Annotated in this window: 56 protein-coding genes; 32 read left to right on the top strand and 24 right to left on the bottom strand. The window is 71.5% G+C overall.

Features of this window, described 5'->3' with window-relative positions; all coding sequences use genetic code 11:
- Nucleotides 1-14 precede the first annotated feature (14 nt).
- Entirely contained in the window at nt 15-1280 is a 1266-nt protein-coding gene (locus tag QLQ12_RS04760) for a DUF1501 domain-containing protein (protein WP_282757319.1), read from the top strand.
- A 61-nt stretch (nt 1281-1341) separates the two neighbouring features.
- Nucleotides 1342-1680: a hypothetical protein gene (locus QLQ12_RS04755; RefSeq protein ID WP_282757318.1), complete on the top strand. Its 339-nt coding sequence runs from the start codon at nt 1342-1344 to the stop codon at nt 1678-1680.
- Here the strand turns inward: QLQ12_RS04755 and malQ are convergent.
- Entirely contained in the window at nt 1635-3620 is a 1986-nt protein-coding gene (gene malQ / locus QLQ12_RS04750; RefSeq protein ID WP_282757317.1) for a 4-alpha-glucanotransferase, read from the bottom strand. The two genes, QLQ12_RS04755 and malQ, sit on opposite strands and share 46 nt — an antisense overlap.
- Before the next feature lie 75 nt (nt 3621-3695).
- Here malQ and QLQ12_RS04745 point away from each other — a divergent pair, with 75 nt between their 5' ends.
- Both QLQ12_RS04745 and QLQ12_RS04740 read left to right on the top strand, forming a co-directional pair.
- Nucleotides 3696-3947: a hypothetical protein gene (locus QLQ12_RS04745; RefSeq protein ID WP_282757316.1), complete on the top strand. Its 252-nt coding sequence runs from the start codon at nt 3696-3698 to the stop codon at nt 3945-3947.
- 25 nt (nt 3948-3972) lie between these two features.
- Nucleotides 3973-5205, top strand: a complete 1233-nt coding sequence (locus QLQ12_RS04740; RefSeq protein WP_282757315.1) for a chitosanase — start codon at nt 3973-3975, stop codon at nt 5203-5205.
- Here the strand turns inward: QLQ12_RS04740 and QLQ12_RS04735 are convergent.
- The 6 genes from QLQ12_RS04735 to aroA all read right to left on the bottom strand — a co-directional run bounded on the left by QLQ12_RS04735 (nt 5202) and on the right by aroA (nt 10816).
- Nucleotides 5202-5957, bottom strand: coding sequence for a carbohydrate-binding protein (locus QLQ12_RS04735; RefSeq protein ID WP_282757314.1), 756 nt, complete (start codon nt 5955-5957; stop codon nt 5202-5204). The two genes, QLQ12_RS04740 and QLQ12_RS04735, sit on opposite strands and share 4 nt — an antisense overlap.
- Before the next feature lie 115 nt (nt 5958-6072).
- Nucleotides 6073-6627 (bottom strand): DUF5709 domain-containing protein, encoded by a 555-nt coding sequence (locus QLQ12_RS04730; RefSeq protein WP_282757313.1) that lies wholly within the window; start codon nt 6625-6627, stop codon nt 6073-6075.
- Nucleotides 6628-6636: 9 nt separating this feature from the next.
- A complete protein-coding gene (locus QLQ12_RS04725; RefSeq protein ID WP_282757312.1) occupies nt 6637-7404 on the bottom strand; it encodes an ATP-binding protein in 768 nt (255 codons plus the stop codon).
- A gap of 144 nt (nt 7405-7548) precedes the next feature.
- Complete coding sequence (hisN, locus tag QLQ12_RS04720) at nt 7549-8349, bottom strand: histidinol-phosphatase (protein WP_282757311.1); 801 nt, start codon at nt 8347-8349, stop codon at nt 7549-7551.
- A gap of 59 nt (nt 8350-8408) precedes the next feature.
- Nucleotides 8409-9470 carry a ribosome small subunit-dependent GTPase A gene (gene rsgA / locus QLQ12_RS04715; RefSeq protein ID WP_282757356.1) on the bottom strand — a complete coding sequence of 354 codons (1062 nt, stop codon included), beginning with the start codon at nt 9468-9470 and terminating at the stop codon, nt 8409-8411.
- 2 nt (nt 9471-9472) lie between these two features.
- Nucleotides 9473-10816, bottom strand: a complete 1344-nt coding sequence (aroA, locus tag QLQ12_RS04710; protein ID WP_282757310.1) for a 3-phosphoshikimate 1-carboxyvinyltransferase — start codon at nt 10814-10816, stop codon at nt 9473-9475.
- A 138-nt stretch (nt 10817-10954) separates the two neighbouring features.
- On the opposite strand from aroA, the gene QLQ12_RS04705 reads away from it, so the two are divergent.
- From QLQ12_RS04705 to rsrA, 5 genes are all read left to right on the top strand, one after another.
- Nucleotides 10955-11632 carry an SOS response-associated peptidase gene (locus tag QLQ12_RS04705; protein ID WP_282757309.1) on the top strand — a complete coding sequence of 226 codons (678 nt, stop codon included), beginning with the start codon at nt 10955-10957 and terminating at the stop codon, nt 11630-11632.
- Between the two features lie 192 nt (nt 11633-11824).
- Nucleotides 11825-12220, top strand: coding sequence for a WhiB family transcriptional regulator (locus QLQ12_RS04700; RefSeq protein WP_282757308.1), 396 nt, complete (start codon nt 11825-11827; stop codon nt 12218-12220).
- A gap of 13 nt (nt 12221-12233) precedes the next feature.
- A complete protein-coding gene (locus QLQ12_RS04695) occupies nt 12234-12842 on the top strand; it encodes an alpha/beta hydrolase family protein (protein WP_282757307.1) in 609 nt (202 codons plus the stop codon).
- 73 nt (nt 12843-12915) lie between these two features.
- Nucleotides 12916-13719 (top strand): sigma-70 family RNA polymerase sigma factor, encoded by an 804-nt coding sequence (locus QLQ12_RS04690; protein WP_282757306.1) that lies wholly within the window; start codon nt 12916-12918, stop codon nt 13717-13719.
- Between the two features lie 5 nt (nt 13720-13724).
- Nucleotides 13725-14009: a mycothiol system anti-sigma-R factor gene (gene rsrA, locus QLQ12_RS04685; RefSeq protein WP_282757304.1), complete on the top strand. Its 285-nt coding sequence runs from the start codon at nt 13725-13727 to the stop codon at nt 14007-14009.
- A gap of 38 nt (nt 14010-14047) precedes the next feature.
- Here rsrA and QLQ12_RS47000 read toward each other — a convergent pair whose 3' ends face one another.
- Nucleotides 14048-14122: a 50S ribosomal protein bL37 gene (locus tag QLQ12_RS47000; protein WP_369814844.1), complete on the bottom strand. Its 75-nt coding sequence runs from the start codon at nt 14120-14122 to the stop codon at nt 14048-14050.
- Between the two features lie 137 nt (nt 14123-14259).
- On the opposite strand from QLQ12_RS47000, the gene QLQ12_RS04680 reads away from it, so the two are divergent.
- Nucleotides 14260-14478, top strand: coding sequence for a biotin/lipoyl-binding carrier protein (locus QLQ12_RS04680; protein ID WP_282757302.1), 219 nt, complete (start codon nt 14260-14262; stop codon nt 14476-14478).
- Between the two features lie 84 nt (nt 14479-14562).
- On the opposite strand, the gene QLQ12_RS04675 is transcribed toward QLQ12_RS04680, so the two are convergent.
- Nucleotides 14563-16119 (bottom strand): tetratricopeptide repeat protein, encoded by a 1557-nt coding sequence (locus tag QLQ12_RS04675; protein WP_282757300.1) that lies wholly within the window; start codon nt 16117-16119, stop codon nt 14563-14565.
- Between the two features lie 161 nt (nt 16120-16280).
- Here QLQ12_RS04675 and QLQ12_RS04670 point away from each other — a divergent pair, with 161 nt between their 5' ends.
- The 6 genes from QLQ12_RS04670 (at nt 16281) to QLQ12_RS04645 (ending at nt 22592) form a co-directional block, all read left to right on the top strand.
- Nucleotides 16281-17315 (top strand): SIS domain-containing protein, encoded by a 1035-nt coding sequence (locus QLQ12_RS04670; protein ID WP_282757355.1) that lies wholly within the window; start codon nt 16281-16283, stop codon nt 17313-17315.
- Between the two features lie 26 nt (nt 17316-17341).
- A complete protein-coding gene (locus QLQ12_RS04665; protein WP_282757299.1) occupies nt 17342-18880 on the top strand; it encodes a sensor histidine kinase in 1539 nt (512 codons plus the stop codon).
- Nucleotides 18881-19217: 337 nt separating this feature from the next.
- On the top strand, nt 19218-20912 hold the full coding sequence (locus tag QLQ12_RS04660; protein ID WP_282757298.1) for a nitrite/sulfite reductase: 1695 nt from the start codon (nt 19218-19220) through the stop codon (nt 20910-20912).
- Entirely contained in the window at nt 20909-21103 is a 195-nt protein-coding gene (locus QLQ12_RS04655; RefSeq protein ID WP_282757358.1) for a hypothetical protein, read from the top strand. The genes QLQ12_RS04660 and QLQ12_RS04655 overlap by 4 nt, the downstream gene beginning before the upstream one ends.
- On the top strand, nt 21100-21864 hold the full coding sequence (locus tag QLQ12_RS04650) for a phosphoadenylyl-sulfate reductase (RefSeq protein ID WP_282757297.1): 765 nt from the start codon (nt 21100-21102) through the stop codon (nt 21862-21864). The genes QLQ12_RS04655 and QLQ12_RS04650 overlap by 4 nt, the downstream gene beginning before the upstream one ends.
- Nucleotides 21846-22592 (top strand): sirohydrochlorin chelatase, encoded by a 747-nt coding sequence (locus QLQ12_RS04645; RefSeq protein ID WP_282757296.1) that lies wholly within the window; start codon nt 21846-21848, stop codon nt 22590-22592. Before QLQ12_RS04650 ends, QLQ12_RS04645 begins: the two co-directional genes overlap by 19 nt.
- Before the next feature lie 453 nt (nt 22593-23045).
- Here the strand turns inward: QLQ12_RS04645 and QLQ12_RS04640 are convergent, their stop codons facing one another.
- Both QLQ12_RS04640 and QLQ12_RS04635 read right to left on the bottom strand, forming a co-directional pair.
- On the bottom strand, nt 23046-23300 hold the full coding sequence (locus QLQ12_RS04640) for a WhiB family transcriptional regulator (protein ID WP_282757295.1): 255 nt from the start codon (nt 23298-23300) through the stop codon (nt 23046-23048).
- Between the two features lie 410 nt (nt 23301-23710).
- Nucleotides 23711-24661, bottom strand: coding sequence for a diacylglycerol/lipid kinase family protein (locus QLQ12_RS04635; protein WP_282757293.1), 951 nt, complete (start codon nt 24659-24661; stop codon nt 23711-23713).
- A 52-nt stretch (nt 24662-24713) separates the two neighbouring features.
- Here QLQ12_RS04635 and QLQ12_RS04630 point away from each other — a divergent pair, with 52 nt between their 5' ends.
- On the top strand, nt 24714-25109 hold the full coding sequence (locus tag QLQ12_RS04630; protein ID WP_282757292.1) for a hypothetical protein: 396 nt from the start codon (nt 24714-24716) through the stop codon (nt 25107-25109).
- 38 nt (nt 25110-25147) lie between these two features.
- Nucleotides 25148-25840, top strand: coding sequence for a FadR/GntR family transcriptional regulator (locus QLQ12_RS04625; RefSeq protein ID WP_282757291.1), 693 nt, complete (start codon nt 25148-25150; stop codon nt 25838-25840).
- Between the two features lie 285 nt (nt 25841-26125).
- On the opposite strand, the gene QLQ12_RS04620 is transcribed toward QLQ12_RS04625, so the two are convergent.
- Both QLQ12_RS04620 and sodN read right to left on the bottom strand, forming a co-directional pair.
- Nucleotides 26126-26524 (bottom strand): ATP-binding protein, encoded by a 399-nt coding sequence (locus QLQ12_RS04620; protein WP_407651410.1) that lies wholly within the window; start codon nt 26522-26524, stop codon nt 26126-26128.
- A 166-nt stretch (nt 26525-26690) separates the two neighbouring features.
- Nucleotides 26691-27095 carry a superoxide dismutase, Ni gene (sodN, locus tag QLQ12_RS04615; protein ID WP_282757289.1) on the bottom strand — a complete coding sequence of 135 codons (405 nt, stop codon included), beginning with the start codon at nt 27093-27095 and terminating at the stop codon, nt 26691-26693.
- Between the two features lie 84 nt (nt 27096-27179).
- Here sodN and QLQ12_RS04610 point away from each other — a divergent pair, with 84 nt between their 5' ends.
- The 3 genes from QLQ12_RS04610 (at nt 27180) to QLQ12_RS04600 (ending at nt 29883) form a co-directional block, all read left to right on the top strand.
- Entirely contained in the window at nt 27180-27488 is a 309-nt protein-coding gene (locus QLQ12_RS04610) for a S26 family signal peptidase (protein ID WP_282757287.1), read from the top strand.
- A 220-nt stretch (nt 27489-27708) separates the two neighbouring features.
- Complete coding sequence (locus QLQ12_RS04605) at nt 27709-28866, top strand: NAD(P)-dependent malic enzyme (RefSeq protein ID WP_282757354.1); 1158 nt, start codon at nt 27709-27711, stop codon at nt 28864-28866.
- A gap of 75 nt (nt 28867-28941) precedes the next feature.
- Nucleotides 28942-29883, top strand: coding sequence for a zinc-binding dehydrogenase (locus tag QLQ12_RS04600; protein ID WP_282757286.1), 942 nt, complete (start codon nt 28942-28944; stop codon nt 29881-29883).
- Here QLQ12_RS04600 and QLQ12_RS04595 read toward each other — a convergent pair.
- Nucleotides 29880-30740, bottom strand: a complete 861-nt coding sequence (locus tag QLQ12_RS04595; RefSeq protein WP_282757285.1) for an alpha/beta hydrolase family protein — start codon at nt 30738-30740, stop codon at nt 29880-29882. The genes QLQ12_RS04600 and QLQ12_RS04595 overlap by 4 nt on opposite strands.
- 94 nt (nt 30741-30834) lie before the next feature.
- Between QLQ12_RS04595 and QLQ12_RS04590 the strand changes: the two genes are divergently transcribed.
- On the top strand, nt 30835-30999 hold the full coding sequence (locus QLQ12_RS04590) for a hypothetical protein (protein ID WP_282757284.1): 165 nt from the start codon (nt 30835-30837) through the stop codon (nt 30997-30999).
- On the opposite strand, the gene QLQ12_RS04585 is transcribed toward QLQ12_RS04590, so the two are convergent.
- The 7 genes from QLQ12_RS04585 to QLQ12_RS04555 form a co-directional block, all read right to left on the bottom strand.
- Nucleotides 30988-32103 (bottom strand): acetate/propionate family kinase, encoded by a 1116-nt coding sequence (locus tag QLQ12_RS04585; protein ID WP_282757283.1) that lies wholly within the window; start codon nt 32101-32103, stop codon nt 30988-30990. The genes QLQ12_RS04590 and QLQ12_RS04585 overlap by 12 nt on opposite strands.
- On the bottom strand, nt 32100-34172 hold the full coding sequence (pta, locus tag QLQ12_RS04580; protein ID WP_282757282.1) for a phosphate acetyltransferase: 2073 nt from the start codon (nt 34170-34172) through the stop codon (nt 32100-32102). Before pta ends, QLQ12_RS04585 begins: the two co-directional genes overlap by 4 nt.
- A gap of 125 nt (nt 34173-34297) precedes the next feature.
- Nucleotides 34298-34477, bottom strand: coding sequence for a DUF6104 family protein (locus QLQ12_RS04575; protein ID WP_111651783.1), 180 nt, complete (start codon nt 34475-34477; stop codon nt 34298-34300).
- 58 nt (nt 34478-34535) lie between these two features.
- Nucleotides 34536-38240: a multifunctional oxoglutarate decarboxylase/oxoglutarate dehydrogenase thiamine pyrophosphate-binding subunit/dihydrolipoyllysine-residue succinyltransferase subunit gene (locus QLQ12_RS04570; protein WP_282757353.1), complete on the bottom strand. Its 3705-nt coding sequence runs from the start codon at nt 38238-38240 to the stop codon at nt 34536-34538.
- A gap of 346 nt (nt 38241-38586) precedes the next feature.
- The gene (locus QLQ12_RS04565) at nt 38587-39393 is read right to left on the bottom strand and encodes an ABC transporter permease (RefSeq protein WP_282757281.1); all 807 of its coding nucleotides are present in this window, start codon (nt 39391-39393) and stop codon (nt 38587-38589) included.
- The gene (locus QLQ12_RS04560; protein WP_282757280.1) at nt 39390-40310 is read right to left on the bottom strand and encodes an ABC transporter ATP-binding protein; all 921 of its coding nucleotides are present in this window, start codon (nt 40308-40310) and stop codon (nt 39390-39392) included. The genes QLQ12_RS04565 and QLQ12_RS04560 overlap by 4 nt, the downstream gene beginning before the upstream one ends.
- 40 nt (nt 40311-40350) lie before the next feature.
- Complete coding sequence (locus QLQ12_RS04555) at nt 40351-41016, bottom strand: hypothetical protein (RefSeq protein WP_282757279.1); 666 nt, start codon at nt 41014-41016, stop codon at nt 40351-40353.
- 139 nt (nt 41017-41155) lie between these two features.
- On the opposite strand from QLQ12_RS04555, the gene QLQ12_RS04550 reads away from it, so the two are divergent.
- The 7 genes from QLQ12_RS04550 (at nt 41156) to QLQ12_RS04520 (ending at nt 50602) form a co-directional block, all read left to right on the top strand.
- Entirely contained in the window at nt 41156-41917 is a 762-nt protein-coding gene (locus QLQ12_RS04550; protein WP_282757278.1) for a GNAT family N-acetyltransferase, read from the top strand.
- Nucleotides 41914-42774 carry a lysophospholipid acyltransferase family protein gene (locus QLQ12_RS04545; RefSeq protein WP_282757277.1) on the top strand — a complete coding sequence of 287 codons (861 nt, stop codon included), beginning with the start codon at nt 41914-41916 and terminating at the stop codon, nt 42772-42774. Before QLQ12_RS04550 ends, QLQ12_RS04545 begins: the two co-directional genes overlap by 4 nt.
- A gap of 75 nt (nt 42775-42849) precedes the next feature.
- Nucleotides 42850-43563: a response regulator transcription factor gene (locus QLQ12_RS04540; RefSeq protein WP_282757275.1), complete on the top strand. Its 714-nt coding sequence runs from the start codon at nt 42850-42852 to the stop codon at nt 43561-43563.
- A gap of 8 nt (nt 43564-43571) precedes the next feature.
- Complete coding sequence (locus QLQ12_RS04535; RefSeq protein WP_282757273.1) at nt 43572-45176, top strand: sensor histidine kinase; 1605 nt, start codon at nt 43572-43574, stop codon at nt 45174-45176.
- Nucleotides 45177-45215: 39 nt separating this feature from the next.
- Complete coding sequence (locus QLQ12_RS04530; protein WP_282757272.1) at nt 45216-46871, top strand: S1C family serine protease; 1656 nt, start codon at nt 45216-45218, stop codon at nt 46869-46871.
- A gap of 295 nt (nt 46872-47166) precedes the next feature.
- The gene (locus QLQ12_RS04525; RefSeq protein WP_282757270.1) at nt 47167-50343 is read left to right on the top strand and encodes a cyclic nucleotide-binding protein; all 3177 of its coding nucleotides are present in this window, start codon (nt 47167-47169) and stop codon (nt 50341-50343) included.
- 43 nt (nt 50344-50386) lie between these two features.
- Nucleotides 50387-50602, top strand: coding sequence for a hypothetical protein (locus tag QLQ12_RS04520; RefSeq protein ID WP_282757268.1), 216 nt, complete (start codon nt 50387-50389; stop codon nt 50600-50602).
- On the opposite strand, the gene QLQ12_RS04515 is transcribed toward QLQ12_RS04520, so the two are convergent.
- Both QLQ12_RS04515 and QLQ12_RS04510 read right to left on the bottom strand, forming a co-directional pair.
- Entirely contained in the window at nt 50603-50950 is a 348-nt protein-coding gene (locus QLQ12_RS04515) for a thioredoxin family protein (RefSeq protein WP_282757266.1), read from the bottom strand.
- Complete coding sequence (locus QLQ12_RS04510) at nt 50932-51294, bottom strand: MerR family transcriptional regulator (RefSeq protein WP_282757264.1); 363 nt, start codon at nt 51292-51294, stop codon at nt 50932-50934. Before QLQ12_RS04510 ends, QLQ12_RS04515 begins: the two co-directional genes overlap by 19 nt.
- Before the next feature lie 117 nt (nt 51295-51411).
- Here QLQ12_RS04510 and QLQ12_RS04505 point away from each other — a divergent pair, with 117 nt between their 5' ends.
- Together QLQ12_RS04505 and QLQ12_RS04500 are read left to right on the top strand one after the other, a co-directional pair.
- Nucleotides 51412-52266 carry a patatin-like phospholipase family protein gene (locus QLQ12_RS04505; protein WP_282757262.1) on the top strand — a complete coding sequence of 285 codons (855 nt, stop codon included), beginning with the start codon at nt 51412-51414 and terminating at the stop codon, nt 52264-52266.
- Nucleotides 52266-53300, top strand: a complete 1035-nt coding sequence (locus tag QLQ12_RS04500; RefSeq protein ID WP_282757260.1) for a 1-acyl-sn-glycerol-3-phosphate acyltransferase — start codon at nt 52266-52268, stop codon at nt 53298-53300. Before QLQ12_RS04505 ends, QLQ12_RS04500 begins: the two co-directional genes overlap by 1 nt.
- Nucleotides 53301-53316: 16 nt before the next feature.
- On the opposite strand, the gene QLQ12_RS04495 is transcribed toward QLQ12_RS04500, so the two are convergent.
- A complete protein-coding gene (locus tag QLQ12_RS04495; RefSeq protein ID WP_282757258.1) occupies nt 53317-54087 on the bottom strand; it encodes a hypothetical protein in 771 nt (256 codons plus the stop codon).
- A 143-nt stretch (nt 54088-54230) separates the two neighbouring features.
- Here QLQ12_RS04495 and QLQ12_RS04490 point away from each other — a divergent pair, with 143 nt between their 5' ends.
- Complete coding sequence (locus tag QLQ12_RS04490; protein ID WP_282757256.1) at nt 54231-55379, top strand: SAM domain-containing protein; 1149 nt, start codon at nt 54231-54233, stop codon at nt 55377-55379.
- Nucleotides 55380-55448: the final 69 nt, after the last annotated feature.

Here is a 55448-nt window from a genome sequence, read left to right as displayed (position 1 = left end):
GCGTAGAGGTGACGATGACAGCGGTTTGTGGATGCGACGACGACCGGCGGACCCGGCTCGCCCGCCGGCGGGTGCTGGCGGCCGGTGCGGCGGGAGCGTTCGCCGGGCTGGCCGGGGCGACGGTCGACACCGGCCTGGCCTTCGCGGCTGACCCGGCGTACGACGGTGACGTGCTGGTGCTGCTCTCGCTGCGTGGCGGGTTCGACGGGCTGTCCGCCGTGGTTCCGGCGGGCGACGCCGCCTATTACGCGGCGCGGCCGTCCATCGGCGTACCCCGGTCGCAGTTGATCGGGGGTGGCTCGTTCTTCGGGCTGAACCCGGCTTTGGCGCCCCTGCTGCCGTACTGGACGGGTGGGCAGCTCGCCGCGGTGCACGCGGTCGGCCAGCCGGCGCCGAACCGGTCGCACTTCTCGGCCATGGAGGATCTGGAGCGGGCCGCTCCCGGCACCTCGATCCGGACCGGCTGGCTCAACCGGATGCTCGGCGTGATCGGCTCCTCCGACCCGCTGCAGGCGGTGGCGATGGGCACCGCGAGGCCGGCGCGGGTGCTCGGTGGGCCGGCGCCCTATCTGGGGGTGACCTCGATCGACAAGACGGCGCTCACCGGGGAGCAGGCCGGACGGCCGATCGCGGCGACGATGGCGAAGCTCTACGAGGGCGCGCCGACGGCGCTCCGGCAGACGGTCGGGCAGTTGGGCGGCGCGCTGCAGAAGACCGCGCAGATGCGGGCGGCCGGCTACACCCCGGCCAACGGGGCGGTCTATCCGGCCACCGATCTGGGCGCGGCGCTGCGTGACGTGGCCCGGTTGATCAAGTCGGGGGCCGGGCTGAGGAGCGCGACCGTGGACTGCGGTGACTGGGACATGCACGAGAACCTCGGCCCGGCGGTCGCCGGCCGGCGGATGTACGACCAGCTCAAGGCGCTCGCCTCGGCGCTGGCCGCGTTCGCCGCGGACCTCGGGGCCACCGGGATGCGGCGGGTAACCCTGATCACGATCAGTGAGTTCGGCCGGCGGGTGGCCCAGAACGGCTCGGGCGGGCTCGACCACGGTTACGGCAACGCGATGTTCGTGCTCGGCGGCGCGGTCAAGGGCGGCAAGGTGTACGGCCGGTGGCCCGGCCTGACGAACGCCCAGCTCCGCGACGGTGATCTGGCGGTGACGACCGACTACCGGGCTGTCATCGGTGAGATCCTGCGGGCCCGGTGCGGGGTCGGCGACCTGTCGGGTGTGTTCCCCGGCGTGACCGCCTCCGGCCTGGGAATAGTCGCCGCTCGCTGAACCTGGCGATATTCCGCAAAACGCCTATACGTGACCATCGGCGGCGATACACACTGATCACATGTCGAGCAACCTGCTTGCCGAATTGATCGGTGCACAGCGGCGGTCGCACGCGGCGACCCCGTCACCGACCGGGCCGCCGCTGCGGATCCGGCGGCACACCTCCGAGGAGGGCGCACCGTTCTGGCGGTGGGACTGCTCCGGCTGCGGCGAGTACGGCGGCGGCCGGCACCACGAGGACGCGGTGACCCGGGCGCTGCGGCACTGCCACGAGCACCCGGAGCACCACTCCTCACTGCTGCCGCCGGCGCGCTGCCGGCAGCCGCACACCTACCTGCCGCTGCACCCGATGCTCTACGCGCTGGACGACGAGCCGCCGCCTCCGCCACTCGCCCTCTGACCGTTTCCGATCGGGCCGGGCCGACTGCTCAGGATCCCGGCGACCTTACGGAACAGCGGGTCGGCGACCACCTCGGCCAGGTCCGGGCCGAGCGGGATGCGCCAGTTCGGATACTCCTCGAAGGTGCCCGGCAGGTTCGGCTGACGGCGTTCCAGCAGGACGTCGTGCAGCGAGGCGGTAACCAGCCGGCACGGGGTCCGGGCCAGGAACTCGTGCATGGCCACCACCACGTCCTCGGCGGCGGGGTCCGGCCCGGTCAGCAGCCCCTCGGCGCGCAGGTGGGCGAGCAGTTCCCGCCGATCCTTGCGCCAGGCCGCCCGCTCGTCCTCCACCGTCCCGGTCAGCTGGCCCAACTCCGCGCGGACCTCGACCTGCTCCCCGGCGAGGAACCCGGCCGCGGTCGGCAGGTCATGGGTGGAGATGCTGGCCAGCGCGTTGCGCGGATAGTCGGCTGACGGCCGGTAGCCGCCCTCGTCGTCCCGGGTGAACCAGAGCACCGCCGAGCCGAGCATGTTGGTCCGCTGGAGACCCTCGGTCACCACCGGCATGACCGTCCCCAGGTCCTCACCGATCACCGCGGCTCCGGCCCGGTACGCCTCCAGCGCCAGGATCCCCAGCATGGCCTCCGGGTCGTAGTGCACGTACGTGCCCTTGGCCGGGCCCAGGCCGGCCGGCACCCACCACAGCCGCCACAGCCCCGCCACGTGGTCGACGCGCAGGCCGCCGGCGTACCGGAAGATCCGTCGCAGCATGTCCCGGTAGGCGGCGTACCCGGTCTCGATCAGCCGGTCCGGCCGCCACGCCACTCCGCCCCACTCCTGGCCGAGTTGGTTGAACGCGTCCGGTGGCGCGCCGGTGCGGGCCTCCATCGCCAGCACGTCCTGCAGCAGCCATCCGTCGGCGCCGCCGGGCTCGACGGCGACCGCCAGGTCGTACACGATGCCCACCGGCATGCCCTGCTCCCGCGCCGCCTCCCCGGCCGTGTCGAACTGCTGCTCCAGCAGCTCCTGGATCCAGACGTGGAAGGCGACCCGGTCGCCGCGCATCGCCCGCACCGCCGGGGCGTCCGGACGGCGCGACTCGTCCGGCCACCGCCGCCAGTCGGGGCCGTGCTCCTCGGCGAGCACGCAGAACCGCGCGAAGTCGGTGAGCCCCGGGTCCCGGTCCAGGTCGACCGGCCCGGCCAGCGGCCAGAGCAGCTCGCACGCGGCGATTTTGGCGGCGAACACCGCGTCGTAGTCGATCAGAGCGCCGGCGGGAGGTTCCGGCCGCAACGCGTCCACCCGGGCCCGCAGCGCCGCGTCCGCCCGCCGGTACTCGGGGGTGTCGGTGATCCGCAGGTAGAGCAGGTTGGCGAACCGGCGGCTCGACGGGGAGTACGGCGACGCCGGAACCGGCCGGGTCGGTGTGATCGCGTGCAGCGGGTTGAGTAGCACCAGCCCCGCGCCGGCCGAGCCGGCCACGAAGTCGCGCAGGTCCCCGAGATCGCCCATGCCCCACGAGCCGGCCGAGTGCAGGGTGTAGAGCTGCAGCATCCAGCCCCAGGCGTCCGGCGGCTCGGGCAACGTGGCGGGGACCACCACCAGGGTGACCTCCTGATCGCGGCACCGCAGCCGGTGCCAGCCCAGCGGCAGGTCGGCGGGCAGCCGGTCCACCCGCCGGACGGCGCCGTCCTCGAGGGTGATCTCGGCCGGTGCGGGCAGCGTGCCGCCGGCGCCTTCGCGTAGCACGATCGTCCCGGGCAGCCGGTCACCGACATCACGGCGGCGGGCCGCGGCGAGCGACTCCCGGACCGCTTGTGGGGTGCTCGCGTCGACGCCCAGCATGCCGAGCACGCCGATCACCGACTCCGCGGCGACCTCGGTCTCCCGGCGCTGCCAGTTCTCGTAGTGCGTGGCCACTCCGTGCGCCTCGGCCAGGGCCACCAGATCCGCGTCCATGCAAGTCCTTCCCGTCGGTACCGCCCTCGATACACGATCCCTTACCCGTTGCGTACATCGGTCAGCATGGGGCACATGGGTGACATGGCTGGAAAACTCCAAAGATGGTTCGCCGCCGCAGTGGCCGGCGTGACCCTGACCCTGTTGATACCGGCACAGGCCTGGGCCGCCGAGCCCGGCGTGCCACAGCTCGTGATCGAGGCGGCCCGCAAGTCCCGGCGCGGCGGAATCGGGTTCGGCATCATCGGACTGCTCTGCTGCCTGGGTGTGATCGCGGCCGTCGTGGTCGCGTTCGTATTGATCTCCCGGAAGCGCAAGCGTCGCTGACGTTCCCCGGCCTAGCCTGGAACCCATGCGTTCATGGGTGCTGGGCTCCGGGATCGCGGTGGTGCTCTGCGTGCCCCTGGCGATCTCCGTGGCGGCCAGTGCCAACCCCGACGTGGTGCTCACCAAGGGGCGCCCGGCACTGGCCTCCGCGACCGAGAGCGTCGCCTGGCCCGCCGCCGGCGTCACCGACACCGCGACGGACACCCGGTGGTCCAGCGGGGCTTCCGGGCCGGTTACACAGTGGATCCGGATCGATCTGGGCACGGCCCAGGACGTCCGCCGGGTCCGGCTGCACTGGGCTCGGGCCTTCGCGACGGCGTACCGCGTCCAGATGTCCGGCGACGGTGCGTCGTGGACGGACCTCTACCACACCTCGTCCGGCGACGGCGGCACCGACGACCTCCGTGGCCTCGCCGGGACCGGGCGCTATCTGCGGGTGCTGGCCACCCAGCGGGGCACCTCGGAAGGCTACTCACTCTGGGACGTCCGGGCGTACGGTCCCGGACACGCCGCGCCCGTGACCGAGTCGGCCGCCACGGCCGACGTGCCGCCGGCCGCCGCCGGCCTGGCCGACGAGGCGAAGAAGGAGACCGCGCTCAAGATCGTCTCCAGCGCGGAGAACTCGACTCTGGCATGGCGGTCGGAGTACGACTACATCGAGGACATCGGAGACGGCCGCGGCTACACGGGCGGCATCGTCGGCTTCTGCTCGGGTACGTCCGACATGCTCGCGGTGGTCACCGAGTACACCCGCCGCAAGCCGGACAACGGCTTGGCCGGTTACCTGCCCGCGCTGCGTGCCGTGGACGGCACCGACTCGCACGACGGTCTCGACCCGGGTTTCCCGGCCGCCTGGCGGTCCGCCGGCGGCGACCCGGTGTTCCAGAAGGTCCAGGAGGACGCCCGGGACCGGATGTACTACTCCCCGGCGGTGCGCCTGGCCGAGGCGGACGGGCTGCGGGCGCTCGGCCAGCTCGCCTACTACGACGCGGCCGTGATGCACGGCGTCTCCGGGCTGCGGGCGATCCGCGAACGCGTCGTCGCCGGGCAGCGGACACCGGTGCAGGGCGGCGACGAGATCCCCTACCTGGCGGCGTTCCTGGACGCGCGGGCGGCCGAGATGCGCACCGAGGCGGCACACAGCGACACCACGCGGGTCGACACCGCCCAGCGGACCTTCCTCGACGCCGGAAACCTCGACCTGGCCGCTCCGCTGACCTGGAAGGTCTACGGCGACGTGTACGAGATCGCCGGTTAGACCTTCTCGAACAGCGCGGGCACGAGGTCGGGTTTCCAGTCCGGCAGCGACGTGTGCGCTTCCCGCACCCGGTAGACCACGGTGCGGTATTTGACCAGGTCACCCGCCTTGTACGCGATGAACGCCTTCCACTGCTTCGCCGAGCTGGTGTCCACCGGCACCTGGACGGTGATCTCCACCTGGTCCACCAGCATGCCGCTGGAGTTCTGCCCGCCGGCCGCCCCGTTGAGCACGAAGATCTTCGGCATGCCCTTCTGCTCCGGAGTGAAGCGGAGGACCTGGCGGCCGTCCAGCGACCAGGTCAGCGTGGTCGGCGTCCAGTCGATCGCGTAGGTGTGGAAGTCGCCGGAGTCCACCTGGTCCGAGGCGAGGATCTCGGGCTGTCCGGCCGGCACCCGGCCCGACGCGTCGAGCACGCCCAGCGCCCGCCACGCCCCGTCCGCCCGGTCGCCCTTGATCCGGGCCTCGACGTGGCCGGACTCCTGCTCGAAGATCGTCTCGGTGCGCAGCGCGGACCCGAGCGCGAGCCGGCCCTCACCGTCCAGCCGGGCCGTGCCGCCGCTGCCCGTGGCCGTCCAGACGTCGCCGTCCGGTTCGCCACCGCGGTCGCCGGAGAAGTCGTCACTGAGCACGACCCGGGTCTCGGTGACCGCCGCCTCGGCGGTGTCGCCTCGCCCGGCCGACCATGTCGCCGCTGCCACCCCGGAAACGATCACCATGGCCGCCAGCGCGCGCGGCACGCTCCCTCGCATGCGAACAACCCCCACTCAATGATCAGGTGGGCACTGTGCGCAACTGGGAGCGCTACCGGCAAGAGCAAGAGCCGATTTTCGGCGAGGCTTTACCCGACTGTGGCCGGACAGACGATCAGTCGTAGTCCGGCGCACGGGTCTCGTGCATCGCCAGTTCCTCCGCGCTGGCGCCGCCACCGGCCGCCCCCGCGTCGTAGGCGACGCTGTCCGGCTCCTCGTCCCACCCGGAGCCCTCGTCCGGCGCGACCAGGCGGCCCACCTGACGCGGCGAGCTCTCGTCCAGCTGGCCGTCGTCGTACAGCGAGATGGGCGATTTGGGGTCGGAGGCCGGGCTCGGCTCCCACACGTCCCGGTCGAAATCGCGCTGCTCGGAACTGTCCACCGTCTCGTCCCCGGCGTCCCGCGGCTCGGCCCGCGACTCGGCGCCGAAGTCCGGCTCCTCCTGTCGCAGCCGCTGCTCCAAGGTCTCGCCCTGTCGCTGCTCCTCGGCGGTGTCACCGAACCGGTTCGAGCCGCCCGGGCCCACCCCGGCGAGCGCGGCCGGGTCCGGCCCGTCGGCCCACCGTGGGCTGTTCACCTCGTCGTACGCGGTGGAATCGTCATCGGCGGTGTCCGGCAGACCGGACGCCTCCGGATCGCTGACCTCAGCCGGGTAGTCGTTGTCTCGCATGTCCGCAATCTACCCACGTGCGGGGTCGGTCATGCCCGCATGACGGGTTCGAGGCGCGGGCCGTTTGCCCTCCAGCCGGGCCCAGACCACTTTGCCGTCGTCGAGCGGCAGATTGCCCCACCGGTCGGCGACCGCGTCGATCAGCAGGAGGCCACGGCCGCCGTACGACGTGGGTGCCACCGGCCCGCCCAGCCGGGGGATCACGGCCGACCCGTCGCGGACCGCCACGCTCATCGTGTCGCCGCGCAGGGCCAGCATCAGCCGCATCGATGTCCGGACGTGCGCCACCACGTTGTTGACCATCTCGGTGGCCACGATGCACGCGTTGCCCGCCAGGTCCGGCCGGTCCCACCGGCCGCACGCCTCGGTGATCACCTGACGGGAGCGGCGGGCCGCGCCGACGGCGGGTTCCAGGCCGGCATCGACCCTCCGGGCGGGGTCGGGCGCGCCCAGCGCGGCGAACGCGCCGGCCGGATCCGGCCAGACCGGCCACCCGCTCGGCCGCCACGCCGTGGCGTCGGTGGAGCCGCAGAGCGCCAGGTGGCTGCCCGGCCAGTCCCGGGTCTCGTCCAGGACCTCGCGCAGCACCTCGACGGCGTCCGCCCGGGCCGCCCGCAGGCCGGCGATGTCGACCACCACGGCCTCGGGCTGGGTGGCCAGCACGTCGAACAGCGCCGAGCGAACCGGGGCGGCGGTGGTCTCGTCGAGGACTCCGGTGAGCCGGACCAGTGGGTAGTCCTGGCCGCGGTCAACCCGGTGACGAACCTCGCTCGGCATGATCGCTCCATTGTGCATAACGCGGCCGTGGTGCGCATTCGCCAGAGCACCGGGCCGACGATCCCGGCAATGGGGGCATAGCGCCCTGACGGGCATTTCCTGGAGGTACCCCGCCCGGCGGTTCTCATGCCGACCGCGGCGATCTCAGCCGCGACGTGCCAGCGCGGTCAGCACACTCTCGTGCAGCAGGCCGTTCGTGCCGATCACCGAACTCTTGTCAGCGGTCGGCCGGCCGTCCAGGTCGGTGATCTTCCCGCCCGCCTCGGTCACGATCGGGATCAGCGCCGCCATGTCCCAGAGCGAGAGCTCCGGCTCGGCCATCGCGTCCAGAGCGCCCTCGGCGAGCAGCATGTATCCGTAGAAGTCGCCGTAGGCCCGGCTCCGCCACACCCCCAGCAGGATGTCCATCATCTGCTCCAGGCGGCCGTTCTCGGCCCAGCCGTTGAGGCTCGCGTAACAGAAACTCGCGTCGGTCATCTTCCGCACCGAGGAGACGCTGATCCGGCTCGCCGAGTGCTGGTTGCGCCCGGCGAAGGCGCCCAGCCCGCGCCCGGCCCACCAGCGCCGACCCAGCGCCGGCGCGGAGACCAGCCCGGCCACCGGGGTGTCGCCCTCCATCAGGGCGATCAGCGTGGCCCAGATCGGCACACCACGGACGAAGTTCTTGGTGCCGTCGATCGGGTCGATCACCCAGTACCGGTTGCCGGGTCCGGCGACCGCCGGGGTGCGGCCGAACTCCTCACCGAGCACCCCGTCGCGTGGCCGGGCCCGGGCCAGGGTCGCGCGGATCGCCTTCTCCACCGCGGTGTCCGCGTCGGACACCGGCGTCAGGTCGGGTTTCGCCTCGACCCTCAGATCCAGCGCCCGGAAGCGGGCCATCGAGATGGCGTCGGCCGAGTCGGCGAGGACGTGGGCAAGCGCAAGATCGTCGGCATATCCGGCCATGCGGAGAAAGTTAGTCCATCAACCCGGCGCGGTCGCGCCGGGTTTACCGCTTTCCAAGATCAGATATCTTCGGCGACCTGATCCCGCCAGTCACCCTCACCGGAGCGGGAGGACAACAGCCGGCGGTACGACGCCAGACGGCGCTCGTCGGCCTTCCCCTCCGCCACCCACGCGTCCAGCCGGCACTCGGAGTCGCCGGCGGCGTGCCCGCAGTTCGGCTGATCCTCCAGCGTGCCCTCGACCAGGTCGGGGAACCCGTGCAGCAGACTGTCCGCGCTCACGTGCGCCAGCCCGAAGCTCCGGATGCCGGGAGTGTCGATGATCCAGCCCGGATCCTTCCGGGACTTGCCGACGACCGGCAGCCGCAACGCCACCGCGCTGGTCGAGGTGTGCCGGCCCTTGCCGATCGCGCTGACCACGCCGACCGCCCGCAGAGCGGCCGGCACCAGACGGTTGACCAGCGTCGACTTGCCCACTCCGGAGTGCCCGACCATCACCGAGATGCGGCCGGCCAGCCGGGCGCGCAACTCGTCCAGGTCGCTGCCCGGGCGGACCAGCACGTGCGGCAGGTCCAGTTCGGCGTAATAGCCGAGCACCTGTTCCGGGCCGGCCAGGTCGGCCTTGGTCAGGCACAGCAGCGGCTCGATGCCCGCGTCGTACGCCGCCACCAGGCACCGGTCGATGAACCCGGTCCGCGGCGGCGGGTCGGCGAGCGCGCTCACGATGACCAGCTGGTCGGCGTTCGCCACCACCACCCGCTCCAGACGGCCCTCGGGAGTGGTGTCGTCGTCGTCCGCCGTTCGGCGCAGCACCGACGTGCGCTCACTGATCCGGACGATCCGGGCCAGCGTGCCCGCCGCTCCGGACGAGTCGCCGGCCAGGGCCACCCGGTCGCCGACCACCACCGACTTGCGGCCCAGCTCGCGGGCCCGCATCGCGGTGATCACGTCATCGCCGCTGCCGTCCTCGCGGACGCAGCCGTACCGGCCCCGGTCCACGGCGATGACCAGGGCGTCGACGGCGTCGTCGTGTTTAGGGCGGGTTCGGGTACGCGGCCGTGACGCTCTACCCGGACGGATCCGGACGTCGTCCTCGTCGTACTCCCGTTTGCGCGCTGGCAGATCTAGCTCCTCGCCACGAGTCCCGCCCAGAGTTCCGGGAACTCGGGCAACGTCTTCGACGTACAACTTACGTCGGCGAGGTTGACGCCCGGCACGGTGAGTCCGACAACCGCGGCCGCGTGTGCCATCCGGTGGTCGGCGTAGGTCTCGAAAGTGGTGCCGTGCAGCGCCCCCGGCACGATGCGCAGACCGTCGGGGAACTCGGTCACCTCGGCGCCGGCCTTGCCCAGCTCGGTGGCGAGCGCGGTGATCCGGTCGGTCTCGTGCCCCCGGATGTGCGCCACCCCGCGCAGCTCGGACGGGCCCTCGGCGAGCGCGGCCAGCGCCGACACCACCGGCGTCAGCTCACTGACCTCGGACAGGTCGGCGGTGATGCCGCGCAGCGCGCCGGCGCCGCGCACGGTCAGGCCCTGCTCCGACCGGGTGACCTCGGCGCCCAGCGCGGTGAGGATCTCGCTGAGCTGCGCCACCGGCTGCCAGCTGTCGGCCGGCCAGCCGGCCAGGGTGACCGTGCCGCCGGTGACCATGGCCGCCGCGAAGAACGGCGCCGCCCCGGACAGGTCCGGCTCGATGGTCCACGTGCGCCCGCGCAGCACCCCGGGCTCGACCGCCCACACGTCCGGCACGCTGTCGTCCACCACGGCGCCCGCGGCGCGCAGCATGTGCGTGGTCATGCGCAGGTGCGGGGCGGACGGCACCGGCGGGCCCTCGTGCCGCAGGGTGAGGCCCTTGGCGAAGCGCGGGGCGGAGAGCAGCAGCCCGGAGACGAACTGGCTGGACTCGGAGGCGTCGATGACCGTCTCGCCGCCGGGGATCGGGCCGGAGCCGTGCACGGTGAGCGGCAGCCCGCCGGTGGGGGAGGCCTCGATCGTCGCGCCGAGCGAGCGCAGCGCCTCGATGATCGGGCGCAGCGGCCGGTTGCGGGCGTGCGGATCGCCGTCGAACTCGACCACGCCCTCGGCGAGAGCGGCGGCCGGTGGCAGGAACCGCATGATCGTGCCGGCCAGGCCGACGTCGACCCGGGCCGGGCCGCGCAGCGGGCCGGGCGTCACGATCCACCGGTCGCCGTCGGTGGTGTCCACCTCGACACCGAGTGCGCGCAGGCCGTCGGCCATCAGCACGGTGTCACGGGCCCGCAGCGGGGCCTCGATGACCGAGGGCCCGTCGGCGAGGGCGGCCAGGATCAGGGCGCGGGCGGTCATCGATTTCGAGCCGGGCAGCCGCACGGTCGCCGAGACCGGGCCGGTGGCGGACGGGGCGAGCCAGGGTCGGGGTTCTGCAGTCACGGAGCCATTCTGCCGTCGCCCGCCGACAGTTCCGGCCCGCGTTCCCGCCTTCCGGGACATTTCGGCGCGCTGTCCCCCACCCGTGCGCCTCCGGCGATCCCGGGGCGCCGCGTCAGCCGCCGCGACACAGCGCCCGGAGTCGGCCGGGAGGGTGTCGCGGGGCGGACGGGTGTTCGACGGCGGCGTACCGTGCTGTCCATGTGCGGCCGATACGCCACCACCCGGAGCAACGCCGATCTCAGCAAGCTGTTCGAGGCCGTGGACGTCGCCGAGCCGCTGCGCGTCAGCTGGAACGTGGCGCCCACCGACCCGGTCCCGCTGGTCCGGATGTCCTCCGAGCACGAGGGCCGGGTGCTGGACACCGCCCGCTGGGGCCTGGTCCCGCACTGGGCGAAGGATCTGAAGGCCGGCGCCCGCATGATCAACGCGAGAGCCGAGACGGTCACCGAACTGCGGTCGTTCGCGCCGTCGTTCGCCAAGCGCCGCTGCCTGGTCCCGGCCGACGGCTGGTTCGAGTGGGTCCGCGACGGCAAGCGGAAGCAGGCGTTCTACATGACCCCGGCGGACGGGTCGCCGCTGGCCTTCGCCGGTCTCTGGTCGGCGTGGGGCCCGGAGTCGGTGCTCACCTGCAGCGTGATCACCACAGCGGCGCTCGGCGGTCTGCGGAAGGTGCACGACCGGATGCCGCTGATCCTGCCGGCGGACCGCTGGGAGGACTGGCTGGCCGGTGGCGGCGAGCCGGAGCGGTTGCTGCGCCCGCTCTCCGAGCGCGATCTGGAGGCCATCGAGGTGCGCCCGGTCGGCGCCGCCGTCGGCAACGTGCGCAACAACGGACCCGAGCTGATCGAGCCGGTGCCGGAGATTACGCTTTTTTGAACTCTCGAAGATCAACGAAGGTATTTGTCGGGATATGCGCCCATTCTCCACCGACAATTTTGTTTAGAGATAGACCACCCCCTTGTTCTGATCTTGTACCTTGCGATACAAACCAGCGCCGGAGTGGTGCTGGACCGTAAGGTGCGGCCCGGCCGCCACATGCAGTTCCGGTCCCACGGGGGAGGTGGGCTGATGACACGAGCACGCATGCCGCGTCCGCACGAGGTTGCTATCGCGCGACGCGACCCGCGACTGCTCGAGGCGATCGCGCAACGGTGTACCGATGAGGCGTGGCGCACGCGGGGCGCCTGCCGGACCGTTGATCCGGAGACGTTCTTTCCCGCGCCCAACGAACCATCGGGCGGAGCCGTCGCACTCTGCGGCACCTGTGACGTGCAAGGGCCGTGTCTGGCCTGGGCGCTGCAGGTCGGCGACTGCCACGGGGTCTGGGGTGGCACCACCCCACGGGAGCGCCGGGCCATGCTGGTCGCCTGGCGGGAGCGGATACAGGCGAACGGTGACGAGGTCGAGGACTCACCGGACGACGAAGATCGTCGTCTACTGACACTCACACCGGTCAGCCGCTGATACAACGGAGCGCGTGACCAGCTCCGCGATCGTCCTCGACACCCCGCGCGGCCCCGCCGCCGCGTCCGTCACCGATCCACCCGGCCCGGTGCTCGGCCTGCTCGTCCTCGGCCACGGCGCCGGGGGCGGGGTCGACGCGCCGGACCTGGTGGCGGTGCGCGACGCGGCGGTGGCGGCCGGCGTGCGGGTCGCCCTGGTCACCCAGCCGTACCGGGTGGCCGGCCGGCGCGCGCCCGCTCCCGCCGGGCACCTCGACGAGGCCTGGACCGCGGTGGTGGGTGCGCTACGCGTACCCGGAACGCCCCTGATCGTCGGCGGCCGGTCCAGCGGGGCGCGGGTCGCCTGCCGGACCGCGGCCACGCTGGGCGCCGCGGGTGTCCTCGCCCTGGCCTTCCCGCTGCATCCGCCCGGGAAGCCGGAGAAGAGCCGGGCCGCCGAGCTGCCCGCCACGGTGCCCACGCTGGTCATCAACGGCGACCGTGACCCGTTCGGGGTGCCCGGGGCCGGCGGCGCGGTCGAGGTGGTGGTGCGGCCGGGAGCGGTGCACGATCTGCGAAAGGATCTTCCCGGGACCGCCGAGGCCGCCGTCGCATGGCTCCGTCGCCATTCGTGGGCGCGGTGAACGGCCGAGGGAATGTGCGACGCCGTCGAGGGTGTTATCCAGCTGGACACTCATCGGCGGAAGGGGTTCTCAAGTGCGTGCCGGTGTCGGAAGCGTCGAGCGTGACGGCCGTGAGGCGAACCGGGTGCGGAGCCTTCTGGGTTCCCCCGAATGGCCCGCGGCTCAGACGTCACAGCCGCTGCCGTCGGTGAGCGTGAGCACACCCGCGGTTTTCGAAGGCGTTACAGGGGCACTACCCGTATCCTCGGCGGGGCGGTCGAGGGGAGATTCCAGGGTGGCCCAGAAGGAACGGACCGAGGAGCGCCGGGAGCGCTTCGAGCGTGAGGCATTGCCGTTCGTCGACCAGTTGTATGCCGCCGGCCTGCGGATGACCCGCAATCCGGCCGATGCCGAAGACCTGGTGCAGGAGACATTCCTCAAGGCGTTCTCCGCGTTCCACCAGTTCGAGCAGGGGACGAACCTCAAGGCCTGGCTCTACCGGATCCTCACGAACACATACATCAACTCGTACCGGCGCAAGCAGCGGCAGCCGCTGCAGTCGCCGACCGAGGAGATCACCGACTGGCAGCTGGCGTCGAGCGAGTCGCACACGTCGCAGGGTCTGCGATCGGCCGAGACCGAGGCGCTGGACCGGCTGCCCGACAGCGACATCAAGGAAGCGCTCCAGTCCCTGCCGGAAGACTTCCGGCTCGCCGTCTACCTCGCCGATGTCGAGGGTTTCTCGTACAAGGAGATCGCCGACATCATGGGCACGCCGATCGGCACGGTCATGTCCCGGCTGCATCGGGGCCGGCGCAACCTGCGCAAGCTCCTGGAGCAGTACGCGGCTGACCGGGGCATCACGCGGACCGCGACCTCCGAACCGCAGGGGGCGTGAGGTCGATGGGCCACGACGAGAACGAGCACGACACCGATTGCAGCATCGTCCTCAGCGAGGTGTACCTCTACCTCGATCTGGAGTGCTCCGAGGACCGGCGCATGCTGATCCAGAAACACCTGGACGAGTGCTCCGGCTGCCTGCGGGAATTCGGCATCGAGCACGACGTGAAGGCGCTGGTGGGCCGCTGCTGCGGCGACGAGCGAGCCCCGGCTGAGCTGCGTGACCGGCTGCGCCACAAACTGGGCCAGCTCGAGATCCAAGCCGAGACCAGGGAGTTCCTTCCCTGAGAGCCAAAAGGCCCGGCGGATGCCGGGCCTTTTCGTTTTCAGCTGTTGGGGCGCTTGCCGTGGTTGGCGGCGCTCTTCTTACGGGCCTTCTTCTTGCGGGACTTCTTCGCCATGCCGGCACTCCTGTTCGTGGTGCGTGAACTCGCTGCCGATCGTAATGGGCGCGTCGGGCCGGGCGGGACTCGCCCGCGTCCGATCCGTGATTTGATGACGTTCACCGGGCAGGTTGTTGAGGGAGGGGGTTGGACCCATGGCGGACGAGATCCGGGCCGAGATGGTGGCCAACGTGTGGAAAGTCGTGACGGCGCCGGGCGCCACCGTCGCTGAGGGGGACACTCTGGTGATCCTCGAGTCGATGAAGATGGAGATCCCGGTCCTCGCCGAGACCGACGGGACGGTCGCTCAGCTGGCCGTCAACGAGGGTGACGTCGTCCAGGAGGGCGACCTCATCGCGGTCATCGAGGGCTGACCCTCCTGATCCCGCGCCGGCGCGGGATCGACGTTTTCTCGCGATCACCGTCGATGAGCCGGCGGGCGGAGCACCGCCTGCCCCTCATCGGTGGTACGGCGGCCGCCGCGAAGCGAAGCGGAGCCAGGCGGCTCTGCCGCGCTGACGGGGGACGGCCGGCACCCGGATCGTGGCGGCGGCCAGTTCCCGGGTCGGCCGGTCCAGCGCGGGCGCGGTGAGAGCCAGCTCGGCGACCGCGCGGGCGGCCGGACCGGAAGCGGTCTCGGTGAGGCGCCCGGCGACCACCGGGGCGATGTCGGCCCGAGCCTCCGGGTCCACCCAGGCATAGGCGACTAGGGCGAACAGCGCCGCCTGCGTCACCCGGTCGACGTCACCGTCGAGCAGCCCGAGCAGCAGCCGCCGGCGGCTCGACTCCAGCCAGGGCTCCTCCGTCCCGTGGTGCAGCAGTCCGAGGCAGGCCCAGACCTCCAGACCGTTCTGCTGGTCGGCGCGGACCGTCTCCGGGTGGGCGAGCAGGGCCAGCAGCTCCCACGGCTCGACCAGGACCAGGCCGAGTGCCCGGTCATAGGCGCCGGGCGGGTGCGGCCAGGTCGGGCCCGCGACCCGCTGGAGCCGGCGCAGCGCGTCCGCCGACGGTTCGGCGTGGACCGGGGCGCGGCCGGCGGGCAGCGGAGGCCCGGGCGGGAGGCCACCGAGCCACGGCGTGTTGCGGCAGCACTCCTCCAGGTCGGAGTGCTCGTGCGCGTCGTCGGGGTTGCCCCGGATGAAGTCGGCCAGGCCGACCAGGTGGGCGACGTCGCCGTCGGCGCGGTAACGCAGCCGGTGGGCCGTGTGCACCACGCAGTCGAAGCCGGGGTCGCGCTCCAGGGCCAGCTCGGTCCAGCGCAGCGCCTCGTCGAGGCGGCCCAGATCGGCGAGGGTGGCCGCGACGTCGGCGTAGACCGAGAGGTCGTCGGGGTCGTAGGCGACCGCCCGGCGGAGGGCGGCGAGGGCCTCGGGCATCCGGCCGGCGCTGCGGAACGCATACCCCAGCCAGATCTCTCCCAGCTTGGACGGCTGGGCCCGCGCGCCGCGCCCGGCCCACTCGACGGCGAGGCGGACCTCGCCGAGCCGGCGCGCCAGCGCCGAGCCGGCGCCGAGCAGCATCGCGTGCTCGCCGTGCGCGGCGACGGCGTGGCGGACCACGGTCAGGTAGGGGCGTAGCGGGGTCACGGTCTCCGCCGGCGCCGGGTCGCCGACCGCCGTGCAGAGCCGCATCACGGTCCGGGCCACGTGCCCCGGCTCGACCCGGGCGCCGAGCGCGGGGTCCGTGACCCAGGGCACCCCGGCCCAGTCGAGGGCCGGGAGGTTTCCGCTGGCGGCGGCCAGCAGCGGCAGGCCCTCCTCGGGGCGGCCGGCGGCGGCCAGCAGGTGGGCACGAGCGGCGAGCCGGCCGGCCGGCGCGTGCGGCTCCACGACGAAGAGGCCGAGCCCGCCACCGGGTTGTGCCGCCAAGCGGCTGAGCAGCTCGTGAGTCTCGGGCAGGGTGGGGGCGTGGGTCAGCGCGGCGGCGAGATGCCCGGCGGCGGGCACGGTCTCGCCGGCCTCCAGAGCGGCGCGGGCGCGTGCGAGGTCACGGCGGGCCGAAGGGCGGGAATCCACGAGTGAAGACCCTAGGGGAAGTGCGGTCGATTGTCAGTCCTCACGTTTGCTCATTCGTGCACGAAAAATTGACTAACTAAGCTTCTTCTTGCAAGACTGCGCACAGATTGCGCATGGATCGCGCGGAAGGGGAGGATCACGTGACACAGCGAGGCCTGGGGATGTCGGAGGACATCGCGGAACAACCAGCCGGTTTCGCACGGCTGCTGGAGGCCGGGCCGTCCGGGGCGATCGCCGAGGTGGCCGCCGAGGTGGCCCGCCGGGCGCCGCGCAGTGTCCTTTTCGTCGGCCGGGGCACGTCCGACCACGCGGCGCTCTACGGGGCGTACCTGGCCGAGATCCGGCTGGGCCTGCCGGTGGCCAGCGCCTCCCCGAGCGCGATCACGCTCTACGGCGCCCGCCCCGACCTGACCGGCACGCTCGTCGTCGGCGTCAGCCAGAGCGGCGGATCGGCCGACCTCAGCGGCGTGCTCAGCGTGGCCCGGGAGACCGGCGCGCTGACCCTGGCGCTCACCAACAACCCCGACTCACCTTTGGCCGAGGCCGCCGAGCTCTCCGTCGACGTGGTGGCCGGGCACGAGCGGGCCGTGGCGGCGACCAAGACCTACACCGCCGAGCTGCTCGCGCTGCTGATGCTGATCGAGGGCATCCGGGCCGGCGACGGCCGGCTGCCCGCCGACGAGCGGGCCGCGCTGGAGAAACTGCCCGAGCTGGCCGCCGGCGTGCTCGCCGACCGGTCCGCCGGGGAGCTGGCGCAGCGCTACCGGTTCGCCTCCAGCCTGGTCACGACCGGCCGGGGGTACGCCTACCCGACCGCCCGTGAGGCCGCGCTCAAGCTGATGGAGACCTCCTACCTGCCCGCGCTCGCCTTCTCCGGCGCCGACCTGCTGCACGGCCCGCTCGCGATGGCCGACCCGGACGTGCCGGTGCTCGCCGTGGTCGGCGACGGCCCCGGCGGCCGTTCGATGCGGGACGTGGTGACCCGGCTCGGCGAGCGCCGTGCCGACGTGGTGACGATCGGTGGCTCGGACATCGAGGGCGCCTCGGCGCGGCTGGCCGTCCCGTCCGTCGACGAGCGGTACGCCCCGCTGCTCGACATCCTGCCGTTGCAGCAGCTGGCGCTCTCCCTGGCGCTGGCCCGGGGCGAGGACCCGGACGCGCCGCGCGGGCTCAAGAAGGTCACCACGACTCTTTAGAAACAAGCGTCTGGCAGTCTTGGGCCGTGTCCACCCTGCGTGATCTCGTCGAAGAACACACCGATCTCAGCTCCGCCGACATCGACCATCTGCACCGGATCGCCGGTGACTGGCAGCTGCTGTCCGATCTCTCCTTCGCGGACCTGCTGCTCTGGGTGCCGATCAAGGGGGAACCGAGGAAGCCGCGGGAGTTCCTCTGCGTGGCTCAGGTGCGGCCGACCACGGCGCCCACGGCGTACCAGGACGACCAGGTCGGCAAGATCGTCGGCGGGCCGGAGGTGGCACACCTCGACGTCGCCATCACGCAGGAGCGGATCTGGCGGGAGGGCGACCCGGTCTGGTACGGCGACACCCCCGCCCGCCACGAGGCCATCCCGGTCCGGTTGCGCGACGCCACCGACCTGGAGGAGGCGCTCAGCGAGGTGATCGCGGTGATCGGCCGCGACACCAACCTGAGCACCGCGCGCACCCCCAGCCAGCTGGAACTCAACTACCTCACCACGGCCGACGACCTGGCGCAGATGGTGGCGGACGGGACGTTCCCGCCGCCCCGCCTGCCGGGAGAGATCACCTCGGCGCCGCGCGTCGGTGACGGCCTGATCCGGCTGGACGCCTCCGGCAAGGTGACCTACGCGAGCCCGAACGCCCAGTCCGCGTACCGGCGGCTCGGGTTCAACGCTCACCTGGTCGGCGAGGAGCTGGCGAAACTGTCCAGCCGGCTCTCCGGCGACCCGCTGGAGGGCAACGACGCGGCCGAGCGCATCCTGGCCTCGCTGCGGGGCGAGTTCGCGGCGCGGATGGAGATGGAGGCGCGCGGGGCGACCGTGCTCACCCGCGCGCTGCCGTTGCTGCCGGCCGGCGTGCCGATCGGCGCGCTGGTCCTGGTGCGGGACGTGACCGAGGTGCGCCGCCGGGAGCGGGCGCTGATGACCAAGGACGCCACCATCCGGGAGATCCACCACCGGGTGAAGAACAACCTGCAGACCGTGGCGGCGCTGCTGCGCCTGCAGGCCCGCCGGGTGGACGCCCCGGAGGCCCGGATGGCGCTGGAGGAGTCGGTCCGCCGGGTCGCCTCGATCGCCCTGGTGCACGAGACCCTCTCGATGTCGAGCGACGAGGCGGTCGAGTTCGACGGCATCGTGGACCGGGTCGCGTCCGCCGCGACCGAGGTGGCCGCCACCGGTTACCGGGTGGTGATCCGCCGGGAGGGCACTTTCGGCGTGCTGCCCGCCGAGATCGCCACCTCGCTCGTGATGGTGCTGAACGAGTTGCTGATCAATGCGGTCGAGCACGGCTTCCCGGCACTGGAGGAGGAGGCGGAGCCGGCCGACGGCGCCGGGGAGGTGGTCGTCTCGGCGCACCGGTTCCGCAAGCAGCTGCACGTCACGGTCGCGGACAACGGGCGGGGCCTGCCGGAGGGCTTCAAGTTCGAGGGAAGCAACCGGCTGGGGCTGCAGATCGTCCGCGCGCTGGCCACCGGGGAGCTGCGCGGCAGCATCGAACTGCGCAACCGCTCGGGCAACGGCACCGAGGCCGTGCTGGTGGTCCCGTTGGAAAAGCGCTGATCAACGCGGGTGGGTGGTACAGCCTAGGGGGCAACTGTTACAAGGTGTTGGCGTTGTGCTACTCCGCACACTCCCGGAATCTGGACCGTGCTGGCCGAGAATGCCTGCGCGTGAGAGGCTTGCCGACATGACCGCTGCAGTTGACCGCCGCTTCGTGGCCCGCCGCCACGTCGACTACGGCCGTGTCCGCAGCGCCATGTGTCCGGCTTCCTGACGACGCCCGATTTCCATTTCCGGGCGCTCGACCGCCGGGCCCAACTCCTGACACAGATGTCACGAGCCTCCCAACGGGCCGTGAGCGGCACAGCGCGCCCACGAAACCCGGAGGAACGCCGAGATGGCGCCCAGCAACACTCCCGCTGCAAGGCCGGCCGCCCGCCCCCGTAAGGCGCGCGGCGAGGGTCAGTGGGCGCTCGGACACCGCGAGCCGCTCAACCCCAACGAACGCAGCAAGAAGGACGACAACCCGCTCAACGTGCGAGCGCGGATCGAGAACATCTACGCGCACGGCGGCTTCTCCTCGATCGACCCCGCCGACCTGCGCGGCCGGTTCCGCTGGTGGGGCCTCTACACCCAGCGGAAGGCCGGGATCGACGGCGGCCGCACCGCGGTGCTGGAGCCCGAGGAGCTCGAGGACGAGTACTTCATGCTCCGGGTCCGCATCGACGGCGGCGCCCTCAACCTCGCCCAGCTGCGCGTCATCGCCGGGATCGCGACCGAGTTCGCCCGCGACTCGGCCGACATCACCGACCGGCAGAACATCCAGATGCACTGGATCCGGGTCGAGGACATGCCGGAGATCTGGCGCCGGCTGGAGGCGGTCGGCCTGCAGACCACCGAGGCCTGCGGCGACTGCCCGCGCATCGTTCTCGGCAGCCCGGTCGCCGGGGTGTCGGTCGACGAGGTGATCGACGCGACGCCGGCGATCGACGAGATCGTCAAGCGGTACGTCGGCGACCCGCGCTACTCCAACCTCCCCCGCAAGTTCAAGTCGGTCATCTCCTGGCTGCCGGACGGGCCGTACCAGGCCAACGACATCTCGTTCGTCGGCGTGCACCACCCCGACCACGGGCCCGGCTTCGACCTCTGGGTCGGCGGCGGCCTCTCCACCAACCCGCGCCTGGCCGAGCGGCTCGGCGTCTGGGTGCCGCTGGCCGAGATCCCGGACGTCTGGGAGGGCGTCGTCGGGATCTTCCGGGACTACGGCTACCGGCGCCTGCGTCACCGCGCCCGCCTCAAGTTCCTGCTCGCCGACTGGGGTGTCGAGAAGTTCCGTGAGGTCCTGGAGAAGGAATACCTGGGCCGCGCGCTGATCGACGGCCCGGCACCGGAGCTGCCGGAGAAGCCGATCGACCACATCGGTGTGCACAAGCAGCGGGACGGGCGCAACTACATCGGCGCGGCCCCCGTCGTCGGGCGCTCCTCGGGCGGGCAGCTGACCAAACTCGCCGACCTGGTCGAGGCGCACGGCTCGGACCGGGTGCGGCTCACGGCGTACCAGAAGCTCCTCGTCTTGGACGTCGCCGACGACCAGGTGGAACCGCTCGTCGAAGGCCTCCGGGCGATCGGGCTGGAAGCCCGTCCCTCGGCCTTCCGCCGGGGCACCATGGCGTGCACCGGCATCGAGTACTGCAAGCTCGCGATCGTCGAGACCAAGGCGCGCGGCGAGGAGTTGGTGGCCCGCCTCGAGGACCGGCTCAAGGGCTTCGACGCCGACCTGTCGATCCACATCAACGGCTGCCCGAACGCCTGCGCCCGCACTCAGGTCGCCGACATCGGCCTCAAGGGCCAGCTCGTCATGAACGCGCACGGCGAGCAGGTGGAGGGCTTCCAGATCCACCTCGGCGGCGCTCTCGGCATGGCCAAGGGCGAGACCGCCGGCTTCGGCCGCAAGGTCCGCGGTCTCAAGGCCACCGCCGAAGAGCTTCCGGAGTACGTGGAACGCGTCGCCCGGCACTACCTGGACGGCCGCACCGACGGCGAGACGTTCGCCACCTGGGTGCTGCGGGCCGACGAGGAGCTCCTGAAATGAGTGAGAGAGCCGCCCCGCTGTACTGCCCGTACTGCGGCGACGAGGACCTCCGTCCCAACGAGGCCTCGCACGGCGCCTGGGAGTGCCGCTCCTGCGCCCGTGTGTTCTCGGTCAAGTTCATCGGCCTGCTGTCGGCCTCATTCACGGCAAAACCCGAAGAAGCGTTCGAAAAGGGAGTGAGTTCTTCATGAGTCTCCTCAACGCCGCGGGTATCGGCCTGATCAACCTGGGCGCACCCGCCGTCACCGCCGACCCCGAGCGCCGCAAACCGGAGGAGCTGAAGGCACTCGCCCTCGCGGCCGCCGAAGCGCTCGAGGGCGCGCCCGCCGAGGAGATCGCCAAGTGGGCGACCGACACCTTCGGCGAGCGCTTCTGCGTCACCAGCTCGATGGCCGACGCTGTCGTGGCCCACCTCTTCTCCCGGGTCTCGCCCGGCGTGGACGTGGTCTTCCTCGACACCGGCCTGCACTTCCCGGAGACGCTGAAGGTCCGGGACACGGTCGTCCGCACGATGAACGTGAACGTCCGCTCGGTCCGCCCGCGCCTGACCGTCGGCCAGCAGGACGGCGAGTACGGCCCCCGGCTGTTCGCCCGCAGCCCCGACGAGTGCTGCTTCCTGCGCAAGGTGGAACCGCTGGAGCGGGCGCTCGCCGAGTACGACTCCTGGGCCACCGGCCTGCGCCGGGACGAGTCGCCGACCCGCGCCAACACGCCGGTCGTCGCGTTCGACGCCAAGAAGGGCAAGGTGAAGGTCAACCCGATCGCCGCCTGGACCGAGGACGACGTCAACGCCTACATCAGCCGGTGGAACGTGCCGGTCAACGAGCTGTTCAAGAAGGGCTACGGCTCGATCGGCTGCTGGCCGTGCACCCGGCGGACCAAAGCCGGCGAGGACCCCCGCGCCGGTCGCTGGGCGATGTTCGAGAAGACCGAATGCGGTCTGCACGTCTAGCCTCCCGTCAGCGGCCGGCCGTGGTCCTGGTGGCCCACGGCAGCCGTGATCCCCGGGCCGCGGCGTCGACCGAGGCACTGGCCCGGGCGGTCCGCCGGGCTCGGCCGGAGTGGACGGTTCGGGCGTCGTACCTGGACCACGACGGCCCCCGCCCGCTGGACGTGCTGGCGTCCCTGCCCGAAACCCGGGCCGTTCTCGTGCCGCTGCTCCTGACCGCCGCGTACCACGGCCGGGTCGACCTGCCCGCGGTGATCCGCGAGGCGGCCACGCTCCCCGTCCGGGTGACCGCGGCCGAGGTGCTCGGGCCCGCCTCCCCGCTGCTGCTCTCGGCGGTGTGCCGCCGGCTGCCCGTGGCCGGCCTGGACGCCGTCGTGCTGGCCGCCGCCGGCACCCGTGACGACGCCGCCCGGCAGACCGTCGCGGACGCGGCCGCCGCCCTGGGCCGGCGGCTGGGGCTGCCGTCGGCGGCCTGCTACGCCTCCGGGCCCGGCCCCCGGGCGGGCGAGGCCGTCCAGAGGCTGCGTGACGCCGGAGCACGCCGGGTCGGGGTGGCCGCCTACTTCCTGGCGCCGGGACTGCTCTACGACACCGCCGCGGCCGCGGCGCGAGAGGCGGGGGCCGTCGCGGTCGCCGAGCCGCTCGGCGTGGGACCGGAACTCGTCCGGCTGGTGGCCGCGCGGGTGGAAGCGGTTCTCGGAGGCGCCGCGGCTCTCATCGCCGCGGCCTGAAGCATCCTTCTCGCCGTTGTGGCGTTCTCATCGCTGTGGGCCGTTTCGTCGCCGTGGCGGGAAAGCCCCGAGGTCCACTGTGCGAGGGCGGAGTCGTCCAGCCCTGCCCCAGGGTGGGTAGGCGGTCTTCCGGAGCGGAGAAAGGCCGTCAGGCCATTACTGAGAGATGGCTGGCAATATCGGTCGCCATGGTGACTCTGGGCGACGGTGACTCTGCGCTAGGCGACGATCGGGTGCCCATTGGCATCTGCGGATGATCGTCCCTTGCGGAGTGTGCCGGAGCGGCGACGCAAAGCGTTGCGGGCGGCATTTCGAGATCATTTCGGTGGTCCGCGAAACGTACTGTGATCGAATTTACGCACAGCGGAATGGAGCACGGTGTGAGCTACCCGAAACAGCAAGACGCCCCGGTGCCGTACGGCCCGGGGCGCAAATGCTGTGTGGGGGATTGATTCAGGCGGTGGGAACGCCGACCCGAAGGCCGCCGCGACGCTTCACGGCACGCCGTTCGTCTTCGCTCATCCCGCCCCAAACGCCGGCGTCCTGACCCGACTCGAGAGCCCATGAGAGGCATCCCTCGGTCACCGGGCACCGCCGGCACACGGCCTTGGCCTGCTCGACCTGCAGGAGCGCCGGGCCGGACGTCCCGATCGGGAAGAACAGCTCGGGGTCCTCGTCGCGGCAGATCGCATCGTGACGCCAGTCCATGGCGGCAAACTCCTTGTTTCGGATGGGTAATGAAAACAGTGCTGTTTACCTATATGCGAGCGCTGTGGTTCGCGACGGCTTGTGCCCGTGCGCTCACCGGTGCGTTAGCAAGCTTTTGTGTTTGGTGGCTCTTCCGTGCTTCCGTATAAGGAACGCGCACAAGCGGCAACCGGTTACTTCTTATCGCTTGTGAATGCTTTCACGAACTCTCGCGATGTCAAGGGTAGCGCTGGAAGTTTCTCCCGGCGGGTGAGCTGACTCACGCACCCATATGTCCGGTTCCGCCGCTCATGCCAGAGCCGGTTGACGAACGCTCCCATCAATGTAGTACGGTCCCGGCCACTTCGCAGACCTTTTGCCCGTGTTTCTGTAACGGATCGTGAGCACGTGTCGGTTCACGTACCCCCGAGTCAGCAGATCACACGTAGAGCCGAGGGGACGGACACGAAGTGCACCTTCTGCCGTTCCCCTAGGTAGTCACCGTCCAGCTGGAATGCCTGGGGCCGGGACGCCACCACGGTGAACTCGGTGATGTCATGTAGGCGCAACACCTGTTTACCTCGTGGATCACGCGCCCGCCACGCGAGTTGTGTCACCGTCCGCGCGCCGCCGGCGATCGTCAGTTTCCGCAGGGCCACCACGTCCAGCCCGAGATCGAACGAGGCGTCCGGATTCAAATGGACAGGACGGTCACCGACGTACGTCCAGGGCGCGGTGTTCTGCACGATCACCGTGCTCAGCTCCGTGTCCGGCGTCTCACCCGGCCGCTCCAGAGTGAGCGGTGGATCCTTCCGGTCCCGGCCGGCGAAGAACTGGCCGAACGTGGCGCGCATGTAGAGACCCGGCGTCGACGTGCGGCCGTGCATCCGGGACTGCTCCACCCGCCGGATCGTCGCGGCGTCCCAGCCCAGGCCGGCGGTGAAGGTGAACCAGCGGTCGTCGGCCCGGCCCAGGCCGATCACCCGGGTCCGGCCGTCACGTATCCCGTCCAGGATCACGCTCGTTCCCTCGGCCCAGTCGCGGGGCATGCCGAGCGCGCGGGCGAAGACGTTCGTGGAGCCGCCCGGCACCACGGCGAGCGACGGCAGCCGGTCCGCGGTGGGGCCCGGCAGGCCGGAGAGCGCTGTCGATGCGGTGAGCAGGCCGTTCACCGCCTCGTTCACGGTGCCGTCGCCACCGAGCGTCACGACGACGTCGACCCCGCTCTCCGCGGCGTCGCGGGCCAGCTTGGTGGCGTGGCCGCGCCGCTGCGTGTAGCTCACCGTCAGGTCCACCGCGCTGCGCAACGCCCGCACCAGCACGTCCCGGCCGCGCTCACTGGTGGTCGTCGCCCGGGGGTTGACCACCAGCAACGCTCGCATGCGCGGCACTGTACCCAACCAAGCGCCGGAAGGCTGTCGGTATGGTGCACCAGTGACCGGTGAGAAACCCGTGCCTACCAGCGTCCCCACCCTCGAATGGGGAGTGCGGCTGATCTACCTGCAGGCCGCCGGATTGGCCGCTCTCACGGCCTATCTCATCGTGCTGATTCTGACCCGTGACGACTTCCTGGTCTCGGTCGCCGCGTCGCTCACCGTCATGGTCGCCCTCGCCGCGGTCTCGGTCTTCGCGGTCGCCCGCGCTCTCGGCCGCCGCGCTGTCCGGGCGCGCGGCCCGGCCGTGGTGGTGCAGCTCTTCACGCTCGCCACGGGTGGCTTCCTGATCCAGTACGGCACACTCTGGGTCGGTATCGGACTACTCGCCCTGGGCGGGGTGACCGCGGCCCTGATCCTGATTCCGCCCAGCAGCCGAGCGTTGGGCGTCGATTAGCGGGTCTCCGCGAGCGGATCAGGGCCTAACCTGTACGGGTGACCGGCTCAACGGTGCGACCACCCGCCTATCAGCAGCTCGCGGACGAGTTGCGAGCGGAGATCACCTCCGGCCGTCTGCAGCCGGGGGAGCGACTGCCACCCGAACCCGAACTGTGCGTCAAGATCGGTGTCAGCCGCAGCACGGTCCGGGAAGCCCTTCGTCTGCTGGCCAGCCAGCACCTCATCGTCACGACCAGAGGCGTCACCGGCGGCAGCTTCGTCGCCCACCCCGACGCCGGCCAGCTCGCCGACGGCCTCTCCACCGGCTTCGCCCTGCTCACCCACTCCGCCGCGATCGGCCTCGCCGACCTGCTGGAGCTGCGCCGGGCACTGGAGATCCCGGCCGCCGGCCTGGCCGCCCTGCGCCGCGAGGACGCCCACCTCACCGAGTTGCGCGGCACGCTCTTCGACCCGGACATCGACGACTTCGACACCATGCTGGCGGCCCACTCGGCGTTTCACCGGGCGATGGCCAAGGCCACCGGCAACCCGCTGTTCGAACTCGTCGGCCAGCCCATCTACCAGGTCACCTACGGCGAGGAGGTGATCGGCAGCCTGCCCGACGGCTACTGGCTGCGCATCGACGCCGACCACCGCGCCATCATCGACTGCCTCGCCGACCGCAACGCCGAGGGAGCGACCCGGGCCGCCGCCGCTCACCTCGACTACATCGCCCAGACCGTCCGGTAAACCCGGGCTTCCGGCCGCGATCCCCCTGCGGTCCGGAGTGCTCACCGTTTCACCCCTTCGTGGTACGGGGGCGCAAGCGTCCGCGAGCCGCGGGAGTGGGCAGCAGCCCGGCGGTCGCGCTGGGGCCTGGGCCGGGCAGGGCCTCGCGTGGACTGCCACGGGAGGCCGGGGTGCGGTGGAGGGCTGCCGACGGCGTACCAGCGAATGGGCTGTCAGCGGCGAAACGCCGGGCCGCGAGCGGATCGCGGACTCGACAGCCGGACTCGTCGCCCCGCGGCCGGCGGATCAGAACTCGGTGCGCCTCGTGAGGAGACGGATCGTGGCGTGGCGGCCGTTCGCCTCGGCGGCGGCGGAGGTGGTGAGGGCCGTCAGGACCTTCCACGCGAACGACGACTCCGACGGCAGGCGGGCGCCGCGGACCGTGGCGACGGTGACCTCGACGGTCAGGGCGTCGTCGGTGACCGCGAATCGGCACTCCAGCTCGGCGTTGCGAGTGGCGATGGCCAGGAGCATGGCGCACGCCTCGTCGACGGCGATGCGCAGATCCTCGATCTCGTCGAGGGCGAAGTGCAGGCGGGCGGCGAGGCCCGCGGTGGCCGTCCGGAGGACGCCCAGGTATCCGCCGTCGGCCGGCACCGTCAGCAGTACGACGTCGTCTCCGACGTCCAGCTCCGTGTCCGTCACCTGAGTCACGTGGGGCCCTCCTCCCGATGGAGAGACTGTAGCGGCTCGAAGACGCTACGGGACCACCCGGTGACCGCCTGTCCTGGCGAGTGGGTGATCCGGGTGAGCGAACAGCGACGGCCGGCGCCCGGTAAGGGGCGGCCCGGCCGTCGAATGGCCGTCATGCTCAGGCCTGCTTGGTCTCCCAGAAGATCTTGGAGATCTCCTCGATCTTGCCCAGCAGCTGCTCGGCGATCGCGGGGTCCACCGAGCCCTTGGCGCCGGCGGCGCCGGCCAGCTTGGTGGCCTCGTTGAAGAGCTGGTGCAGGTTCGGGTACTTCTCGAAGTGCGGAGCCTTGAAGTAGTCCGTCCACAGGACCCAGAGGTGGTGCTTGACCAGCTCGGAGCGCTGCTCCTTGATGAGGATCGCGCGGGTGCGGAACTCGGGGTCGGTGTTCCCCTGGTACTTCTCGGCGATCGCCTTGATCGACTCGGCCTCGATCCGGGCCTGTGCCGGGTCGTAGACGCCGCACGGCAGGTCGCAGTGCGCGCTGACCACGGTGCGCGGGGTGAGGAAACGCGGAAGTCGCATCAGGACTCCTCCATAGAATTTGCGATGATCCGAGGTTGACACTACCCCTTACGCCCATGCCGTAACGCGAGGAGGCTTGATGCCTTGAGGTGGCAATTACCACTGTTCGCCGTGCTCGTCCGGGGCCCGTCGATGGTGCCGACGCTGCGAGCCGGGGACGCGCTGATCGTCCGGCGGGGCGGGCGGATCCGGGCCGGTGACGTCGTGGTCGCCGAATTCCGGTCGCGGCCGGGCCTGCTCGTCGTCAAGCGGGCCGTCGCGGAGCGTGACGGCGGGTGGTGGCTGCTCGGCGACAATTCATTCGTGGATGACGATTCCCGTGCTCACGGCGTCGCCGATGTCATCGGGCGTGTGATATTTCGCTACTACCCGAGACCGTTCCGGTTAAGTTAGTGTCCTCTGATCCCCAGCGCACACCCGCGCTGGAGGTGGCTGTACCGGGTGATCCCCGCATCGCACCGCGGTTTCCGGCGCATACTCGCGACCGGAACTCCAGCAGGTGCCACGTATCAATGTCGATGCAGTGTGGAGTTTCACCGTGTCTTTCTTCAGTTTTGAACTCGATCCCGCCCTCGCCGCCGATCCCGTCTTCGACCTGCACCGCCGGGGCAAGATGACGATGAGCGCGACCGTCCCGCTGGCCAGCCGCGATGACCTGTCGCTGGCCTACACCCCGGGCGTCGCTCGGGTCTGCGAGGCGATCGCCGAGGACGAGTCGCTCTACTCCGACTTCACCTGGACGTCGAACACCGTCGCCGTGGTCACCGACGGCTCGGCCGTCCTCGGTCTCGGCAACATCGGGCCCAAGGCCGCCATGCCGGTCATGGAGGGCAAGTCCGTCCTGTTCAAGCAGTTCGGCGGAGTCGACTCGATCCCGATCGTCCTCGACACGCAGGACGTCGAGGGCATCATCGCCACGGTCAAGGCGATGGCCCCCTCGTTCGGCGGCATCAACCTGGAGGACATCAGCGCCCCGCGCTGCTTCGAGATCGAGCGTCGGCTCGACGCCGAACTCGACATCCCGGTCTTCCACGACGACCAGCACGGCACCGCCGTCGTCACGCTGGCCGCGCTGCGCAACGCGGCGAAGCTTCTCGGCCGCAAGTTCGGCGACCTGCGCGTGGTCGTCAGCGGGGCCGGGGCCGCCGGCGTCGCGATCACGAACACGCTGATCGCGGCGGGTGTCGAGGGCGCCAACATGATCGTCGTCGACTCGCGGGGCATCATCCACAGCGACCGCGCCGACCTCAGCGGGACGAAGGCCGAGATCGCGGCCGCCACGAACATCTCCGGGCGCACCGGCGGGATCGCCGAGGCGCTGATCGGCGCCGACGTGCTCGTCGGAGTCTCCGGTGGCAACATCGGCGAGGAGGCCCTGGCCGGCATGGCGCCGGGCGCGATCATCTTCGCGCTGGCCAACCCGACTCCCGAGGTCCACCCGACGGTCGCGCACAAGTACGCGGCGATCGTCGCGACCGGCCGCAGCGACTTCCCCAACCAGATCAACAACGTCCTGGCGTTCCCCGGCATCTTCCGGGGCGCGCTGGACGTCCGGGCCACCACGATCACCGACCGGATGAAGGTGGCCGCCGCCGACGCGATCGCGGCGATCGTCGCCGACGACCTCCGGCCGGAGGCGATCGTCCCGTCACCGCTGGACCCGCGGGTCGCCCCGGCGGTGGCCGCCGCCGTCGCCGCCGCGGCCATCGAGGACGGCGTCGCGCGCCGCGTCGCCGCCCCCGCGCCCGAGCCGGAGCACCAGCCCGTCTGATCGATCGATGACCGTCGCGCCGCCCTTTGTTCGCCGAGGGCGGCGCGACGCGTTAACGGTCGCTAAGGTCGGGTGATGCGCGCTGCCTATGCTTCCGCCCTGAACCCGGAGGACCCGCTCAGCGGCCTGACCGTGGGTGAGCTGCCGCTCGCCGTCCCGGACGGCTGGGTGCCCATCGACGTGCGGGCCGCCTCCCTCAACCACCACGACATCTGGTCGCTGCGGGGCGTCGGGCTGCCCGCCGACCGGCTGCCGATGATCCTCGGCTGCGACGCCGCCGGGGTGGACCCCGACGGCAATGAGGTCGTGGTCTATCCGGTGGTGGAGGACAAGGCCGATCCACGGGGGTTCTCGCTCTTCTCCGAGCGCCACCCGGGCACCATCGCCGAACGCCTGGCGGCGCCCCGGCAGAACCTGATCCCCAAACCGGCCGGAGTGTCCTTCGCCGAGGCGGCCTGCCTGCCCACGGCCTGGCTCACGGCATACCACATGCTCGTCACCCGTGGCCGGGCCTCGGAGGCCGGATCAGTGCTGGTCCAGGGCGCCGGCGGCGGGGTCTCCACAGCGGCGGTCGCGCTTGCCGCCGCTCTCGGCAAGAGGGTGTACGCCACCAGCCGCGACCCCGGCAAACGGGAGCGGATCGCCGCGCTGGGCGCGACCGCGGTGGAACCCGGCGCCCGGCTGCCCGAGCGCGTCGACCTGGTGATCGAGTCGGTCGGCGCGGCCACCTTCGACCATTCGATGAAGTGCTCCGCGCCAGGCGCCCGGATCGTGGTGTGCGGGGCGACCGCCGGGCACCGGGCCGAGGTCGACCTGCGCCGCGTCTTCGCCATGCAGCTGGAGATCCTGGGCAGCAGCATGGGCACCCCGGACGAGCTGGCCGCCCTGCTGGAGATGGTGGCGTCCGGGCAGGTGCGGCCGGTGATCGACGCGACGGTCCGGTTCGACGAGGTCGCCGGGGCCTTCGCGCGGCTCGCCGGCGGCGACGTCTTCGGCAAGATCGTGGTGGAGTTCTAAAGGAGGCTGGTGAGGCCGGCCGGCGCGGCGTCCCGCGGCATGCGGTCCTTCGCGGCCTGATCGCCCCGGAGACTCCAGAGCCAGAAGTCGGTGGTGGTGGCGGCCACCACCGACGGCTCGTCGCGGTGCGGCAGATGGGTGCCCTGCGGGAGCTCCAGGAAGGCCTTGGGCCAGCTCACCTCGTTGTACGCCCCGTACGCCTGCTCGTAGGTGACCGTCTTGTCGAGCTTGCCCTGCACGAACAGCAGCGGCGCCGGGGCGCCCGCAAAGGGGGCCGGCTGCGGCATCTGGCGGCCGGCGATCAGCAGCCCGGCCTTGAGCCGTTCGTCCCGGCTTCCGCTGAACAGGCCGACCGTGGTGATCGCGCCGGCCGAGTGCCCGGCCGCGGCGATCCGCTGCGGGTCGACGATCCCGGCCAGGGCGGTCAGCAGCTCGGTGATCACGTGCTGCGCGTCGGCGGGCTGGTTGACGATGTCGCCGGCGTCGTACGCGGCGGTCTGGTTCCAGGTGTGCGGGTACTTGGGGCCGGCCACCACGAAACCGGCCGCCGCCCAGGCGCTGAGCAGTTCGGCGTAGTCGTCGGGCTGTGAGGTCAATCCGTGACTGAAATAGATCAGCGGGAACGGTCCCTCACCGGCCGGCAGCCACACCTTGGTCGGCAGCGGACGATCGCCGCCCCTGTTGAACGCGAACTCCCGCGTCCCGGCCTGACGCTGTTCTCGGGAGCGGGAGGGTGAGGGCGTGGCCTGACCCTGTTCTTTCGTGGGGGCGGGGGTGGAGCAGGCGGTCAAACCGGCGGAGGCAAGGGCGAGAGTGAGTACGGAACGGCGCAGCACCCGGCCATTGTGCCTGCTCAAGATCGGAATTCCCTGGTATCGGGTATCACACCGGGTTCCGCCGAACAGGTGCCGGGCTTCGCCATCCTGGACCCGTTTGGCTAGGGTCGTGCCCATGTCTGAGAACCAGGTCGACCCCAGTGGCAACACCGAGGCGTTTCGGGCGTTCACCCGCACGACGCCCTCCGAGGCCCAGGCACCCTCCAAGATGCCCTACATCATCGCCGGCGCGGTGGCCGCGGTCGTGCTGATCGCGCTGATCGCCTGGCTAGCCCTCTGATCCGATCGCCTTCCGCGCCTCCGAGGCGATCTCCAGCTCCTCCTCGGTCGGCACCACGCACACGGCGACCGGCGAGCCGTCCGGGGAGATGATCGTGGCGTTGCGCTCGTTGCGCTCCGGGTCGACGGCGATGCCGAGCGGCTCCAGCCCGGCGAGCGTGTGCGCCCGCACCAGCCGCGAGTTCTCCCCGACCCCGCCGGTGAACGTGATCGCGTCCACCCGGCCCAGCACCGCCAGGTAGGACCCGGTGTACTCGCGGATCCGCCGGCAGTAGACGTCGAAGGCGAGCGTGGCCTCCGGGTCGCCGGCGAGATAGCGCTCCTGCACCGCGCGCAGATCGTTGTCACCGGCCAGGCCGAGCAGCCCCGAGCGGCGGGTCAGCACGTCCTCGATCTCGTCGAGTGACAGCCCGGCGACCCGGTGCAGGTGGAAGATCAGGCTGGGGTCGATGTCCCCAGACCGGGTGCCCATGACCAGGCCGGGCAGCGGTGTCAGGCCCATCGAGGTGGCCACGCTCGCGCCCCCGCGCACCGCGGTGGCGCTCGCCCCGTTGCCCAGGTGCAGCGTGATCACGTTCGTCTCGGCGGCCGGCCTGCCGAGCAGCCGGGCGGTCTCCCGCGAGACGTAGGCGTGAGACGTCCCGTGAAACCCGTACCGCCGCAGCCCCCACTTGCCGGCGAGTTCCCGGTCGATCGCCCAGAAGGCGCCCTCCGGGGGGATCGTCGAGTGGAACGCGGTGTCGAAGACCGCCACCTGCGGGACGTCCGGCAGCAACTCGCGGGCCACCCGCAGCCCGGTCAGCGCGGCCGGATTGTGCAGCGGCGCGAGCGGGATCAGCTCCTCGATGGCGGCCAGCACCTCGTCGTCGGCGATCGTCGAGGCGGTGAACCGGTCGCCGCCGTGCACCACCCGGTGCCCGACCGCGGCCAGCCCGGACAGGTCCAGTTCGTCCATCAGCTTCCGCAGCGCCGCCGCGTGGTCGGCCGCGTCGCCGCCGGCCTCGCCGATCCGCTGGACCAGGCCTTTCGCCAGTACCTCGGACGAGTCGAAGAGCCGGTAGCGCAGCGACGACGAGCCGCTGTTGAGCACCAGAACCCGGGTCATCTCGCTCCCGCCTGAATCGCCGTGATGGCGACCGTGTTCACGATGTCCTTCACCGTCGCGCCGCGGGACAGGTCGTTGACCGGCGCCCGGAGACCCTGCATCACCGGCCCGACCGCGACCGCGTTGGCCGAACGCTGGACGGCCTTGTAGGTGTTGTTGCCGGTGTTCAGGTCGGGGAACACGAAGACGGTGGCCTTTCCGGCGACCGCGCTGCCGGGCAGCTTCGCGGCGGCGACGGCCGGATCGATCGCCGCGTCGTACTGGATCGGGCCCTCGACCGGCAGGTCCGGCCGCCGCCGGCGGACCAGCGCGGTGGCCGCGGCGACCTTGTCCACATCGGCGCCGGAACCGGAACTGCCGGTGGAATAGGACAGCATCGCCACCCGCGGCTCGATGCCGAACGCGGCGGCGGTCTGTGCCGAGGACAGCGCGATGTCGGCGAGCTGGGCCGCGTCCGGGTCGGGGTTGACCGCGCAGTCGCCGTAGACCAGCACCCGGTCGGCCAGCAGCATGAAGAAGACGCTCGACGCGACCGACACCTCCGGCACCGTCTTGATGATCTCGAAGGCCGGCCGGATCGTCGCGGCCGTGGTGTGCGTCGCGCCGGAGACCATGCCGTCGGCCAGTCCCGCGGCGACCATCATGGTGCCGAAGTAGTTCACGTCACGGACCACGTCGAACGCCAGGTCCAGGGTCACGCCCCGGTGCTTGCGGATCTCCGCGTACCGGGCCGCGAAGTCCTCCCGCAACTCGCTGGCGGACGGGTCGACGAGCCGGGCGCCGCCGATCTCCACACCGATCTCGCGGGCCCGCCGGGCGATCTCGGCCGGGTCGCCGAGCAGGGTCAGATCGGCCACACCGCGCCGCAGCAGGGTCTCGGTGGCCCGCAGGATGCGCTCCTCGGCGCCCTCCGGCAGCACCAGATGCCGCCGCTCGGCGCGGGCCCGGTCGATCAGGTCGTTCTCGAACATCAGCGGCGTCACCCGGCTGGACCGGGCCACGTCGAGCACCCGCGACAGCTCGGCGGTGTCGACGGTCTCCTCGAACACGCCGAGCGCCGCCTCGACCTTGCGCGGGGTGCTGAGCCGCGCATCGATCCGGTCGGCGGCCGCGATGGTGTGGTAGCTGTCGGTCTTGACGATCAGCATGGCGAGGCCGGTGTTGAGACGCTCGATGACCCGGACGGCACGCTCGTCGGGCGGCTCGCCGAGAGTGAGCACCAGACCGGCCAGCGTCACCGTGCCGGCGGCGTGCGCGGCCGACGCGGCCACCAGCAGATCGGCTCGATCACCCGGGGTGATCAACAGCGATCCCTCGGTCAGATGCTCCAGCACGTTCGGCACATGGGCGGCGCCGACGACGTAGTCGAGCACGTCACGGTCGAGGGCGCTCGGCCCACCGGAGAAGACCGTGGCGTCCAGGGCCGCCGCCACCTCGCCCACCGTGGGCGCGGCGATCGCCGCGACCTCCGGCACCGCCCAGAAGGGCACCGGGAGGCCTTCCGGCCGGCTGCCGGACGCGGCCGCCGGGACCCGGTTCGCGATCACCGCGGCGACCGTCGCGCCGAGATCCACCAGCGAGTGGTACGCACTCCGCGCGGCCGCCGCCAGCGACTCCGCCGACCGGCCCGCACCGCTGATCACCGGCACCACGACGCTGCCGAACTCGGTCGCCAGCCGCGCGTTGAAGGCCAGCTCCCGGGGCAGCTCCTCGTGGCCCTCGGCGGGTTTGTCGGTGAAGTCGCTGCCGATCACCACGACCGCGCTGCTCTGCCGCTCGACCGCGCGGTAACGCTCGACGATCCGGCCGATCAGCTCTTCCCGCCGGCCGTCGGCGACCAGCGCGGACGCCTCGGCGAGGGTGACGCCGAACGACTCCTCGGCCGCGACCGGGCCGGGATAGCGCTCGCGGAGGACGGTGAGCAGATGATCCTGACCGGCCCCGGAGACCAGCGGCCGGAAGACGGCCACTTTCGCGACCCGGCGGGAGAGCAGCTCGACGATGCCGAGAGCCACGGTCCCCTTGCCGACGGACGGGCCCAAGCCCGCTACGTACACACTGCGCGCCACGCCCTCAACCTACCGGCCCGGCGGCCACGGCACCGGGCCGAAGGTCCCGACCCCCGGCATGACCCCGATCACCGGCGGCTCTGGCGAACCGCCCCGGCGTCGCGGGGACGGCACCGGGAGCCCGGTCACTCGTCGTCGTCCTCGTCGTCGCGAGCCAGCCAGGTCGCGAAACGCTCGATCGGGGTCTCGAACTCGGGGTTCATGTCGACGAAGGTGCGCAGCTGCTCACCGATCCACTCCAGCGTGACGGTCTCCTCGCCACGCCGCTGGACCAGTTCCTCGATGCCACGATCGGTGAAGTACATGCCCAGATGGTAAAAGGGGGCGCCCCGCTGTCGCGGAGCGCCCCCTTTCAACCGTGTGTCACGAGCGCGGCAACGACGCCTCGACCAGCGCCTGCTGCTCGGCCTCGTGCAGCTTGGCCGAGCCGACCGCCGGGGCGGCGGCGGACGGGCGGGAGATCCGGCGCAGCCGGACACCCTCCAGGTGCTCCAGCAGGTTGAGCGCCACGAACGACCAGGCGCCCTGGTTGGCCGGCTCCTCCTGCACCCAGGCGAAGTCCTCGGCGTTCGGGTACTGCGCGAGAACCGCCTTCAGCTCCTCGACGGGCAGCGGGTAGATCTGCTCCATCCGGATGATCGCGGTGTCGGTGATGCCCCGCTCGGCACGCGCCTGGAACAGGTCGTAGTAGACCTTGCCGGAGCAGAGCAGCACCCGCTTCACCGAGCCGCCGTCGAGCGGCTGGCCCTTGACCCCGGCGTCGCCGAGGATCGGCTGGAAGGTGCCCTCGGTGAACTCGTTGACCTGCGACACCGCGAGCTTGTGACGCAGCAGCGACTTCGGCGAGAAGACCACCAGCGGCTTGCGCTTGGGAGACAGGCCCTGGCGGCGCAGCAGGTGGAAGTAGTTCGCCGGGGTGGTCGGGTTCGCCACCCGCATGTTGTCCTGCGCGCAGAGCTGCAGGAACCGCTCCGGGCGGCCGGACGAGTGGTCCGGGCCCTGGCCCTCCATGCCGTGCGGAAGCAGCAGCACCAGCGACGACTGCTGGCCCCACTTCACCTCGCCGGAGGAGAGGAACTCGTCCACGATCGACTGTGCGCCGTTGACGAAGTCGCCGAACTGGGCCTCCCAGAGGACCAGCGCGTCCGGGTTCTCCACCGAGTAGCCGTACTCGAAGCCCATCGCCGCGTACTCCGACAGCAGCGAGTCGTGCACGAAGAACCGGGCGCTGCCGGTGGCCAGCGAGCCGAGCGGCAGGAAGTCCTTGCCGGTGATCGAGTCGACGATGGCCGCGTGCCGCGAGGTGAAGGTGCCGCGGCGCGAGTCCTGGCCGGCGAGGCGGACGGTGACGCCCTGGTTGAGCAGCGAGCCGAAGGCGATCAGCTCACCGAAGCCCCAGTCGATGCCACCGTCGGTGGACATCTTGGCCCGCCGGTCGAGCAGCTGCTGGACCCGCTTGTGCGGAGTGAAGCCCTCGGGCAGCTCGACGTGCGCCTGCCCGACCGAGCGGACCACCGCCGCGTCGACGGCCGTCTCCACCTCGGGCTCCGGCTCCTCGGCGATGATGCGCGACCGCTGCGGGGAACCGCCCGAGTCCCGGGTGGCCTTGAAGACCTCTTCGAGCCGGCCCTGGTAGTCGCGAAGCTGCTCCTCGGCCTCCTGCACGGTGATGTCACCGCGGCCGATCAGCTCCTCGGTGTAGAGCTTCCGCACGCTGCGCTTGGTGTCGATGATCTGGTACATGCGCGGGTTGGTCATCGACGGGTCGTCGCCCTCGTTGTGACCGCGGCGGCGGTAGCAGATCATGTCGATCACGACGTCCTTGTTGAACGCCTGGCGGTACTCGAACGCCAGCTTCGCGACCCGGACCACGGCCTCGGGGTCGTCGCCGTTCACGTGGAAGATCGGCGCCTGGATCATCCGGGCCACGTCGGTCGAGTACATCGACGAGCGGCTGTACTCCGGGGCGGTGGTGAAACCGACCTGGTTGTTCACGATCACGTGGATCGTGCCGCCGGTGCGGTAACCACGGAGCTGGGACAGGTTGAGCGTCTCGGCGACCACGCCCTGACCGGCGAACGCGGCGTCGCCGTGCACCAGCACCGGCAGCACCGTGTAACCGTGCAGACCGAGGTCGAGACGGTCCTGCTTGGCCCGGACGATGCCCTCCAGGACCGGGTCGACGGCCTCCAGGTGGGACGGGTTGGCGACGACGCTGACCGTCGTCGAGAACTCCCCGTCGGGCGTCGTGTATTTGCCGGTCTGGCCCAGGTGGTACTTGACGTCACCGGAGCCGTGCGCCGACTTCGGGTCCATCTGACCCTCGAACTCGTTGAAGATCTTCTCGTACGGCTTGCCGACGATGTTGGTGAGCACGTTCAGCCGGCCACGGTGGGCCATGCCGATCACCATCTCGTCCAGGCCCGCCTCGGCGGAGTCCTGCAGCACCGCGTCGAGCAGCGGGATCAGCGACTCGCCGCCCTCCAGCGAGAACCGCTTCTGGCCGACGTACTTCGTCTGGAGGAAGGTCTCGAACGCCTCGCCGGCGTTCAGCCGGTGCAGGATGTGCTTCTGCTCGTCGGTGTCCGGCTTGGTGTACTTGACCTCGATACGTTCCTGGACCCAGCGGCGCTCCTCCGGGTCCTGGATGTGCATGTACTCGATGCCGATCCGGCGGCAGTAGCTGTCCCGCAGGACGCCGAGGACGTCCCGCAGCTTCATCTTCTGCTTGCCGGCGAAGCCGCCGACCGGGAAGGTGCGGTCCAGGTCCCACAGGGTCAGGCCGTGCTGGAGCACGTCGAGGTCGGGGTGCTTGCGGATGGTGAACTCGAGCGGGTCGGTGTCGGCCATCAGGTGACCGCGCACCCGGTAGGCGTGGATCAGCTCGACCACCCGGGCGGCCTTGTCGATCTGCCCCTCGGAGGTCCGGGCCACGTCGCGCACCCAGCGGACCGGCTCGTACGGGATCCGCAGCGACGTGAAGATCTCGTCGTAGAAGCCGTGCTGACCGAGCAGCAGCTCGTGCATCACCTTGAGGAACTCGCCGGACTGCGCGCCCTGGATGACCCGGTGGTCGTAGGTGCTGGTCAGCGTGGTGACCTTGCTGACGCCGTGCTCGGCCAGGGTCTCGTCGCTCATCCCGGAGTACGGAGCCGGGTACTCCATCGCGCCGACCCCGATGATCGCGCTCTGCCCGTTCATCAGGCGGGGGATGGAGTGGACGGTGCCGATGCCGCCGGGGTTGGTCAGCGAGATCGTGGTGCCGGAGTAGTCCTCCATGGTCAGCTCGTTGCGGCGGGCGCGCCGGACCACGTCCTCGTACGCCTGCCAGAACTGCCGGAAGTCCATCGTCTCGCAGTTCTTGATGGACGGCACGACCAGCGTGCGGGAGCCGTCCTTCTTGGCGAGGTCGATGGCGATGCCAAGGTTGATGTGCTCCGGCGCGACCAGCGCGGGCTTGCCGTCGATCTCGGCGTAGGAGTTGTTCATCTCCGGGTGCTTGAGAACCGCGCGGATCAGCGCCCAGCCGATCAGGTGGGTGAAGCTCACCTTGCCGCCACGGCCACGGGAGAGGTGGTTGTTGACGACGATGCGGTTGTCGACCATGAGCTTCGCCGGGACCGCGCGCACCGACGTGGCGGTGGGGACCTCCAGCGAGGACTCCATGTTCTGCACGATCTTGGCGGCGACGCCGCGCAGGGTCGTGGTCTTGGCGCCGGCGGCCGGTGCGGTGGCGGCCGCGGTGGGCTTCGCCGGGGCGGCCTTGGCGGCCGGGGCCGGCTTCGCCGCAGGCGGGGTCACCGGCTTGGCCGGGGCCACGGTCGCGGCGGCCGGGGCGTCCGTGCCCGCCTTGGCCGCGGTCGCGGTGGCGTTGGCCGCGGTGGCCTCGTCCGGGGTCGCGATCGAGCCCTGCGACGTCGCCGGCTTGTAGTCGGCGAAGAAATCGTGCCAGGCAGGGTCGACACTGGCCGGGTCGGCCAGGTACCGCTGGTACATCTCATCGACGATCCACTCGTTGGGACCGAAATCCGCGAGTGGATTGTCCTGCGAAGTCTGCTGCGTCGACACTGCCGCGTTCGCCTCTTTCACCGTTTTTGTCATCACGTGACTGATCCGTCACGCGGGACGGGTAGGATTCGGTGTCCAGGCTACGCCGTGCACAGGCGCTGTCGGTGCGGACGTCCGCTCTGTGGCCAATCAGACCTTGAGGCCGAGGAACCGCCGGCCGACAACTCCGGCCCCGCCGCTCCGTCGCGACCCGGCGAGACTACACCCCCCGATTTCGCCGCCGCAGGCGGGAAAGACCCCGCCCGAAAACTTGGACGGCCCCTGTTTGCGCTGGTCGCCGCTCCACGACGAACCGCGCACGACCAACGGTCGTGCGCGGCGCGCGAGCATGGGTTTTCGGTACGCGTTACCCGACGTCCCGCTCTTTGGTGATGAGCGTGCCGACCACCGAGAACACCGCGGCATAGGCGAGCATGATCAGTGCGCCGACCCAGCGCGGGGGGTCGTCCGGGAACTGCTGCCCGGAGACCATCAGGTCCGAGGCGAGGGTCGGCACGACCACCCGGAACGTGAGGACCGACTCGTTCCACATGGTGCCCAGCAGCACGAAGATGCCGGAGAGCACCTGGGCGCCGACCACGTAGAGCACCGACAGGGTCAGGGTCGCGCCGATCTGGCTGCGGATCAGCACCCCGGTGCCCACCCCGAGCAGCCCCCAGAGCACGAAGGCCAGCGCGTTCAGCCCGATCGCCTGCCAGACGAAGCTCTCGCCGATGTGCGAGGGCTGGTTCATGGTGCTCAGCGCGAACGGGGCGAAGCCCAGGCTGAGCACGGTGGTGACCAGCCAGACAGTCAGCGCGATCACCACCGAGACGGCCATCTTAGCCAGGATGACCAGCTCCCGACGCGGCGTGGTGAGGAACGTGCTGGTCGCCGTCAGGTGGAAGAACTCGTTGGTCACCAGGATCGCGCTGAGCAGCACCACCAGCAGGATGCCGAAGAACTGGCCGCTGGTGTAGAGGCCGGAGACGGCGCGGTCCGCCTCGCCGATCATCCCGGTGTCCACATCGGCGTAGTCCGACGACAGCATCACGTTGGCGGTCAGCCAGTTGTAGGCCAGCGCGACGCCGTAGATCGGCACCAGCAGGATCGCGAAGATCCACCAGAGCGCGGTGGTACGCAGTTTCAGCAGCTCGGCACGGATGAGGTTCATCGGGCGCCCGCCTTTCCGGCCGTCAGGTCCAGGAAGGCACGCTCCAGATCGGCGCTCTCCCCGATCAGCTCGTGCAACTCGACCCCGGCCGTGAAGGCGATGTGCCCCACCTGGGCGGTATCAGCCCCGGAGATCTGCAGCGAGCCGTCCGGCCCGCCGCCGACCTCCAGCCGTGCCTCCTGCAACGCGGTGGCGAGCCGCTCCGGCTGCGGTGTGCGGACCCGCACCCGGGCCACGCCGGCGGCCGCGCCGAGAACCTCGCTGACCGGGCCCTGCCGGATCAGCCGCCCGGCCGCGATGATCACCACGTCGTCGGCGAGCTGCTGCATCTCGCCCAGCAGGTGACTGGAGACCAGGACCGTGCGGCCCTCGGCGGCGAGTGCCTTGAGCAGGTCGCGCATCCATCGGATGCCCTCCGGGTCGAGACCGTTGGTCGGCTCGTCCAGGATCAGCACCCGCGGATCGCCGAGCAGCGCCGCGGCGATACCGAGACGCTGCTTCATGCCCAGCGAGTAGCCCTTGAATTTGCGGGTGCCGACGGTGTTCAGCCCGACGATGGCGAGCACCTCGTCGGCGCGCTGGTCGGGCAGGCCGGCCGCGCGGCAGATGACCCGCAGGTGGTTGCGCGCGCTGCGGCCGCGGTGCGCGCTGGACGCCTCGAGGACCGCGCCGACCTGCCGGATCGGGTCGGGCATGTCCACGTATCGGACGCCGCCGATGGTGGCGGTGCCGGCGGTGGGCGTGACCAGCCCCAGGATCATCCGCAGAGCGGTGGTCTTGCCGGCCCCGTTCGGGCCGAGGAATCCGGTGACACGGCCGGCGTTCACCGTGAAGGAGAGGTCGTCGACGGCCCGCACCTTGGCGTACTGCTTGGTGAGGCGATCGACGCTGATCTCCGTGTAGTTGGGCCGGCTCATCGTCGCGGCTCCTTCCCCGTCAGCTGAAGCGCTCAACCTACTAGATCAACGCGAGCCAGGTCGCCCGTGCGCGAGCGAGGTGGCGGCCGTCCGGGCCGTACACCGACGAATCGACGGTCGCCTTTCGGCCCGACACTCCGGAGAGGGCGCCGACCACCACACACTCCGCACCCGGGGCGGGCAGTTCGCCGACGGACGCGGCGATCCGGCCCAGTACGAAGGCACGGCCGGACGTGCCGATCGCCGTCCATCCGCCCGGGCAGTCCAGCGCGGCCCACATGGTCTCCGTGGAGACGCCGTCCGGGACCGTCCACGGCGCGGCCGTACGGTCGCCGGGCAGCGGGCCCGGGAAGATCCGCAGGCCGTCGCCGGGCGCACGGTCCGGGCCGCAGACGTAGCAGCCCGGAAACGGGTGAGCGGCGAAGCCGGGGAAGCCCCCGGCGGCCGCGACCGCCTCGCCGTGCGGGACCGAAGGCACGGCGGCGCCCGCGTCGGCGACCTCGGTGACCTCGGCGACCAGGCTGTCACCGGCCCAGACCGTGCCGTCCCGCAGTTCCAGTCCGGTGTCCAGTGGCGGCGGCACCCGCAGGGTGACCTGAAAGGCCGGGCCGCCGATCCGTGCTCCGGCGGCGGTGGCGAAGGCGCCCGCGCACCAGCCGCCGTTGCCGGTGCCGGGCGGGCCGTTGAAACGAGCCGGGACAATCATGCCCCGACCTTCGCACACGTCGTTCCGCCCGCCGCCGGCGATCACCCGTCGCCGGTGAACATCTCCGCGGCGTAAAACCGATGGCGCCCGTTCACTGAGGCGACACGCCATCGGCAGTTGTCACCCTTACACAGGTCACATGGCAGTTCTCATGACGGCCGCCGCACCCACCGGGACCAGCGGCTACTCGCTTCTCCTCGCCGACGGTCCCGGTCTGGTCGAGGCCGCGCAGCGCCTGCGCCACGACGTCTTCGCCGGCGAGCTCGGCGCCCGGCTCGACGGCACCGCCGAGGGTGTCGACGCCGACGAGTTCGACGCCTTCTGCGACCATCTGATCGTTCGCGACGACGCGAGCGGCGAGGTGGTCGGCACCTACCGGATGCTGCCGCCGCGCGCCGCGGAACTGGCCGGCCGCCGCTACGCCGACGCCGAGTTCGATCTGAGCGCGCTGCGCCCGCTGCGTGACCACCTGGTGGAGATCGGCCGCTCCTGCGTGCACCCGGACCACCGGTCCGGTGCGGTGGTCAACCTGATGTGGGCCGGCATCGCCCGCTACCTGCACCTGAACAACCTGCGCTGGCTGGGCGGCTGCGCCTCGGTGCCGCTGAACGACGGTGGCCGGACGGCCGCCGGCGTGCGGGCCCGGGTGAACGGGAGGCACCTCTCCCCGCCCGCCTTGCGGGTCAGGCCGCGACGCCCGTGGATGCCGGCCGAGGATGTCGAGGCCGACCCCAAGGTGGCGGTGCCGCCGCTGCTGCGCGGCTACCTGCGGCTGGGCAGTTGGGTGTGCGGCGAGCCGGCCTACGACCCGGACTTCGACTGTGCCGACTTCTACGTGCTCTTCTCGATGGACCGGCTCGACCCGCGGTACCGGCGGCACTTCCTCGGGGCGTCGCGATGACCACGACCGTGCCGGCCAGCATGACCACGCCGGCCAGCACGGCCGCCTCGACGGGGCCGGCCGCTGCCGGGACCTTCCCGGCGGGCGAGCGGGGCACGCTGTGGTACCCGGCCTCCGGGTGCGACGACAAATGCCGGGACGGCGATTTCCGCCGGAGTGGTCCGGTGACGACCGTGGTGCGGTTGACGGGCTTGGTGGCCGTACTCCTCGGGGGTCTGCTCCTGACGCCCCTGCTGCGCGGCGTCGCGCTGCGTGCCATGGCCCGCGGCATCCTCGCGGTCCTCGGGGTCCGGACGGTGTGGCGAGGCCCCGAGCCGCGTCCCGGAAGCCTGCTGGTCGCCAACCACGTCTCCTGGCTGGACGTGGTCGCCATGGCCGCGATCCTGCCGGTGCGGATGGTGGCCAAGCACGAGGTCCGGGCCTGGGCCGGCATCGGCCGCGCCGCCGTGCACGCCGGCACGATCTTCATCGACCGCACGCGGCCGCGTGCGCTGCCGGAGACGGTGGCCGAGGTCGCCGGCGCGCTGCGGGCCGGCTCCACGATCGCGATCTTTCCGGAGGGTACGACCTACTGCGGCCCCGAGCAGGGCCGCTTCCGGTCCGCGCTGTTCCAGGCGGCGATCGACGCGGGCGCCCCGGTGGTCCCGGTCTCGATCGGCTACGACTCCACCGAGGCGTCGTTCGTGGGCGCGGACACCCTGGGCGCGTCGGTGCTGCGGGTGGCCCGTGTCCGCCGCCTCACCCTGACCATGGTGGCGGCCCCGGCGCTGCGGCCCGATCCGGGCGCGGACCGGCGTGTCCTGGCCCGTGCCGCGCAGGCCAGCCGAGCCGGTGGGGGTTATCACCTGGCCGCGTGACGCTTTGTGCAGGCTCACAGACAATTTTCAGCGAGTGTGCAGGCATGGCGCAGCGGCCGGAGAAACAATGGCGCCATGGCTACCCAGACCCAGCCCAAGCAGAGCGAGGCGAAGCTGCTCGTCGTCGAGGACGACGCCAACATCCTCGAGTTGCTGTCCGCCAGTCTCCGCTTCGCCGGGTTCGAGGTGACCACCGCGATGAGCGGCAGCGCTGCCGTCAGCGCCGCCCGCAGTTCCACTCCCGACCTGGTCGTTCTCGACGTGATGCTGCCCGACCTGGACGGCTTCGAGGTGATCCGGCTGATGCGCGAGGGCGGGCAGCGGACGCCGGTGGTGTTCCTCACCGCCCGCGACGGCACCGATGACAAGATCCGCGGCCTGACCCTGGGCGGCGACGACTACGTGACCAAGCCGTTCAGCCTGGAGGAGCTCACCGCCCGGATCCGGGCGGTGCTGCGCCGCACCAACGCCGGCGACGAGCAGCCGTCCCGCCTGGTCTTCGCCGACCTCGAGCTCGACGAGGAGACGCACGAGGTCTACCGGGCCGGTTCCCGGGTGCAGCTCTCGCCGACCGAGTTCAAGCTGCTGCGCTATCTGATGCTCAACGCCAACCGGGTGCTCTCCAAGGCGCAGATCCTCGACCACGTGTGGAAATACGACTTCCGCGGTGACGACAACATCGTCGAGTCCTACATCTCCTATCTTCGCCGCAAGGTCGACAACGTGCAGCCGCGCCTGATCCACACGCTGCGCGGCGTGGGCTACGTGCTGCGCAAGCCAGCGGTCTAGGCCCGGAAATGACTCTCACGGAGCGGGTCCGCAGCCGGATGCCGCGCAACAGGGGGCTGCGCCGGATCTCGCTCCAGACCAAGCTGGTCGCCTCGGTGCTGGTGCTGGTGCTCGCCGCGCTCACCCTGATCAGCGCCGCCAGCAGCTACTTACTGAACGACTACATGATGACCCGCCTCGATCAGCAACTGGTGGAGACGGCCAGCGGCGCCGAGGCGGAACTGGCAAGTCTGCATTACAAGGCGGTGTACGCGCCTCCCGGTCATCTCGTCGCCTTCACCGCGGTCAGCGGTGAGGCCGCGATCCGCAGTCGCGGCGCGGGCATCGCCAGAGAAGACACCCCCAAGCTGCTGTACGGCGTGGAGACCATCGAGAGGGTCGCGAACAAGCCGTACACGGTCAAGGGCCAGAACGGTAAGTACATGTGGCGGATGCTGGTCATCCGCCTCTCGGACGACGCGGTCATGCACGTCGGCCAGCGGATGACCGGGGTCGACGACGTGATCGCCCGGCTGGTCCTGGTGGACATCCTGGTCGGTGTCGGCGTGCTGATCGCCCTGGCCATGGTCGGCGCCGCGCTGGTGCGGCAGAGCCTGATCCCGCTGCTCCAGGTCGAGCGCACCGCCGCCGCGATCGCGGCCGGCGACCTCACCCGGCGGGTGCCCGACCCGGAGGAGGCCGGCGGTCACCCGACCACCGAGCTGGGCCGGCTCTCCGAGGCGCTGAACGCGATGCTCGCCCAGATCGAGGCGGCCTTCCTGGCCCGGGCCCAATCCGAGCAGGCGGCCCGGCAGGCGGCCGAGGCGGCGCAGGTGTCCGAGGCTCGCGCGCTGGAGTCCGAGGCCCGCGCTCTGGAGTCGGAGGCGAAGGCCCTGCAGTCGGAGGGCAAGATGCGGCAGTTCGTCGCCGACGCCTCCCACGAACTGCGCACGCCGCTGACCACCATCCGCGGGTTCGCCGAGCTGTACCGGCAGGGCGCGGTCTCCGATCCGGAGCAGGTGGCCCAGTTGGTCCGGCGGATCGAGGACGAGGCGGCCCGGATGGGACTGCTCGTCGAGGACCTGCTTCTGCTGGCCCGGCTCGACCGGGAGCGGCCGCTCACCCTGGCGCCGGTGGAGCTGCTGGTCCTGGCGATGGACGCGGTGGAGGCGGCGCAGGCGATGGCGCCGGACCGGCGGATCGACCTGGAGGTGCGGGATCCGGCGGACCGGCTGGTGGCGTACGGCGACGACGCCCGGCTGCGCCAGGTGATCGGCAACCTGATGACCAACGCCCTGGTCCACACGCCCGCCGGCGCCTCGGTCGCGCTGCGGCTGTTCGCCGGGGAGGGCGACCACGCGGTGGTCGAGGTGTCGGATACCGGACCCGGTCTGAGCCCGGAGCAGACCGAGCGCGTGTTCGAGCGCTTCTACCGGGTGGACGAGGCGCGCACCCGCAAGACCGATCGGGAGGCCACCGGCACCGGCCTGGGACTGGCTATCGTGGCCGCGATCGTGCGGGCCCACGAGGGAACCGTCGAGGTGCTGTCGGAGGCGGGCCGGGGAGCGACCTTCCGCGTCACTTTGCCGACCATAAATCCCGACAAAGAGTTCACAGAAAACGTCCAGGAGTAACTCAGTTCGGTACGAGTCCGACGGGGCAGAGTGAGATACATGAGCGAGAACGAGACCAACCCGCGGCCCGCGGACGCCGCCGCTGACAACACCAGCGCGGAGCGGGTGGAGTCTGAGCAGCCGACGCTTGCGCAGCCGCCGGTTGCCCCGCAGTCGGGTGCTCCCCAGTCCGCGGCACCCGAGCAGACCAGCGCCTGGGCGCAGAAGCCGAGCTGGCAACCGCAGCAGCCCGCCTCCGGCGAGCCGACCGCGGCCCAGCCCGTGTCGGCCCAGCCCATGTCGGCCCAGCCCATGTCGACGCATCCGGTGTCGGCCCAACCGGTATCGGCCCAACCGGTATCGGCTCAGCCCGCGCCCACCCAGTCGCTGCCGGCGCATCCCGTGTCGGGCCAGCCGGTGACCGCCCAGCCGGCCAGCGGAGTGCCCTACGAGCAGCCGCACTACGCCTACCAGTCCCCGCAGGGCTACGGCCAGCAGCCCGGTTACCAGGATTACGCGCAGCAGCAGGCGGCGTACCAGGCCTGGCACGCCGCCGCGGCCGCACAGGCCGCCGGCGCCGGCGGCAACGTCCCGCCCGGCTGGAACCAGCCTCCCGGAGCGGGCGACCAGCGGCGTCCCGGCCAGGGCCGGAAGATCTTCGTCGCCGGAGCGGCGGCCGTGCTGATCGCGCTGGCCTCGGGCGGGATCGGCGCCGCCACCGCGTTGGCCATGGACGACGACGGCAGGCCCAACAGCGTGCAGACCGGCAACTCGTCGGTCACCCGGGTGGTGGACCGCTCGTCGCTGGCCCAGATCGCCGCCGCCGTGCAGGACAGCGTCGTCTCGATCACCACCGGCTCGGGCGAGGGCTCCGGCGTGGTGCTGACCGCCGACGGTTACATCGTGACCAACAACCACGTCGTCTCGACCGCGCAGAGCGCGAACGTGACGGTGATCTTCGCGAACGGCACCAAAACCACCGCCAAGGTGATCGGCACCGACGAGCGCACCGACCTCGCCGTGATCAAGGCCGAGGGCGTCTCCTCGCTCAAGGCCGGCACCTTCGGCAACAGCTCGCAGATCCAGGTCGGTGACACCGTCCTCGCGCTGGGCAGCCCGCTCGGTCTGCAGGGCTCGGTGACCGCCGGCATCATCAGCGCCAAGGACCGCGCCATCCAGGCCGGCGGCGGGCGTGAGGAGCCGCAGAGCCCCTGGGGTCAGCAGCCACAGCAGCAGGGGTCGCCCACGATGACCGGCCTGCTGCAGACCGACGCCCCGATCAACCCGGGCAACTCCGGTGGCGCCCTGGTCAACACCAACGGCGAGGTGATCGGCATCAACTCGGCGATCGCCACCTCCGGTGCGGGCACCGGCAACATCGGTCTCGGCTTCGCCATCCCGAGCAACAAGGCGAAGCAGGTCGCCGAGGAGCTGATGCAGGGCAAGAAGGTCAGCCACCCGGCGCTCGGCGTCAGCGTCACCAATGCCGAGAACGGCGGCGCCGTGGTCAGCGCGGTGGTCGAGAACAGCGCCGCCGCCAAGGCCCAGCTCCAGCGCGGCGATGTGGTCACCAAGGTGGACGGCAAGGCGATCGACGACTCCGACGACCTCGTCGCGGCCGTCCAGGCGGGCACCGTCGGCCAGCAGATGACCCTGACCTTCACCCGCAACGGCAGCGAGCAGACCGTGACGGTCACCCTGCAGGAGGCCCAGTAAGCATTCCCTCCTCCGCTACGGCGGGTGACGTGCCCGGGGGTGGGCGCGTCACCCGCCGTATCGCTGTGTGCCACGAGATTCAGGACCTTTCGGGTTTAAGGGGAAGGTTTCCCCACGCGGGCCTCGCGTTCCCGGAGGGGACCGCCTAATCTCCATTCGCCATCGGCGAAGCCTCGTCCGCTGGTGCGATCGTGCGGTGTTCGCCCAGGCGGGCACGGCGCCGGCCGTTCGCGGCCGGTGAGGATCTCCATGCGGCTGGCGAGGATCTCAACGGCGGAGTGAAAGGCCCCCTGAGTTGACGTATGTCGAAACCCGGACCAATGTCTGGGAAGCCCTGGCCGGTCGGGCTCCGGGGGTACCATCCGGGCCGGCCGACACCGGGCTCTGGCACACCGTCGCTGACCGGCTCGACCCGGCCAGCGCCCGCCCGATCCTGCGTTCCGGGATCGAGGTCCGGCACCGCACCGCTGTCCGCGGCGGCCGTTACGTGATGCTGCGTTCCCCCGAGGACGGCGGCCGCAGCTCGTACCTCCGGCTCACCCCGGAGGAGTACCAGCTGGCCCTGATGATGGACGGCGACAGCACGGTGGCCCGGCTGGTCGCCGAGTTCGCCCGGATCGCCGGCCGTCTCGCGCCCGACCAGGTCCGCCGGGTCGTCGCCGACCTGGCCGCCAACCGGATGCTCGAAGAACTGCCGGTGGACGCCTTCCGCCCGCTGCGCGAGATGAGCCGGGAACCGCTGCCGCGCCGGGTGGGCGACTCGCTGGCCGCCGCCGTGCGGGGCCGGGTGGTCCTGTCCGTCCCGGTGGACGCGATGGTCACCACGCTCTACCGGACGGCCGGCCGGTTCCTGTTCACCCGTGCCGCCGTCTGGGCCGGGGCCCTGGTGGCGGTGGCCGGCCTGCTGCTGTTCGCGGCCACCTGGCAGCGGGGGAGCCGGTCCCTCTTCCTGGTCGGCGACTCCTACCTGCTGGGTGCGGTCACCCTGATGCTGTTGAACGTGTGCGTGCTGGCCGCGCACGAGTTCGGTCACGCTCTCGCGGCGAAACGGGTCGGCCGGGAAGTCCCGGCCGCCGGGCTGATGCTCTATTTCGGCATCCCCTCGGTCTTCGCCGACACCAGCGACGTCTGGATGGCGGGGCGGCGGGCCCGGCTCGCCGTCACCGCTGCCGGGCCGGCCACCGCGCTGGGCCTGGCCGGCCTGGTCCAGATCACCGGCTTCGCCGTGCCGGCCGTCGCGGGCCTCGCCTTCAAACTGGCCTTCCTCTTCTACCTGCACACCTTCTTCAACCTCAGCCCGCTGCTGCCCCTGGACGGCAAGTACCTGCTGATGGACTGGCTGGAGATCCCGGACGTACGGGCCCGCGGCCTGTCGTGGATGGCCGGCCGGCTGCGGCGCCGGGGGCCCCGGTGGACCGCCCTGGACCGGGAGGGCCGCCTGGTCGCCCTCTACGGCGTGCTCGGGCTGCTCTGGCTGGTCAGCGCGATCGGCCTCGGCTACCGGCTGTGGACCGACCGGATCCTCGGTCTGGTCGTCGGCCTCTGGTACGAGGGCGTCGGCGGCCTGCTGCTGCTGTTCGTGATCGTGCTGGGCGTGGTGGCCCCACCGCTCTACTTCCTGCTCGGCCGGGTCCTGCGGGCGGCCCGCCGGCTGCGGCAGCGGGCCGCCGAGCGTGACCGGGAGGCCGACCTGCCCCGCCGGGTGGTCGCGTTGCGCGCCTCCGAGCTGGGCGGCCTGCCCGAGCCGTCGCTGCAGGCCCTGGCCACCCGGGCCCGCTGGTCGCGTCCGCCCACCGGCCGTCAGCTGGTGCTGGCCGGAGAGACCCAGGGCGCCGTCTATCTGGTGGTCGAGGGCGCCCTGCACGGCCGCCGCCCCGGCGACCCCGGTGGCACCATCCGTCACCACGTCGGCCCCGGCGGTGTGGTCGGCCTGGCCACCGCGCTCACCGGGCGCAGCCCTCAGCTCGACTGGCACACCGCGGGCGTCACCCTGCTGTCCCTGCCCGCCTCGACGGTGGCGACCGTGGTCGGCCCGATGCCCGGCCCGCCGCCACAGGAGCGCGCCGAGGCGGAGGCGCTCTTCGCCGACACCCCGGCGCTCGCCGCGCTGGAGGAGGACCAGCGGCTGGCGCTGATCGCGGCCGCGCACCCGGTCGACCTGGACCCGGGCGCGCCGGTCATCCTGCCCGGCCCCACCCATGCGGTGGTGGTCGAGTCCGGGGTGATCGCCATGCCCGACGGTGTCGAGTTGCGCCGCGGCACCCTGGTCGGGCCGGTCGGTGACGGCAGCCCCGGCATGGTGGCGCAGGCCCGGACCCCGGTGCGGCTCTGGGTCATCCCGGACGCCTCGAGCCTGCCGCCGCTGATCGGCGCGTACGGCCCCGGCGTCCCGATGCCGTCGCTGCGGCCCAGCACCCCGGCGGTGGGACGGCCGGGCTCGGCGCACCCGCCGCTCGCGGTCCCACCCGGCCCGCCGGACGCCGACGAGCAGTACGACGTGGACCGCCACTTCGAGCGCCGCATGTGGGGCTTCGTGAGCATGCTGCTGGTCTTCGCGCTCGGCAGCGTGCTGATCAACGTACGCAGCGGTCCGGCGTGGGCCGAGATGCCGGCCGAGCGGGTACTGCTGAGCGTGCAGCGGGGCGCCGTCACCGCGAACGCCGACCGGGATCCGGTGTCGCTGGTGCCGGGTGACCGTCGCTATCTGGCCGCCGGCGCCAAGATCGAGGTGCCCGGCAAGGCTGTGGCTCTGCTGACCTTCCCGGGCGGGGCTGCCGTGGTGCTCTGCGGTGGGTCGCGTGTCGAGGTCAACGGCGTCGAGGTGGCGAGCGGACGCACCTCAGCCCCGTCCGGGCGGCTCACTCTGGAGAACGGCCGCCTGCTGGCCGACACGAGCAGCCCCAGCGGGGCGTTCGAGCCGCTGGCCCTGGCCGTCGCCCGCAGTCAGGGCGAGGTCGTCAGTGGCGGCCGGGCCTGGTTCGCGGTCGACCCCGCGCAGGTCGCCGTCTCGACCGGGACGGTCACCGTCGGCGGATCCGGCAGCCAGGCCGCCGGTGGTGAGCTGACCTGCGGGGACGGCGTGCCGGTCAAGCCGCCGACCGAGACGAAACCGAACGAGGAGTCGGTCGAGGAGACGTTCCCGTCCGAGCTTCCGGCGCCCTCGACGACCCCTACTACCGTGCCGAGTACGACGGACGAGCCCGTCGACGGTGAGGAGCCGACGACGGCGACCACCACGACCAGCGGCCGGACCTCCCGGCCGACGTCCCGGCCGACGACAGGCGCCACGACGACCACGGTCCCGAGCAGCCGGCCGACCGTCACCCGGACGACCAATCCGGCGTCCAACCCGACCACCGGCACCACGACCACGACCCCGACGGCCGGCACCACGACCACGACGCCGACGGCCGGCACCACGACCACGACGCCGACCGCCGGCACCACGCCATCGGACTCGTCCGACGACTGATCATGGGCGGTCCTCCACGACGACGAGTGAGGAGTGACCGCCCATGTTGTGCTGGTTCTGTGCCGAGGCGGCGCGGGCGACGTGCCGGTTCTGCGGCCGCGGGGTGTGCGCCCAACACGCGCGGTTCGGGCCGTACCTCCTGGAGGTGACCCGCTCGGCGCGGCGGGACCGGGCCGAGGCGCTGGTGGTCGAGGACGCGGTGCAGTGCGGCACCTGCCGCCCCCGGCCCCAGCCGGTCGCCATGCCGGAGCTGGACTGACTAGCTGTTCACGTACGGCGTGAGCGCGTTCGTCATGGCCTGCCGCAGCAGCGACTTCGGCCGGGCGCCGACGATCGTCGCGGTGACCACGCCGCCGGTGAAGAAGAGCAGCGTCGGCATGGAGTGCACCCGGTAGGTGATGGTGGTCGCCGGGTTGGCGTCCACGTCGAGTTTCGCGATCAGCATCCGGTCGCGGAACTCCTCGGCCAGTTCGCCCAGGACGCGTGCCAGCGGGCCGCACGGCGGGCACCATTGCGCCCAGAAGTCGACGAGCACCGGGGTGGTCTCGGCCAGCACGGTCGCGGCGAACGTGTCGTCGGTGACGGTGATCAGGGCGTCATCTGGCATCTGACTTCCTTCAACTGGGTCTGCAGTCTGTCGCGGATCACGGTGAGCTGGTCCAGGTATCCGTCCACCTCGGCGAGCCGGCGTCGCAGCACCGCCACCGAGTCCGGGCACACGTGACCGGAGCTGTTGCCCGCCCGCAGGCAGGCGACGAAGGGCTTGATGTCGTCCACGCCGAAGCCGTCGGCGAGCAGCGCCCGGATCTCGGTCACCACGCGCAGTTCGGCGTCGTCGTACTGCCGGTAGCCGTTGGCGTCCCGGCTCGGGCGGACCAGCCCGTGCTCCTCGTAGTAGCGCAGCGTGCGAGGGCTGGTGCCGGCCCGCTCGGCCAGCTCTCCGATCAGCATGGGCCGACGGTATGCCCTGACACCGGCGTCAAGGCAAGGCTGTCGTGGAAGGGACGGCCGGGCCACGCCTTGCTCCTGCCCCCGTGGCGAAGCAGAGCCTGGTGGGAGGATGGACTCATGATCGACGGTCCGGTGGCGTTCGTGCTCGGCGGTGGGGGCGTCCTCGGCGCGGTCGAGGTCGGGATGTTGCGGGCCCTGTTCCGGGCCGGGTTCCGGCCGGACGTGGTGGTCGGCACCTCGATCGGCGCGGTCAACGGCGCGCTGGTCGCCTCCGACCCCAGCGAGCCGGTCACCGAGCGCCTGGTCCGGCTGTGGACGTCGCCGGAGGCGGCGGCGGTCTACGGCGACTCGATCGGCCGTCAGATGCGCCGGTTCGCGGCCCGGACCCATCTGCACTCACCTCTTCCGCTGCGCCGCCTGCTGGAGCGCGAGCTGGGGGAGTCGGCCACGTTCGCCGGCCTGAAGGTGCCGTTCCACTGCTGTGCGGCCAGCATCGAGCGGGCCGCCGAGCACTGGTTCGACAGTGGACCGCTGGTCGAGGCGGTGCTGGCGTCGTCCGCGGTGCCCGGGCTGCTCCCGCCGATGGAGATCGGGGGCGAGCACTATGTGGACGGCGGCATCGTCAACTCGATCCCGATCGGCGAGGCGGTCCGGCTCGGCGCGAAACTGATCTTCGTGTTGCAGGTCGGCCGGGTGGAGCGACAGCTCAGCGTGCCGAAACGGCCGTGGGAGGTGGCGCAGGTGGCGTTCGAGATCGCCCGGCGGCACCGGTTCGCCCGCGAGCTTGCGTCGCTGCCGGACGATGTACGGGTGCATGTGCTTCCGAGCGGCGGCGGTGAGGGACGGGACGACTCGCCGTGGGCGTACCGGGACATGGCCGCGGTCGGCCGCCGGATCAGCCGCGCCTACACCGTGTCCCGGCGTTATCTGCAGGCGAACGTGCACCCGTTGCCCGAGGCCGGGAGCCGTTGATGCCGCCCGTCTGGGTCCGCCGGCTGGTGATCGCCCCTGCCGTCGTGCTGGTCGCGTTCACGCTGCTCACCACTCTGCCGGTCTGGCTGTTCCTCGCGCTCGCCGTCTCACCCCTGGTGCCGGGCCGTCTCCGGGTGCCCCGGCTGGTCTTCCTGCTGATCGTCTATCTGGTGTGGGACGCGGTGGCGCTGATCGCCCTCGGGCTGCTCTGGCTCGCCTCGGGTTGCGGCCGGCGCATCCGCGGGCCCTGGTTCCAGCGGGCCCACTACGTGCTGACCGGGCGTTTCCTGGGCGTGCTGTTCTGGTTCGCGCGCTGGTCGCTGCACCTGGAGATCGACGTGGTCGGCACCGACCCGGACACCGCCCAGCCCGGCCGCCCGGAGATCGTGGTGAGCCGGCACGCCGGCCCCGGTGACTCGTTCACCCTGATCCACGCGCTGGTCAACTGGTTCGCCCGGGAACCGCGGATCGTGCTGAAAGCCGCCCTGCAGTGGGACCCCGCGGTGGACGTGCTGCTCAACCGCCTGCCCAACCGTTTCATCTCGCCGGGCCGCACCGGGACGGCCACGTTGGAGGAGCAGATCGGCGATCTGGCCACCGGCCTGGACCACAACGACGCCTTCGTGATCTTCCCGGAGGGCGGTAACTTCACCCCGCGCCGCAAGGTCAGCGCCATCGCCCGGCTGCGGGCCCGCGGCCTGCACGACATGGCGACCCGGGCCGAGGACCTGCGTAACCTGCTGCCGCCGAAACCGGGCGGCCTGCTCGCCGCGATCGAGGCGGCCCCGGACGCCGGCGTCATCTTCGTCGCGCACACCGGCCTGGACCGGATGATGAGCGTCGCCGACGTCTGGCGCGAGCTGCCGATGGACAAGCGGCTGGTGATGCGTTTCTGGAGCGTGCCGCCGGAGGGCGTGCCCACCGGCGAGCAGGAGCGGATCGAGTGGCTTTACGACTGGTGGGCCCGCATCGACGCGTGGATCGACGAACACCAGCCGGCGCCCCGGCCACTGTGGACGCCGCGCACCCGATAGGGGCCCACCGGTAACGTCACGCCTTGGTCGTCTTGCCCTGCGCGGCGAGGATCTTGAGCATTTCCTTCGGCATCGGCTTCACCTGGGACGCGGGCGGGGCCTTCACGACGACCTTGGTCCCGAAGTCGTAGTACTTCGCGGTCATCTTGCCGGCCGCGGGGGCCAGCTGAGTCATGTCGATGGTCATCTCGATGAGCCGGCCCTTGTCGTCCACCTCGGCGGTGAACGGGACCTCGGTGCTCTTGCCGCCCAGCGCCTTCAGCGACTCCGCGTCGGCGGTCGGCGACTTGGCGATGTCGAGCGTGCCCTTGAACGAGTCGCCGGTGCGCTGCACGTTGGTCGCGGCCTCGGTGTAAAACTCCGTGTTCGCTGCCATGTTCGACGGATTCATCGGGCTGTTGGCGGGCAGCTTGGACACGTCGAGCGACATCCACTCGGTGTCGTACTTCATGTAGAGGGTCTTGCCGATCAGGCGCATGGCGAATTTCTCGGCGCCCATGGTCATGGTCATGTCGGCCTTGCTGCCCGGCAGGTCGAACGAGCCGGAGGCGTCGATGCCGCCCGGCATCGTCATGCTGAACCTCATCGTCTCCTTCTCGAGCGTCTTCGCCGCGGTGATGAACTCCGCGAGCGGGTCGCCGACCGGCGTAACCGACGCACTGGGCGCCGGCGCGGCCCCGGTGGACCCGGTGGACGCGGTGGGCCCGGTTGACCCGGACGCGCAGCCGCTGAGCCCGATGATGGCCGCGATCGTCACCGTCGCGGCGGCCAGCCGTTGGAACCTCATGATGTGTGTCTCCCCGTCGATGTGTCGAACGGCGCCCACCATAGCCGCAGGCTCCGACAATCACCGGCCCGATTTCCCGGCCGATCATGGGCGGGGCATGATGGGTCGAAGGGTCAGCACGCGCTTGTACAGGGGGAGGACTCGTGAGATTCGAGGTCAGCAAGGTCCTCGACGCCATCGAGGCCCGGCTCACCACCGATCCGGCACTCGCCCGGGCTGTGGTCGATCTGGCGGAAGTCGTCCGTTACGCCGACCTGGACGGCGGGCGCCCGGCCAGTCTGGTCCGGCTCGGCCTGCTCGTCGACGCGCTCGGCCGGTATGTCTCCGAGGAGAACGTCCCGGTTTACGTGGTCACGCCACACGGTCTGCTCTCCGACACCGATCTCACGTCGAACGAACGCATGGTGGTGCGCCGCTGGGCCGACGACGGCAAGGTCGAGGTTGTGCCGCAGGTCGGCGATCGGGTGCTGGAGGTGGCCGAGATGCTGGGCCTGCCGGTGCTCACCCGTGACCGGGAGGACCGCTTCCGGGCCGGCCGTCCCTGGGTGACCGAGCCGGGCCGGCTGCTCGCCCTCGTGTCGGCCCAGGGCGGCCCGACGCTGGTGGCCCGGGTCGGCCGGGGCGAGGTGGCGCCTCCGGTGCCGCGCTCCCCGCTGGGCGAGCGCCTGCTCGCCCGGGTGTGGCGCTGCGCGTCGCTGAGCTGCAACAGCTACGGCGACGGCGGTGACGCGGACAGCCCGTTCGCCGACATGCGCACCTACACCAGCCCGGTGTCGCAGCCGCCGCCGACGCTGCGAGCCGGCGTGCCGACCTGCCCGCGGCACGGCGAGCGACTCAGGGACGTCGGGCCGCGCCCGGCGACCGAGGTCTTCTCGGTCCGCATCGACGGCGTGATCCGGCAGCGGTTCGTGGTCTCCGAGGACCTGCCCGCCGTGATCGGCCGGGCGCCGGAGGGCGGCTCCGGGGTGATGCTGGGGCAGTGGCTCACCGACGCCGCCCGCAAGTGGATCAGCCGTGGGCACGTCATGCTGACGCTGCGCGGCACCGAGGTGACCGCGCAGGACATCAGCATGAACGGCACCGGCATCCGCCTCGGCGGGTCGTTCGACGACGGCCAGCGGCTCACCCTGCGCCGGGACGAGACCCGGGTGCTGGCCGCCGACGACGTGGTGGAGCTCTACTCCGGAGTGCTGCTGGGCCGGTCGAAGCTCTGGGCCGACGGCGGTGTCATGCAGCCGGAATCGGTCATGGGCGAGGCCCCGACCATGGCGTTCCGGCCGGTCGGCAGATAACCGTGGAGGGGGCCCCCCACGGCCGCCCCCACACGGCGGGCCCCGGCCCCCCCTGACCCCCCCCGCCCC

Source organism: Actinoplanes sandaracinus (assembly GCF_030009775.1).
Lineage (GTDB): Bacteria > Actinomycetota > Actinomycetes > Mycobacteriales > Micromonosporaceae > Actinoplanes > Actinoplanes sandaracinus.
The sequence above is the reverse complement of the archived record's forward strand: the minus strand, read 5'-3'. Positions and strand labels throughout refer to the sequence as shown.

Coding starts and splice junctions, on each gene's coding strand:
- QLQ12_RS04760 (WP_282757319.1), top strand. CDS start 15: ATGACAGCGGTTTGTGGATGCGACGACGACCGGCGGACCCGGCTCGCC.
- QLQ12_RS04755 (WP_282757318.1), top strand. CDS start 1,342: ATGTCGAGCAACCTGCTTGCCGAATTGATCGGTGCACAGCGGCGGTCG.
- malQ (WP_282757317.1), bottom strand. CDS start 3,620: ATGGACGCGGATCTGGTGGCCCTGGCCGAGGCGCACGGAGTGGCCACG.
- QLQ12_RS04745 (WP_282757316.1), top strand. CDS start 3,696: ATGGGTGACATGGCTGGAAAACTCCAAAGATGGTTCGCCGCCGCAGTG.
- QLQ12_RS04740 (WP_282757315.1), top strand. CDS start 3,973: ATGCGTTCATGGGTGCTGGGCTCCGGGATCGCGGTGGTGCTCTGCGTG.
- QLQ12_RS04735 (WP_282757314.1), bottom strand. CDS start 5,957: ATGCGAGGGAGCGTGCCGCGCGCGCTGGCGGCCATGGTGATCGTTTCC.
- QLQ12_RS04730 (WP_282757313.1), bottom strand. CDS start 6,627: ATGCGAGACAACGACTACCCGGCTGAGGTCAGCGATCCGGAGGCGTCC.
- QLQ12_RS04725 (WP_282757312.1), bottom strand. CDS start 7,404: ATGCCGAGCGAGGTTCGTCACCGGGTTGACCGCGGCCAGGACTACCCA.
- hisN (WP_282757311.1), bottom strand. CDS start 8,349: ATGGCCGGATATGCCGACGATCTTGCGCTTGCCCACGTCCTCGCCGAC.
- aroA (WP_282757310.1), bottom strand. CDS start 10,816: ATGTCCCGGAAGGCGGGAACGCGGGCCGGAACTGTCGGCGGGCGACGG.
- QLQ12_RS04705 (WP_282757309.1), top strand. CDS start 10,955: ATGTGCGGCCGATACGCCACCACCCGGAGCAACGCCGATCTCAGCAAG.
- QLQ12_RS04700 (WP_282757308.1), top strand. CDS start 11,825: ATGACACGAGCACGCATGCCGCGTCCGCACGAGGTTGCTATCGCGCGA.
- rsrA (WP_282757304.1), top strand. CDS start 13,725: ATGGGCCACGACGAGAACGAGCACGACACCGATTGCAGCATCGTCCTC.
- QLQ12_RS04680 (WP_282757302.1), top strand. CDS start 14,260: ATGGCGGACGAGATCCGGGCCGAGATGGTGGCCAACGTGTGGAAAGTC.
- QLQ12_RS04670 (WP_282757355.1), top strand. CDS start 16,281: ATGTCGGAGGACATCGCGGAACAACCAGCCGGTTTCGCACGGCTGCTG.
- QLQ12_RS04660 (WP_282757298.1), top strand. CDS start 19,218: ATGGCGCCCAGCAACACTCCCGCTGCAAGGCCGGCCGCCCGCCCCCGT.
- QLQ12_RS04655 (WP_282757358.1), top strand. CDS start 20,909: ATGAGTGAGAGAGCCGCCCCGCTGTACTGCCCGTACTGCGGCGACGAG.
- QLQ12_RS04650 (WP_282757297.1), top strand. CDS start 21,100: ATGAGTCTCCTCAACGCCGCGGGTATCGGCCTGATCAACCTGGGCGCA.
- QLQ12_RS04645 (WP_282757296.1), top strand. CDS start 21,846: ATGCGGTCTGCACGTCTAGCCTCCCGTCAGCGGCCGGCCGTGGTCCTG.
- QLQ12_RS04640 (WP_282757295.1), bottom strand. CDS start 23,300: ATGGACTGGCGTCACGATGCGATCTGCCGCGACGAGGACCCCGAGCTG.
- QLQ12_RS04635 (WP_282757293.1), bottom strand. CDS start 24,661: ATGCGAGCGTTGCTGGTGGTCAACCCCCGGGCGACGACCACCAGTGAG.
- sodN (WP_282757289.1), bottom strand. CDS start 27,095: ATGCGACTTCCGCGTTTCCTCACCCCGCGCACCGTGGTCAGCGCGCAC.
- QLQ12_RS04605 (WP_282757354.1), top strand. CDS start 27,709: ATGACGATGAGCGCGACCGTCCCGCTGGCCAGCCGCGATGACCTGTCG.
- QLQ12_RS04600 (WP_282757286.1), top strand. CDS start 28,942: ATGCGCGCTGCCTATGCTTCCGCCCTGAACCCGGAGGACCCGCTCAGC.
- QLQ12_RS04590 (WP_282757284.1), top strand. CDS start 30,835: ATGTCTGAGAACCAGGTCGACCCCAGTGGCAACACCGAGGCGTTTCGG.
- QLQ12_RS04585 (WP_282757283.1), bottom strand. CDS start 32,103: ATGACCCGGGTTCTGGTGCTCAACAGCGGCTCGTCGTCGCTGCGCTAC.
- QLQ12_RS04575 (WP_111651783.1), bottom strand. CDS start 34,477: ATGTACTTCACCGATCGTGGCATCGAGGAACTGGTCCAGCGGCGTGGC.
- QLQ12_RS04565 (WP_282757281.1), bottom strand. CDS start 39,393: ATGAACCTCATCCGTGCCGAGCTGCTGAAACTGCGTACCACCGCGCTC.
- QLQ12_RS04560 (WP_282757280.1), bottom strand. CDS start 40,310: ATGAGCCGGCCCAACTACACGGAGATCAGCGTCGATCGCCTCACCAAG.
- QLQ12_RS04555 (WP_282757279.1), bottom strand. CDS start 41,016: ATGATTGTCCCGGCTCGTTTCAACGGCCCGCCCGGCACCGGCAACGGC.
- QLQ12_RS04550 (WP_282757278.1), top strand. CDS start 41,156: ATGGCAGTTCTCATGACGGCCGCCGCACCCACCGGGACCAGCGGCTAC.
- QLQ12_RS04545 (WP_282757277.1), top strand. CDS start 41,914: ATGACCACGACCGTGCCGGCCAGCATGACCACGCCGGCCAGCACGGCC.
- QLQ12_RS04540 (WP_282757275.1), top strand. CDS start 42,850: ATGGCTACCCAGACCCAGCCCAAGCAGAGCGAGGCGAAGCTGCTCGTC.
- QLQ12_RS04535 (WP_282757273.1), top strand. CDS start 43,572: ATGACTCTCACGGAGCGGGTCCGCAGCCGGATGCCGCGCAACAGGGGG.
- QLQ12_RS04530 (WP_282757272.1), top strand. CDS start 45,216: ATGAGCGAGAACGAGACCAACCCGCGGCCCGCGGACGCCGCCGCTGAC.
- QLQ12_RS04520 (WP_282757268.1), top strand. CDS start 50,387: ATGTTGTGCTGGTTCTGTGCCGAGGCGGCGCGGGCGACGTGCCGGTTC.
- QLQ12_RS04515 (WP_282757266.1), bottom strand. CDS start 50,950: ATGCCAGATGACGCCCTGATCACCGTCACCGACGACACGTTCGCCGCG.
- QLQ12_RS04510 (WP_282757264.1), bottom strand. CDS start 51,294: ATGCTGATCGGAGAGCTGGCCGAGCGGGCCGGCACCAGCCCTCGCACG.
- QLQ12_RS04505 (WP_282757262.1), top strand. CDS start 51,412: ATGATCGACGGTCCGGTGGCGTTCGTGCTCGGCGGTGGGGGCGTCCTC.
- QLQ12_RS04500 (WP_282757260.1), top strand. CDS start 52,266: ATGCCGCCCGTCTGGGTCCGCCGGCTGGTGATCGCCCCTGCCGTCGTG.
- QLQ12_RS04495 (WP_282757258.1), bottom strand. CDS start 54,087: ATGAGGTTCCAACGGCTGGCCGCCGCGACGGTGACGATCGCGGCCATC.